Raw genomic sequence first — 41,670 nt, 5'->3', positions numbered from 1 at the left:
CCCATTAAAAAACAATCATTTCTATCTCATATTCCCTAATATCTTTGAATTTAAGGGAGGAGTGCAGGTTTATTCAGCTTTCTTGCTCAAATCATTACAAGAGTTATATCCGGATGCCAATTATGACATTTTCATAAAGTTCGACAAAGAAAGCTCAATTACGAGAGCGTGGAAAAAAATATGATCGAATGCTTTCTTCCTGGGCATACAGTAGTTTTTATCAAATTTTGTCATCGATTTTATCCAACCGAGGAATAACTCTTTCTTTGTGCAATCCAGCTTACACGAGTTTGATTGGATTGGTTAAATATAGTCGGATGTATGGACTATCATCTGATGTGGCAGCGGCTCTGGCAATTGCTAGAAGAGGAATGAATTTAAGTGAGAGATTGCCGCGCTCTGTGTCCGCCTATCTCGGAGTGAATCCGAGAAAGCACGTATGGAGCGCTCTATATCAATTTAATAATTTTATTGGTCGATGCCCTGTAGTCAATCGTAGGCACGATTACTATAGTGTCTCTAACTGGGAGCCGAAGGTTTTGGCTGATATCGAGCAACAACGCCGGGTATCAGCCAAGCGCAAGCGTTAACGGTTATCGACCAAAAGTTACACCGTGGACTTATACCAAGGCAGAATTACTTATGGGTAGGTTTGTCTAGGTTTTTAGAAGCGGTTCAGTTAGTCCTCTGTTAAGATTTTATGTCGGGCGGGCAAGAATGATAAACCTTCACAACGAGGTAAAATTAAATTAAGCCTTTCAACCCGTTAAAACGGGTTTTAGTTCGGAGCCCGAATTTTAATTCAGGGCTTAAATTAATGACATTCGGCTTAAAAGAGAATAGATGTGAGGGAACAGGAAACAAACCATTGCACGAACTGGGAATTACGCAAAATATCGTTGATATCGTTACCGAACACGCTAAGGGGGCGAAAGTGCGACGAGTTTGCCTGGAAATTGGTCAGTTAGCCGCAATAATGCCCGATGCGGTGCTATTTTGTTTTGATGTTTGCAGCAAGGACACTCCCTTAGAAGGGGCAACCTTAGATATTATCGAAATTCCGGGTATAGGTCGCTGTCGCCACTGTAATGCCCACATTCCCCTAGATCAACCCTTTGGTATCTGTGAATGCGGTAGTGTGGAAATGGATATAATATCGGGTCAAGAACTGAAAATTAAGGAAATGGAGGTCGAACCATGTGTGTAACCTGCGGCTGTTCCGATGGCGCTGACACCACTCTCACCAATCCAGAAACGGGGGAAGTTGTCGCCATGGCTAACCACAGTCATGACCCCATGCATACCCATACTCTACCCGATGGGACTGTTATCACTCACTCCTCTACCTCTAGCCACTCCCATACTCACACATTGCCCGATGGTCGAGTCATCACCCATACTCACACTCACGACTCTCCAGGGAATCACAGCCATGAAGCCTCCCAGGTTCACGCCCAGGTTCATGGTACGACAATCTCTCTTGAACAGGATATCCTGGGAAAAAATAATCTGATAGCTGCCCAAAATCGGGGATGGTTTAAAGGGCGTAATATTTTGGCGCTGAATCTAGTCAGTTCTCCGGGGGCTGGCAAAACTACGTTGTTGACGCGCACGATTGAAGATTTACAGGCACAATTACCGATTAATGTGATTGAGGGAGATCAAGCGACGACGAATGATGCCCAGAAAATTCAAGCAACGGGGTGTAAAGTCGTACAAATTAATACGGGAACGGGGTGTCATCTGGAAGCGGCGATGGTGGAACGGGGTTGCACTCAACTCAATCCTCCCCTTAATTCTGTGGTCATGATTGAGAATGTGGGTAATCTGGTTTGTCCCGCCTTATTTGACTTAGGTGAACAGGCAAAGGTGGCGATTTTATCGGTAACGGAGGGTGATGATAAGCCGATTAAATATCCTCATATCTTCAGCGCTAGCCAAGTGATGATTCTGACTAAAATTGACCTGTTGCCTTATGTAGAGTTTGATGTGGAACGCTGTATTGAGTATGCAAGAACGGTTAATCCTCAGATGCAGGTGTTTCAGGTTTCGGCAAAAACAGGAGTTGGGCTAGAGAGTTGGTATGAATGGTTAAAGTCTCAGTTTCAAGTCTTGCAACCATTAGCGTGAGTATCACTCAAGAGCAGGACGGTTGAAACCGCAACGACTGGGATTATAAGTCTATCTATTTTTACCTGATAAAACTATACCAGAAAAATGGCGCGATCGCTTGTTGATTTGATTTTGGGAAGGAGTGCGATCGCGCTTTGATTGGGTTGAGCCTAGGGTATGCGATCGCATATCTTGTCAGGTGCACTTTTCAACCGCGTAATGCACCAAACCTGTAGGGGCGCAAGGCTTGCGCCCAGAAAACCTAAGGAGGGTTAAATTAAAATGGTCGCAAGCCCAACAGTTTCAACAGACAGTCGGAAGTTATTAACCGACAATGGTAGTAATTGTTGCGGTGGTTATCGTCCTAACTTTGGTAGTTACAATCCATGCAAAATCAACCCATGAAACTCACCGATATTATCCATCACGATATTGTAATTCACTTAGATACCCTGAAGACTGATCCAGAATTAGTCAAGCAAATCCAAACCCAACTGAATCGCTTAGGATTTTATCCCGGTGGTTCCTGGCTCGATGGTGCTTATGGCAACCAGACAGAACAGGCAATGACCGAGTTCTGTGAATCGGTTTACCTGAATAACATGGATAGTAAGAAGTTTGGCAAAGGATGGGCGCAAAAACTCCTGCCTGAGAACCCAAAACCCCTCCCCTCGCTCAAAGACAAAAATAAAGACACAATTTATCAAAGCTTCTTAAAAGAATCCGTTAAGGGAACCATTGACGAACCCGCCCTATTTTATAAAGGAATTGACACCTCTCCCTACAAAACTCAACTCAAAGACTATGCCGCCCGTCTGATGCAAAAGCCAGATGGCAAAACTTTGGTTTCAGTCACCAAAGATACCACCCAATTCCAACCTTTCCCCTCCGTTGGACAACTCCCCGATATTGATGACCAAGGCTTAAGCTTTTTGCATCCAGAGATTACTGAAGCCTGTCTCTGTGTCGGCAGTTTTGTTAACGGAGACTTCAAGACCAAATGGCTAGGCAGAAATGCGCTGAGTCAAACGGAGTTTTGGAGTAGTAGTAAAATTATCCCCATTCTCAATATCGTCTCTCGCAGCAATAGGAATTCCTTTCAGACGGATATTGATAACTGCCTGATTCGAGGTAGAAATTTAAGCGGACAATACCGAGAATTCTCGTTCCATGATGTGCTTAGAGACATTCTCTCCTACGACAATCGCATTGCTTCATCCAACTCCCTAGCCGCAATGTTAAAGCAATTTTCGACTCCTGCTGAGTTAGAGACTTGGCTGAAAAGTATGACTGGAAATCAAGACTTGATTTTCACGGGACGCTATGGCGAAGAACCGTTTATCCCTGAACCCGAATTATCGACGCAACCGCCTCAAGGATGGTGGCGTCCCCGAAATGTTATTCTCAAAGGTGTATCAGAACGACATCGCGGCGAAAATACGATTACGGCTTATGATTTAACTCGAATGATCTCGATGTTGGGTTGGCATTATCACATCCCTCAATCTTCACGATTACCGGGTGCCCAATGGCATAGTTTAGAATCGGTGATTCGGGCGATGGGTGCAGATGCGGCACGTTTAACTGATGTGGCATTAGATATGTTAGATTTGCAGGATAAAATTAGTTCTCCGGTGATTATTTCTAAACTGGGGAATGGTGTAACTCAAATTCGGAATCGGGCGGAAGCGGTTTATGTGGCGCTGGTTCAGTTTATTCAACCAAGTACAATGGGTGTGCCAGAGTTGGTGACGTTTACCATGGCATTAAAGGGGGCAAAGCGTTTAGAACCCAGGGATGCGAAGCGTGAGGTGGTGGAATTGGATGCTAGGATGGCAACGGAAGTGACGGAAATTATTCGTCGAGGGGCGTTAGGGGAATTGGGTTGAATTAAGGCGGGTGGGCATTGCCAACCCTACGCTATATCAAGGGTTGAATTGCTGAATTTTTATGTATTGTCTATTACCGAATTATCAACCATAACGCCTCAGAAGCCCAACGGTTATTAGTGGGTCGATTTATGGTGGGATTCGCTATTGTCATTGCCGGGTATTTTGGCATTAATCCCCCCGGTTTTGTGGCGCAAGTTGTCGCCTTTGCCTTTGGCTTAGCCGCCGCTAGTTTCTTCCCAGTGATTATCTTAGGCATATTTGCTCAGCGGACTAACCGAGAAGGCGCGATCGCGGGTATGATTGTGGGGTTAGTGTTCACGACTATCTATATTATTGGCGTCAAATTTTACCAGATGCCAACCTGGTTTTTTGGCGTTTCTGCTGAAGGTATTGGTACAGTGGGAATGGTGCTAAATTTTCTCGTGACTGCAATTGTTTCTCGCCTCACCCCCGCACCAGTAAATATATTTCCAACCCTTACATAAGACATAAGACAATCCCCAGGGTTAACTGTAATTTTTCCCACCTACTTATCCCTCCATTGTGGCATAAAGACCATTGTCTTGTCGGGTTAGCCAACCAACTCCGCAAGAGTAGATTCACAGATGTATAGATGCTGCCAAAGTCTGTCGGCTTGCCTCACAATAGGAATAGGATAGCAGCAATCACGACAGGGACTCTACTATGACTAGGGGTGAACACATAAAGCAACGGTGGGAGCAATGGCGCTCACATCTGCTACCTCAAAAACCTCGAATCTCGTATCTGGGTGCATTTATTTTAACACTATTCAGCTGCCTAGTCGTCTACACGATATCTGGTTCAGCTCAATCTCCCGTCGCGCCAGTTTCATCGTCACTGTTAGAAATCACTCAGGGATGGCAATATCATTGGGGTGATTTTTCTCAACAACAACCCAGGGTTTCAGAAGGGAAGCCTAATCAGATATTTCCTGAACAATGGCAGTCATTTCAGTTTCCCGGAAAAATCCAAAAACCAAGCCATAAAAATGTCCCGATTCTGTGGTTGCGTGTTCCTTTACCTGCTGGAGAATGGCACTCCCCGACTCTCTATTTGGGCGCTGTACCTTATATATTAGATGTATACTTAGAGGATCAACATCTCTATAGTCAATGGTCACTCAATGCTGCTAATCAAGCTATACTGACAGACTATAAATTACCCCTCGTTCAACTTGACTCAGAAGTCCAGAATCAAACTCTCTTGTTTCGGGTGTATGTTGGAGAAAATACTTCAATTTATATCGGCTTATTTGATCGCGTTTTCCTGGGTGATCATAATGCTGTAATTAAACGCTTCTTTCAGCAGCAAACGGACTCATTACTCGGTGTTATTTTTTTTGTCTTAGGAGTAATTATCCTCGGATTGTCCTTGAGTCGCCCAGAAAAAAAATCATACTTTTACTTTGGTATTTTGACGGCGATGATAGGTATATACACGCTATCGCGGTCTTTTTTTATCCCTGTCTTTATTAATCATCTAGAAGCATTACGGTTCTGTGAATATACATCATTTTATCTGATTCCTGTGAGTGGTTGCCTCTTCTTTCAAGAAATATTTAGAATGAGATGCCAGTCTATTATTTGCCATCTTTGGAAAATTCATCTCGCTTATGCCGTGGCGGCGTTTACTTTAGTCATCACTCACACCTTTTCTTGGAGTCAAACAGTCACTGCGGCTCAATTTTTGTTTTTAGCCAGTGCGATAATTATTTTAACCAAGGCGGTGCAAATTTCTTTGACGGGGAACGTTGAAGCTAAACTCTTTACATTAGGGTTTAGTCTGCTCACCCTATCTGCCATGAATGATATTTTGATTTATCGCCTAGAGTGGGTAAACTGGCATCAAAAACTTTATCCCTGGGGAACATTAACTTTTATTCTCACCTTAGGGGTTATGTTAGAGCGTCAATTTATCCAAGCGCGTAACCTGCTAGAAAACTATGCCATAGAGTTAGAAGCTAAAAATACTGCATTACGACAACTGGATCAGCTTAAAGATGAATTTTTAGCCAATACGTCTCATGAACTCAAAACCCCCCTGAATGGGATTATTGGCATTGCGGAATCGTTGATTGATGGAGCGACGGGAACCCTATCTGATGCGACTCAGTTTAACTTGTCTCTCATTGTGTCAAGTGGTAGGCGATTGCACCAGCTTGTTAATGATTTACTCGATTTATCCCAACTCAAACACCATAACCTGAACCTGAATATAAAACCCATCGGAATTCGAGAAGTTACCCATGTTATCTTAACCATTTCTCAACCGTTAGTGGGTAAGAAACCGATCGAGTTAGTCAATAGCATTAATCCAGAGATTCCCCCTGTTGATGCTGATGAAAACCGCGTGCAGCAGATTTTATACAACTTGGTGAGTAATGCGATTAAGTTTACGGAACAGGGAACAATTGAAGTCTCAGCTACGCCAGTCAATGACATTCTGGAAATTCATTTGATTGATACGGGAATTGGTATTCCACCAGACAAAATTGATCGCATTTTTGAATCCTTTGAACAAGCCGATGGCTCAATTGCTCGCCACTATGGGGGAACGGGATTGGGTTTGGCAATTACAAAACAATTGGTTGAACTTCACGGCGGTATAATAAAGGTTGAATCTACGGTAGGAGTGGGGTCACGATTTACATTTACTCTGCCTTTATCTCAGGGGAGAGTTGAGAATCAACCTTCCTTAGAACTGTCTAAGGTTCAAGATTATACGCCGCGAACGGTTAGCCCTGATCGTATTCTTATCGCTCAAGATGCTGTTGTTATTCCAGAGGGGACATTCCACATTTTAATTGTGGATGATGAACCAACGAATCTCCAGGTAATTGTCAATCATCTGTCGTTGGAAAATTATGGGATTACTCAAGCGTCTAGTGCTTTGGAGGCGTTAGAGTTGATTCGCTTAGGCTTCAAACCCGATCTGATTTTACTGGATATAATGATGCCGCAAATGACGGGGTATGAACTGTGTAAAAAACTGCGGGAACAATTTCTGCCCAATGAACTACCGATTGTCTTGTTAACGGCGAAAAATCAGATTTCTGATTTAGTAGAGGGGTTTGCGGTTGGCGCGAATGACTATTTAACTAAGCCTGTGTTAAAGAATGAACTTTTAGCCAGAATTAAAACCCATCTTCGTTTAGCCAAAATCAATGCCGCTTACGGAAGGTTTGTCCCTTATGAGTTTCTGCAATTTTTGGAACGAGAAAGTATTGTGGATGTGCAATTAGGGGATCAGGTGCAAAAAGAAATGTCTATTTTATTTGCCGATATTCGTTCGTTTACCAGTCTGTCGGAACAATTGTCACCGAAAGAAAATTTTGACTTTCTGAATTCGTATTTGAGTCGCGTGGGTCCAGTAATTCGCCATTATCGCGGGTTTATTGATAAATATATTGGGGATGCTGTGATGGCATTATTTCCCCAGATGGCTGATGATGCACTACAGGCGGCAATTGAGATGCAAAAGCAAGTCGGTTTGTATAATGCTAACCGTCAAACCTGTGGGTATGAACCGATTGCGATTGGTATTGGTTTGCATACGGGGAGTTTGATGTTGGGAACGGTGGGTGAGTCTCAGCGGATGGATACGACAGTGATTGCAGATGCGGTAAATTTGGCATCGCGTTTGGAGGGGTTAACTAAGATTTTTGGGGTGGAGATTTTAATTAGCGAAGAAACGTTAAATAGTTTGACAAATGCTCACCATTATAGTTATCGTTTCTTGGGTCGAGTGACGGTGAAAGGAAAACGCCAACCTATCGCTATCTTTGAGGTGTTTGATAGTAACCCGCCGCCGCTGATTGAACTAAAGCGACAAACTCGGACGGAGTTTGAACGGGGGGTGCATCTGTATGTGGAGAAAGAGTATACCAAAGCGCAGCTGGTTTTCACTCAACTGTGGCAATGGGACGATCGCGATCGCGTGGTTCAATTTTATCAGGAGCGTTGTCAGCAAGCTGAGCGATCGGGAGTCTCGGAGGTGGATATTATTATTCGTTAGTTAGGAGAGAGGCTTTGATTTTTCCCCCTGCACCCCTGCTACCTTCCCATAGATCCCTAACCTGTTTTTGGAAAGCCTAGGGTAATTTCCGGGGATTTGCGGTGTTCAATTGCCTAGAGCAGAAAATATCATTGAAGTATACAGCATCACATCTCAAGAGCTGGAGAGTTTTGCTTCAGCCAAAACATAGGGGGGTGAATCTATGAAAGTTACCATCGGCTCACAAGCCACAATTAACGTTTGTTCGACAATACACTGTCCTTTTTTCGAGAGTCAATGTTCTGCGTCTGGGAGTTGTCTGAGATATTACGAATCCTGTCACTGTCATCTAGCCAGTGTGTTTGCCTTTGATTCGGATGGACATTGGTTGTTTACCGCCAATAAACATGAACTGCGCCATATCCAACAAGTTAACCAGGGCTGGCTTACTTACCATCGTTCTATTCTAGAGCAACAAGGAGATCAGCAAGACAGTACGCCTACACGAACCCATCCACCTTCTCCCCAGTGCGACTATCTCTATATTGAGAATGATACATATATTGAGAATGTATCATTCTCAAATTCCCCGGAAATGACTCAGAAAGTCTCCCCAATCAGTATTAGCCTGCTCGATTCTATTGAATTTGAGGACTATTAGCTTGACACTCCCCGCCCGATAAAGACGGGGAGCCTGATCCCTCTAATGAAGGTCAGAAGGGTTGAAGCCTTGACTACAAGGGAATTAGAGATATTCAGCAACATTACGCGATCGCAAGCTTGTCATAGCGTTGTGACAAGCCTGTCACAGATAGGGATTATGCTGATATAGAGGAGTTGAGATTCCTTTCGATAATGAACGACACAGCCTTCCAAGGTGACTTGGAAGGCTTTCCTATCACTATAAGATTAATTTATTATTATAATTATACCACCTTATATTAGACAAGCAAATTGTGGATTGTAGAATCCTGAAATCATACCAAATCCACCTTGGAAACCCCATGCAAGAGGAGGCGATTGAAATCGCTGCTACACAAACTTTCGTCCGCCTGCGCGGACTAGATTATAAAGGGGGTGGCTAACCCGGATTTGATATCATCCCCATAATCAAGAAAACAGCATCAAAAAAGCCCCCTACAACCGCAGGAGACTTTTTAACTATCCAATTTTCCAATAATTGTTGATTACAGTTTCGTCCCACAAACTGGGCAGAAATGATTCGTAGTCTGATTCTGAGTACCACAGTTACTGCAATCGACTACCTCTGCTATCTGTTCCGGCTGACTGCGTTCTGGCAATCCAATCATTTGGGCATTACTCTTACCCGGTGCAACCATCGGATAGCAATTCTCATTCTTGGTGACGTGGACATCCAGCAGCACCGGACCATCATAAGCTAACATTTGAGCGATCGCGTCCTTGAGTTCGTCTCGATGCTTCACCACCATGCCCTTGATCCCATAAGCTTGAGCCAGAACGGCAAAATCCGGCATTCCTATTTCCATATTCGAGGACGAATACCGCTGTCCATAAAACGCCTCTTGCCACTGGCGCACCATTCCTTGCCAGCCGTTGTTAATGATCACCGTCTTGACATTAATGCCATACTGTGATAAAGTCCCCAGCTCCTGAATATTCATTTGTACCGAAGCATCGCCCGCCACACAAACCACTTGCTGATCGGGTAGGGCAACCTTTACGCCCATAGCAGCGGGGACACCATAGCCCATCGTGCCTAAACCCGCACTGGAAATCCAACGGCGTGGTCCCGTCTTCAGAAATTGTGCTGCCCACATCTGATGTTGACCCACATCCGTGGTGTAATAAGCATCAGGGGCTTGGCGATCCAACTCCACAATCACCGCTTGAGGCGAAATACTATCTGGATACTGCGGCGCTTCCAAAGGATACTCTTGACGCCAACGTTGAATCCGGTTAAGCCATGGCTGAGTCTGGTTAGGTTCAGTCGAAATTCCCTGTTCCTGACAGCGCCGTAATAACTCAGCCAAAACCTGCTGCACATCGCCCACAATCGGGACTTGAGGGGCGCGGTTTTTGCCCACTTCCGCCGGGTCAATATCGATATGAATCACCTTAGCATGGCAAGCAAACTGATCCAGCTTCCCGGTGACGCGATCATCGAACCGCGCACCGACGGCAATCAATAAATCACATTCACTCACGGCAAAGTTAGCATAAGCCGTGCCATGCATACCCAACATCCCCACAGACAACGGATGGGATTCATCAAATGCCCCTTTCCCCATCAGCGTCGTCGTGACGGGAATTTGGAACGTTTCTGCCAATTGCTTAACTTGATCATGGGCATTGGCAGTAATCGCACCGCCCCCGATATAAAGTAAAGGTTGCTGGGACTCTCGGATCAGATGCAATGCCTGATTAATTTGCCGGGGATTTCCCTTAACCGTAGGACGATACCCCGTCAACTTAACCATACCTGGGTCAACGGGGGTATAGTCAAATTCTTCTAAGCCTACATCCTTGGGTATATCAATTAAAACCGGACCCGGACGACCAGTATTGGCAATATGGAACGCTTCGGCTACAATCCATGCCATATCACGGGGGTCACGCACCACATAAGAATGCTTCACAATCGGCAGTGTAATGCCAAAAATATCTGTTTCTTGGAACGCATCCGAACCAATCGCCGCCCGTGCCACCTGTCCGGTAATCACCACCAAGGGAATCGAGTCCATGTGGGCGGTAGCAATCCCCGTCACCAGGTTTGTCGCCCCAGGACCCGATGTACCAAAACAGACACCCGCTTTTCCTGTCGCCCGAGCATACCCATCAGCCGCGTGGGCAGCACCTTGTTCATGGCGAACTAGGATATGCTGAATTTCCCCTCGCTCTTCCCACTGATACAATTCATCGTAAATTGGCAGAATCGCACCACCGGGATAGCCAAAAATATGGTCAACCCCATGACGCTTCAGACTGTCCATCAGGGCGTAAGCACCTGTGCGACGAGTAACGGTTTTTTGTTTGACTTCTTTTTTAGAGATACTTTGGTAACGCACCAGATACCCTCACTAAATGATTAACGGTTTTTCTATGAGTTTTGTATATCCTGACAATAGGTTCACCCGACCTATGGTAGATCTTAATCGAGGAAGTAACCTATGAGTGTAAAACAAATTTAGGATCACTGTCTAGTTGTCATTCGTCATTGGTCATTCGTCATTGGTCATTGGTCATTGGTCATTGGTCATTGGTCATTGGTCATTGGTCATTGGTCATTGGTCATTGGTCATTGGTCATTGGTCATTGGTCATTGGTCATTGGTCATTGGTCATTGGTCATTGGTCATTGATCATTGGTCATTGGTCATTGGTCATTGGTCATTGGTCATTGGTCATTGGTCATTGGTCATTGGTCATTGGTCATTGGTCATTGGTCATTGGTCATTGGTCATTGGGCGAAGCATTCGCGTTGAAATTTGAATAGAAAACCGATAGATTTGGGCGCGAATGCTTCGCCCCTACGAATGCATCTGCTCCCTCATCTCCCTCAGCTATTAGTGACTTGATTGAATTCCCCTCTGATGTAACTGCTGCATGAAAAATTCCTCTAGAGAGGAACGTGCTAGGGTGATCTCAATTAATTGCGCCCCCATCAGGCGCAGACTGGCAATAAATTCTTGGGGTTCACCTTTGAGTTCACCGTACCAGCTATCTTCCTCGAATGCCAGTTCTTTAACCCAGCGTTGGAGAATGTCGATGTTACCGCCTTTGCCGCGAACTTGGTAATGAGTCGCCACACCCAAGAGTTCATCCAGGGTGCCCATACAAATTAACTCTCCCTCCGCCAGAATCGCCACGCGATCGCAAATCTTCTCGACATCGGATAAAACATGGCTATTGAAGAAAATGGTTTTACCTTGCTGCTTAAGTGAGAGAATAATTTCCCGGATCTGATAGCGTCCCATGGGATCAAGTCCTGACATCGGCTCATCCAGAAATACCACATCAGGGTCATTGATCAGGGCTTGTGCCATGCCGACGCGCTGGAGCATTCCTTTAGAATACTGTCGCAACTGCTTTTTTTTCGCCGCCGACTTCGATAATCCGACTAATTCCAGCAACTGGGGAATGCGTTGACGTTGACGACTTTTGGGGATTTGAAACAATCCGGCAGTCAGTTGCAAGAATTCCCAGCCTGTCAGATAGTCGTAGAAATAGGGGTTTTCCGGCAAATAACCGATTCGCTGCTTCACCTGGCGATCGCCAATGGGTTTTCCCATCAGCCAACCCCGTCCAGAGGTGGGACGGACAATGCCGAGTAAAATTTTCAATAGCGTCGTTTTCCCTGCCCCGTTGGGACCGAGCAAGCCAAATGTCTCTCCCGGCTCAACGGAGAGAGAGCAACTTTTGAGTGATTCAATTTTTTGATTCAGCCAAAAGCCAGTGCGATAAACTTTCCTGAGCTCAGAAGTCGCGACGACTGGACTCTGGTCAAGGGTAGTCAATGCCCCTGGCAAATCAGCAGTCGAATCCATTCCCTGTTAATTGAATTACATAATTGACAGTTCTATCGTTATAACTGTATCAGTATATTGCTGTTTCTGGTACACAGCGTAAGCATTAATTGAATTTTTGCTCTCCCAGCTCCCAGACGTGCCATGGCACGTCTCTACATTGCTTCCCCTGCTCTCCCCTACTCCCTTACCGATGCATTGCCGTTGACTGACTCTGAGAATGTTGGGCGACTTGCTCGGCAACTTTGGGATCGTACAGCCGTAAATAATTCCAATAGTTACCAAACACCTGCTTCACATAGTCTCTGGTTTCATCAAAGGGAATGGATTCGACAAACTCATCAGGATCACCAGCGCTTTGTTGTCGCAGCCATTTTGCCAAATTCCCTTGACCGGCGTTGTAACTCGCGATCGCAAGTAAGGAGTTGTCGTTGTAAGATTGGTGAACTTGTCGCAGAAACCAGGTTCCCAATTTAATGTTATCGTCTGGATTTTCCAGAGAATAATCCTCCATATCAATATTTTCTGCCGCCCACGCCCCGGTACTGGGCATCATCTGCATTAAACCCACAGCACCAGCGCCCGAACGAATATCGGGTTCAAAGCGAGATTCTTGGCGAATCAGGGCAGTCACTAATAGAGGATTGAGTTCACGCTTTTGGGAATAGGTGGCAATCTCGTCTGAGAAAGGAAATGGGTAGAGCGCTTGCCAGTAGGTGAATTTTTCCCGCAAGTCTTGGTACTGAGCTTGTTCTTCGGGTGTCTCCCGATCTTCTAAGCTGGCAATGGTAGCAATGCCACTCAGGTAATCTCCTATCCCCAACTGCACCAAGCCATCGGTAAACTGCTCGGCGAAGGTGGGTTCTAGGCGATTTTGGAATTCGGCTTTCCAAAGTATCCAAGCATCTTGGTCAGACCCGAGTAAATAGAGTTCCTTGAGAGCGGCTGAACCCACAGGTAGTACGGGTCGGGTTTCCGGCAGAACCAATTTCGGATCAAGTTGACGGACTGTTTTAAAGTCGCCCACATCCCAACCTAGCTGTACAGCAGAGCGCCATGCATAGTAAGACTGGGGGTGATTGGTAATCACCTCCTCGAATGCGGTTTGGGCATCCTGTCGGCGTCCCAATTCCCTTGCCCATTTGCCCACCCAAAAGCCAGCCTGACGTGCCAGGAAGCGATGAGGATTTTCCGTGGTAATTGGTTTTGCCCATTCCCAAGCTGCCTCTACATTGCCAGATTTAGCGTGCAACCGCGCGACTTGCCAGCGGTAGGCGGCGGCGGCGTCGGAATCGCCATAGTCATCGATCAATTGTTTTCGCGCTTGCTCGGCGGCTTTATCACTACCTAGGCGTTCCAGGGTTTCAGCTTTAACCAAAAGGGCTTCACCGGCGCGTTCGGGGAAGCGCTCAACGACTTCGTCCAGATAGGGAACTGCCTCAATATCCGGTTCCAGTTGCGCCAGTTCAATCAGGGCGGCGGGTGTTTCCTTGGCGTCGGGAAAATCACGCACCATCTGTTTGTATGCCTGTTTTGCTTCCGCGTACTTCTGGGCGAATTTAAGAGCTCTGGCTACTAAATAGGCATTTTTGGAAGTCTTGGCAGCTTTGGCATAAGCCGCACTAGCTTGCCCATATTTCCGGTCTCGCCAGTAGCCCACCGCGATCATTTGCCAGTCATCGGGTTTAATTAGGGGTTGATCATCGGAGTCAACTGCTCTACTGTAGTTTCCCACCAATTGGTCTAGGATAGGCGTGATATCTGAAGTGACCTCTGGGGTGTCAAAGGCATAGCGAGCCAAAAGCAGCATCAACTCAGGCTGATCTGGATTGTCTTGGAGGCGCTGCCGTGCTAATTCTAGAATCAGCGGATGAGACGGATAGTTAGCGATTGCCTTGTCCCAGTATTTGGGATCGTCGGCGGGTGGTTCATAAATCTGCTGGATTTTCTCCAGCCAACCCAGATTGGCGGACAAAGATTTAATCTCGTCGTCCTGATAGGTTGAATCTTGGGAGAAAATAGCATAAAGAGCATAAGCCGCAACGGGCTGATCCGCGTAGCGTTGCAGCAGGTTTTGCCATTCGGTTAAGGCTTTGATTTTCTCGCCCATCAGTTCGTAAGCTTGGGCGCGTTTAACTGCAATATAGCCGCCGAGTACAGGATAGTCCAACTCCAAGCCCTCTAACCAACGCAGCGCCTCCTTGCCCTTGCCTTGCTCAATTAAATCCCCTGCCAAAAGATAACGTGCACGAGACCTATCGATGGAACGTTTTCCTTGTGCGATCACTTCGAGTTTACCTCGGCGCTGGTTCACACTCCAGGACGCGAGTCGCAAAACCGCTGTGTTACTCTGTTTTTCTGGGCTAAAGGAGTTATGCTCCACAAAAGGCAGCCAGATGGTCAATTGACCGAGACTCCTGGTATACTCACCTCCTATAAGCGTTCCTCCCCAGATGAGAGCAACGAGTCCGACTCCAGCGACTAGAGCGATTTGTCGTCTTCGTTGTCTTTGCCTTGAACGGCTGTGGGGGGCGAAAATCTCGCGTCTTTTTCTCATAGAACCTCCTGCTGACGCACATCTATCTTAGATCTGGGTGAAGATCACAGAACACGATGGCATTGCCCGGTCTGACTGTAAGTTGGGTGGATTGATCCCTTGGGAAATTTTCCCGAACCGTTTCTGGATGGGGGTTAGCGTTTTGGTCGTTTTTTCAGACCCAATCGTCGAACGATATACTGACGCTGCACCCGATCAAATTTGGTTTTCCTTGTGATCTTCCATTCTTCAATATAAGCGCCCACCAGACAAGCCCCAATTAAATCTGTGCCATCTAAATTTGTGTTTTTTAGCTTCGCCCCCTTTAAGTTAGCCGACTGCAAATTGGCACAGCTAAGATCGCTATTGACGAAACTCGCCGCCACTAAATTAGCCCCCCGCAGATTCGTTTCGGGCAAGCAAAGATTGTCGAAGTTTTTTTCCTGTCCTTCACCTGTAACGACTAATTGCCGGATTTTCGGGTGCTCCAAATAGGTTGTTCCCACGCGGGAGAGTTCTAGTTTTTTCGCTTGAAACCAGCAGGTTCGCGTCACCTTCGCTTGTCTAAAATTTGTGCTTTTGAGCAGCGCTTGGGTGAAATCCGCTTCCGTTAAATCGGCACCCTGAAAATTTGTCCCCCCAATCGCGGCAAAGGCAACTGCAATCCGACGAATGAAAGCATAGTTTTTATCCCCAATTAAGGCTCGCCAGCTTACATAGGCAGAAAGTCCAGCCACGCCTACCGCCACAATCACCGCCACCGTTGCAGCGCTGGTTGCTGCTGCCACAGATGCCCCAGCCGTAACCACGACTACAGCACCGGCGGCGGCGACAACACCAGCTCCAGCCGCAACGACTGCCACAGCACTAGCAGCGGCGACAGCACCGGCTGCTGCTCCTGCTGCCACGACTGCCATCGCCATAGCCGCCGCGACGGCTCCAGCACTGGCAACTACTACGGTTACGGCAACCGCTGTAGCTCCGGTTAGAACTGCCACCATTGCCGCCACCACAATTGCCACAACCCAAACCCCTAATGCCATAATCAGCCCTTGGCGAATCGTCATGCTCACAAAAACACCCAAAGCGATGAGAATAAACACACCGGCTAAGATTTCGATTAGGTTCTCACTAATCAGCGCAGCGCCAGTGATCACACCCGCCCAGGCGGAAATAAAACCAGATAGCGTCGATAGAAATAAAGCCACCAGCAAGAGAATCGTTGCCCAATGTTGCTGCAATCCCGCTTGGCAATAGCTAAAATTTGCCCCCGTCAGGATAGCATTGGTAAAATCTGTGCCTCGGATGTCGGCGTGGCTGAAGTTAGCACTGGCTAAGTCAGTTCTACCTCGAAACGAGCGACCTTGCAGGTTTTGACCGGAGTAGTCCTGAGCCATTATAACCTCCGAACGGATGGGGCAACTATAAGACAATGGGCGTTGGTGGTACAGAAAATTGTATTTAGCAACAGTTCGACTTGACCAACTCTTATGCTGTAGAATAAAGCATTTGGTGGAACAATTCATGAACCGCGCCTTACTTCGAGAAGACGCGGATTGGCAGAGGGAACCTGCTCCGAAGTCATGAATAGGGCATGAGTTGGTAAGGGATAATCACTGCTGGACGCTTCTCTAGTTCAGCTTAAATGTAGGAACTCAAGAATCTTTGGGAACTGGGTAATTCCAGGACACACCCTTACCAATGCCTTAAGAGACACAAACATTTACACGAGTGGATTATCTCTATGAATCGTGTTGGTGTAGTTAGCAAAGAAGGAAAACCGCTAATGCCCACTAAACCATCCAGGGCTAGACGGTGGACGAAAGAGGGCAAAGCTGTCGGGAAATGGTCGGACTTGGGCATTTATTACGTTCAACTCACGACACCATCACGCTTAGTAGTGCAGCCGATTGTTGTTGGGGTAGATCCGGGAAAGTCATACTCTGGCGTCGGTGTCCAGTCGGCTAAATGTACCCTGCTGCAATTGCACCTTATTCTTCCGTTTGGTCGCGTTAAAAAGCGGATGGAAACTCGCGCTATGTTACGACGGTCTCGACGTTCTAGACGGATTAACCGGGACGTTCCGTTCAAGCAGGGGAACCATCGGCAGTGCCGTTTTGATAACCGCAAACAGTGCAAATTACCCCCATCCATTAAAGCCTCGTTTACTGGCTCTAACTCTCGCGGTTACACCCACTTTGGTAGCGTCAATATCACTCCCTCCCCGTTCAAAATAATCACCCGTCCTGGGGAAGTGAAGCGGGGAAAAGAGTACGGCTTTTTCCGTCGTCAATTGCACTTTGAAGTACCGGACAAGTCGGGGAGGAGGAAGCGCAAGGGTGGGACGATTACCCCGTTTGGTCTTAGAGTTGGTGACTTACTAAGAGCCGAAAAAGCCGGAAAAACTTACATTGGCTACGTCGGCGGGTTCACTACCGCTCTCCTCGTTGAACTAGAATAGCGATGGCTTATGCTCTTAGATAAAATGCCAGATGGTTTCACCCACAACGTTTCCTGGTTCCTGTTTTTCTCTCTTCCCCAATCACCTCTTCCCCATTTATCAATGAATCGTTCAAAAATTGTGGCAATTATTACTGGAGCCATTTCCATACTTCTGGCACTGGCATACCTTCTGTTGGTTCAGCTTTTGGACTTTCGCGGCGAAATGATTCCCGCCCCGGTAAGTCAGTTACCACAGATTATTGAAGTGATGAATTATGAACTATAAATCATGAATTCTCTGTTCCCCATTTCCGGTGCTATGACGAATTACGAATGACAAATGATATTAAACTCATTGCGGGCGCTTTAAATACTCTCTGGCAATTAGGGATTTTTTGTTAGAACATTTTGAAGATATACCCCAATCCCTGATTAACTTCCTGTGTTCGTCTTGACGGTTGGTATCAGTCGGTGTATCAGGGCGCACCGACGTGCGCCCCTACGAACCCCAATCATCGGGATTAGAGTCCACTTTTGAGGTATCTTTCAGGGGCATAACCACTCGTGCGATCGCGTCTTGAATAAATGCTTTAATAAATTCATCCCGACGGTTAAGCTGAAATTGCTGCTGCACAACTTCTGTCATCCCCCCATCACCCCAGTCTTGATCATGACGAAAGTATTCAATAAAACTCTTCCCAGCAATTCGGATTAAATACGCCGCCGTTACCCCTTGAATGGCTTTCCCAACTAAATAAGTAGCAATTTGAAATTGTAGCGCCCTTGACAAAATTTGTATTGCCCCTTGAACAATTCCCAAACTGGCTAAGGTTTTCCCCAGAGACAGCGCCAATTCTCTCCCCCGTTCCATATTCAGATCACAGCCGTAAACTCTACCAATTTCGACCACCATCTGGGCGTTAACCGCCGCCGTTGCTAATAAATCAACCACAGGTAACGGCGTAACCGCAATCACCCCAGCGCCAATCCACTGAAACCGTTCCACCACTTTCTCCGCCTGTCGCCGCCGTTGGTGATCAATCAAACGACGGGCGTCTTCACCTAAACGCTGAGACTGGAGTAAAATATTATCGGCAATCAAATCTTGCCCTTCAGCCCGTAGTACCGCAGCCAGACGGCGGATTAAGGGTATGATATCAGGGTCAGGTCGGAAGTCTTCCCCATTTTCTAATCGTACAGGTTGGGGATTGGCAGCAATGGCTACCACATCTGAAGCGGCAATAAACCCGCGCACCTGATGGCGTAACCGTGCCAGAATCGTTTCTTTATCAGTATCAGTATAGAGATCCACTTTATTCAGAACCAACAGCGATCGCTTACCAATATCAGCTAGACGACGTAACGGTTCATATTCCGACTGTCGCAAATCATTATCCACCACAAATAATAATAAATCAGCTTCCGTGGCAAGCTGTCGCGCCAGTTGTTCCCGTTGGGTACCCGCTACACCCGCTTCTAAAATACCGGGTGTATCAGTAATCAAAATCTGCCGTTCTATTCCCTTCAACTCTAGAGTATAAGTCTGCCCCTGATCCGTGGTTCCCATCGGTGCCCCCACTTGACCCACCATCTGCCCAATGAGAGCATTAACCAGGGACGTTTTCCCTGATGAACCCGTGCCAAAGATGACAACCAACAGTTCCCCACGGGCTAACGTCGCCTCAATCTCACGAGATCGACTCAACAGGGCTTGCTGGGCTACCTCATCTTGAATTTTCTGCACCTGCTGTCGCACTGCTTTTAGCGTTTCAGAAGCCGCTTCCGTTTTCTCCTGCGGTACTTTTGGTGTAGGGCGACGCCTGCGAGATGAGGATTTGGGGCGGCTGAATGTCCAGACGTAGTAGACAAACGTGGCAATTAACAGAACAAGTAGAATAATCAGCAATAAAACCAGCAAATTTGCCAGTAGAGGCGAATTTAACGACCAATAGAGTCGATTAATCGAATCAATCAACCACAGGATTAGCCCCAGAATGATACTGAGACCGATAATGAGCGTCAGTAGGCGGGGTAGGGGCATAATGGTTTAAGAAGGCTTCCGGGCAGAAGGCAGATGACAGAATGAAAATAGCTAGGATGCCAAGGAGAAGTTAAACCGCCTTGGGTTTCAACCCAAGGAACCAAAAGCTTGCATTCCTCTCACATACGACTGCATCCCTAGTTTTAGTCCATTTTAATAGACTTAAGCTTTTAGCGAAGGACTTGGTTATCTACTAAGAACTCAAGCCTAGAGTAGGGTGGGCAATGCCCACCAGCCTTAAGTCAGTTTTATTCGACCACCCAGAAACTGTAGGGGCACCATCCTTGCGCCGGAAAATGTAAGTAAGCCTCAGTTATCTACTAAGAACTCAAGCCTAGAGTAGAGGCATGACATGTCGTCCCCCTACAGATGGTGTAAAACTATTATCTATAGAGACATTCTTTACAGCCAAAAAACGATGAGTTTATTCAATCAAATTCTCGGTGCGATTAATAACCCCTCTCAGGAAGCCAGTTCCGGTCAATTAGCTGGGATTCTCGGTACCGTGCAAAACCTCAGCCAAAGTGCCAATGCTGACCCCTCCACGATTCAATCAGTTTTATCTATCGTTGGCAAATATGCTCGTCCAGCATTACAACAAAAGCGAGAAGCTGAAGGAGAACAGGGGACGCAATCTTTTATCAACCAATTCAGTGGTACAGGTGCTAGCAATCAAGCGGTCAACTTACTCTTTAGTACACCGCAAATCCAACAGTTAGTAGAGGAAGCAGAACAACGAACAGGACTCAATGCGGCAACCATTCAATCCCTGTTACCCATGCTAGTTCCCTTGGTGCTGAATTTACTCAAAACTGGCACCAATAACCAAAATCCAGAAGGATCGAATCCTGTGCTAAATTCATTCCTCGATGCGGATGGTGACGGCGATGTGGATATTGCTGATGCGATGCAAATGGCATCCCGTTATTTGAATCCTTAGTTTGTTTGTAGTAGGCACTTTAGTTCCTTAAAATGAATAGTAAGCTCAGATGAGGCTGGTGGGCATTGCCCACCCTACAATGCTAATCCATCTTTTTTAGGTGTGCCACGCCAGTAGGGACGTTGCTGGCAATGTCTCTACTTTTTTGATCAGTCAAAAGATGTAATATGCTTATATTAAAAAAGGAAACTCCACATTCACATTCCATCGCCGACCATCGTGAAGTAATAACGTAAGATGGGATGCCAAAAACTCAAATTGTAACCGTTGGTTCTCAAATTCAATCCACGCCTTGCGGAAATTCTGCCGCTTCAAATCACGAAAAGCAACAGTGACATGAGGCGAGAAGGGACGATTTTTAGAACGCTCATGAACGATACCGAGGGATTCTTCTAGATATTCCATTAAATCCTTTTGAATCGCGATCAGTTCTGGCGTTTTCAGAACGTTGACGTAAATAACACGAGGTTTAAACGCCCCAAACCCTTGCAGGGTAATGGAGACAGGTATCCTAGTTTGAGCAAAGGTTTTTAGAGATTCTTCGAGAACAGGTACGGCATCGGTTTCCCATGTAAAAGGGGGTTGCAGTGTAATATGGGGTGGCGATTTGAGGGCGGCTTTACTCTGGTAAACGTCAGCACAATGTTGCTTAATCTCCATAATCGAGTCTTGAATGGTTTGAGGAGGAAGCAGGGCAATAAAAAAGAGTTTTTTCATATTAAGTAAGAAAAATAGGTTTTCCTAGGAGCGGTTTTAGGGATTAATATTTGTTGTTTTTCCTAACTTGGCAATAACCCCGGACTCTCACCCCAATTGCCCAAAGGTTTATACAACCTGGATTGACCGTAGAAAAAGGCTGGCAAAACTATGTCAACATTCTGGGTTAGTCTAAAAATGCTCGAAACCCCATCTAGGCAAGGGTTTTGAGGAATAAGATTGTCAAACCTGTGAGACATTGGGGTTAAACTATGACAAAATGATATAATCCTCATTTTTGGGTTGATAGACTACAGCAAAAAGCAGAAGGCGCAAAGAGCTGGAGGTTTCTTGACCCATCCAATCCTTGATCAATATCTGTGCTGACGTAGATTTCGATTGTCATCTATTTTCTGAGCCCTTTGCTCCAACTGGAGTTACAGACATCAAATTAAACCGAATCGGCTGAGGGGCCAGAAACGGAAGCAAGCATGACCAATAATATTAGGTTGAGGCAAGAATCCCCAAACGTGAGAATCGTTGCTATTATTGCGATTATCTCCCATGACAAATAACTGACCTTCCGGAACTCGCACGGGTGCCATCTGATAGTTCGGTGGTTCGGCAATGTAAACTTCTTCTAGTGGCTTCCTATTAATATAGACCTTGCCATCTTGAATTTGTACGATTTGACCAGGTGTAGCAACGATCCGTTTAATAAAGGCTTGGTCTTTTGTATACCCCTGCATTTGCAGTTGAGGTGGTGGATCAAAGACAATGATGTCTCCGCTTACTGGGGGTTTGAAGTGGTAGGAGATTTTTTCCACAACCACGCGATCGCCGATGGTCAATGTCGGTATCATCGAGTCTGAGGGAATGTAGCGCGGTTCGGCAATAAATACTCGAATCAACAGCGCTAGGGCGAGTGCGATCGCAATAATTTGTAGATTTTCCCGGACTTGTTGCCAAAACTTCGATCTCGGCGATATAGATTGGGTTGATTGCGCTGCTACCGTTGACTGATTTGGTTTATCCACAGGTTTTGAAATCCCTCCCTTGGCAGACTGATTTTTTACCGTTTTGTTTAAAGTCATACAGGTTTGTACTAAAAATCGCTGGCTGTCACTTCTTACCAGCCGCCACAAAACTTTTGGCTTTCAGTCAAGATAACACGCTCTCTAGGTCTTTGATCGATGGGGGTACTGATTCGGGTAGCCTTCACGAGGCGATCGCGTTCTTGAACCTCGTCAGCTACCGTAATGGATACTCTCCTGCAGAAGCCTCTCATTTTTTTAATGATAGTGTAGTCCGAACATCCTACCTGCTGTTGGCAATTACGATACTATATCCCATTTCCTTAATTGTGTTATTGGTAGCAAACAGACAATAAATTAAGTTCTTAGCTAATAGATTAAGTTGCTTAAAACAGACTAATAGCTTCCCCCTTTGTAAAGAAAGAGGGGGATCTAAAAAGGGGACGCAATGGAAATCTGAAGTGGGACGGTAGGGGAATCCAGAAAGGACAAACAACATAAGAATAAATTTTTGCGCTAGCGTGAGAAGAGAAACATCTATTGGTTCTGTTCCCTGTGCTACTAGATAAACGTCCTATTCTATTTACAGGTTTCGTAGCTTGCCTAGTGGGTATATTGACCGCCTGCGCCAATAGTCCCACAGGTCAATCCTTAGAACGTTCCTTAGCCGTAGACCCCAACCTAGAGGATAATACCTCAATTTTGGGCAGTCAGACTAATGGGCAAACCTCTTCGGCGCAACTGCCAGAAGATTTCCCTACCGTAATTCCCCGCTATCCCGACGCTCAATTACAGAACGTTGAACCCCTAACTCGTTCAGATGACCAAGGTCAACGTACCATCTGGTCATCCACTGACCCTAGTAATGAGATTCAGGCATTTTACCGCAGGGCATTTGAATCAGGCAGTTGGCAGGTCATTTCTGAACCGAATCAGGAAGGAATCAATTCCTTTGTTGTGCGTCGGAATGATTTACAAGTCAGGATTTCTATTCCTCCGGATACTGCCATTAACGATACGCAAGAAACCCCAACCGAGGCAGAGACTGACCAAAATATCACAGAATTTGAGATTCAGTACATCCGCCGCAGTACCGAGACAGCCGCAGAACCCTCAGAGGCTTCAGAATCTTCAGAGAAAGTAACAGAGACTCCTCAATCCGTTGACTCGGTATCTGGTGAAGACCAGAACTTCACTGATTTCGATAACGTTCCCTCAGGATTGCGTCAGTATGTAGAAGACTTAGCCGCCTTAGGTGTTCTCACGTCTGACCCTTCTAGTGCTAACAATAAATCAGAGGATAGTGGTACATCATTTGCAGCCAACAAAATCATTACCCGCCGTCAGTATGCCCGTTGGCTCATTGATACCAATAATCGAATTTATGCGAATAGTCCGGGAAAACAAATCCGTTTAGCATCAGAAACAACTCAACCTGCATTCCAAGATGTGCCAGCCAGTGATCCTGATTTTGGCGCAATTCAGGGATTAGCTGAAGCGGGGTTAATTCCTAGTCCTTTGAGTGGTAATTCTACAGAAGTTCTGTTCCGCCCTGATGCACCCCTAACACGGGAAAATCTAGTTTTATGGAAAGTTCCGTTAGATATTCGTCAGGGGTTACCGTCAGCATCTCTGGATGCAGTGCAGCAAACCTGGGGATTCCAAGATGCTAGCAAGATTGACCCGAAGGCGTTGCGGGCAGTTTTGGCAGATTTTCAAAATGGGGAACAATCGATTATCCGTCGCGTTTTTGGGTACACTACTCTGTTTCAACCGAAAAAGCCAGTCACGCAAGCGGAATCCGCCGCCGCCCTTTGGTATTTTGGTTCTCAGGGTGAGGGAATATCGGCTAGTGAGGTTCTCCAGCAATCGAATTAGAATTAGCCTTGGGTTTAAACCCAAGGCTGAAAGCTTAAGTCGCCTAAAGACGACTGGATAGGAGTTGGGAGCATCCCAATTTGGCACGTTGGCTCTTTGAATGGGGCTGAAACCCTTGCAATTGCCTTACTTGAGGTAATGCTTTGTCCAAAACGGGATGCTCCCTAGGAGTTTAAGTCCATTTTAGAGTTTAACTATACCCAACCAGAACATATTGACTAAATGGAATATTATAATGGTTCGTCTGTAGGGGCGGGTTTCACTATTATCGTTTCGGGTTTACCCAGATGCAACTAAACCCGCCCCGACTTAGTGGTGTGGCACAGCTAAAATGGTGGAATAGATTGTAGGTTGGGTTGACGCAGGAAACCCAACGGAATTTAGGCTAAAGCCTTTACTACAAACCAAATCTTATCCGTCAACGATTCCGGAAAAGGAATTAAAAGTTTGAGTTTACACATGAATACGCCAACTGCTCAAGCAGCAATTTTAACCCTACAGCAACAGTTAATAGCAGCGAGAGCGAGTAGCGATCGCGTGGCGGAATGCGAAGCCCTAGGAAACTTGGGGATTGTCTATTATCAGGGGAAAAAATGGCACGAGGCGATCGCGACTTTTACCAATTACCTTAATCTGGCAAAAAAGCTAGGACATCAGTGGCAAGAAGGGATAGCCTACCTGCAAAAAACTGATCCTCATCCCCCATCGTTACCTACACCTTTTACCCCTCCACGCCCTTCCCTTCATCTGTCGAGATGAGGGCGCAAGCCTTGCGCCCCTACAGGAATGGTTCCCCAAAGGCGTGAATTATGTCCCCAACTGTCAACTCCTGCAACAAGCACAAAACCGCAACAGTACCGAATTTGAGCGTGCTATAAAAGCTCACGGTTAATCTATGGCACTTTAGAAAGTAAAGTGCAGTTTATTATCTCATTCTTCGGTAGCTTTATTTTGGCGTTTGTTGCCTTTAAGTTAGCCAAGTGGTGGATTAAGCGTCGGCGATTCAAACACCAATAAGTTATTGCATTTTAGTGTCACTAATTTTTGTTGGGTTTCCTACGTCAACCCAACTTACAACTATCCGACTATTAAATATTACGTCAATTTAACTTGTTAACTAAAAGCTGAATAATACATTATCTACCGACGAGTAATTTTCTCTAATTTTTCCTTCACCGCCAACTGAATTAACGAATACAACAAAATGATAAACCAAAACCCTGACAACGTAAACGCTGCAATTGCCCACCCTGTATGCGGCACTAATAATAATACCGTTCCCGCCAATAATGCAAACCCAGTCAAACAGGCATAAATCAAACTCTTAATCGCCAAATGAATTCGTTGTAAGGCGCGATCGCTCTCCAGGGAACGCACTCTCACTTGTAGTTCCCCTTGCTCGATTCGGGCTTCTAGGCGGCGAATTAACAATTCTGTGGAACTCGGTTTATTTAACCGATATTTAATAAAATCTCTGGCTTGTCTTGCCAGTTCTTTAACCACGTCTCCCCGCCCTTTAGCAACCGTTAAGTTTTTCACAAAAGGTTGACTAGCGGCTAATAAATTATATTCGGGATTTAAGGCACGAGCAATCCCATCCAGTGTGGTTAACGATTTTAAAATAAACGTCATTTGTGCGGGCAAGCGAAAGGGTTGCTGCTCAAACATCAAATACAATTCATTCCCCAATGCCTCAAATTCTCGCACATCGATTGGCTTTTCCCGAAACCGTTCTAAAATAAAGGCGACTAAGCGTTTAACCGGGGTCATATCCGGTTGTCGTTCAATTAACCCCATATATGTCAGAGTATCCACCACCTCATCCGTATCTTTCCGGAGAACAGCAAAAAAGGTTTTAATCATTTGGTCTCTGGCAATCGATTTTACCTCTGCCATCGTGCCAAAATCATAGAAAATAATACTGCCGTCCTGAGACACTGCCATATTCCCTGGATGCGGATCAGTCTGGAAAAAACCGTCTTCTAATAACTGTTTTAGATAACAACTAATTCCCCGTTGAATTATCTCATTAGTATTGATTTCGCAGGCTTCTAGGGTTTGGCGATCATCAATCTTGATACCGGGCATATATTCTAATGTGAGTATCTTCTTCGTCGTGTAGCGCCAATAAACCGTCGGCACCATAATCCCCGGATAATTATTAAAGTTTTCCCGAAACCGATCAGCATTTTTTCCTTCTTGGATATAGTCTACTTCTTGATAGAGCAAATCAAAAAATTCCCGATAAATTGCTTCAAGTTTATACTTCCTTACCCAAGGCAAATACCGATTAGTAAATCGCACCAATTCGTGTATTATCTTAAAATCTAAATTAAAAAGTCGTTCAATCCCCGGACGCTGCACCTTAACCACCACATCTTCCCCAGTATGCAGCCGTGCTTTGTGAACTTGACCCAAACTAGCCGCTGCCAGGGGAAAGGGGTCAAACTCCCGATATAATGCATGAATAGACTGACCCATTTCGGCTTCAATCACCGCGATCGCTTCCGCCCCACTAAATGCCGGAACCCGATCCTGTAAATGCCCCAATGCCTCGATGTATTCTAAGGGCAGTAAATCAGCACGAGTCGAGAGGGCTTGCCCAATTTTAATAAACGTTGGACCTAAATCCAGCAACGCCCCCACCAGCCACTGGGCGCGGCGATTTCGGTGATTGGGCGTATCATTGGCAATGGTTTTGTCCCACCACAAATAGAACATAAACTTCGCCGCCGACTGAAAAATGTCAATCTGGCGAGCCAGGGGCGAATAATTGCGTCGTTGCCAACGGGGTGGCTTGGGCGTAGCCTGGGTCAGCATTCTGCCTTTTGCATGTAATGAATGAGGAAACAGGAGCGAAGGACAAATGACAAATGACAAATGACAACTTACTCAGATTGTCTTTGTTGTGCTTGCTGTTGAGCCAGTTGGCTGTTTTGGCGATAAAGGATAACCCGATCTTGAGCTATTTGATAACGGGGATGCTCGGGATTAACAGTACTCATCAGAGTCGATGCTTTTTCCCACGCTGCTGCTATATCTAACCACTGAGCCGCTGTATTCGCCGTTTTCCCCGCCGCATCGGCTTGGATGGCTAGTCGGACAGCTTCAGCAAATGGATCAGAGGGTGTAGCTGCTGCTGAAGTTGAGGAAGGTTGGGGGGGAGGGGTTGGTTCTTTAGGAGTGGTACTGGCATTTAGTGTGGGAATTAGGCGATCATAAACCAACCAACCGGCTAAGAGTAAGAATAGGCTGACGCTCATACCACCAACAAGAGTGCGCCGGAAACGATGGTTTTCCTTAGGTTTGCGGGAGGATACCTTGGGAAGCTGAGTTTTCTTCCTCGGTTCAGCTTTAGGAGTGCGAAGTGCCTTTAGCCCTCGCTGAAGCAAGTTAGGCTTACTCAGCACGACTTCTTGAGACCACAACAGATGGTCTGGGTTACGGCTAATTTCTTCTAACCATAGCAATTGTTGCTCCTGCACAATGCGGCTGTTAATGTTTACCCGACGAATGGTACGCGGTGCAATGTCTTCCAGGATTTGTTGAATTTTCTTGACGAGTACGGAGCGCTCAAGGGGTTCGACTACAGGTGCTTCACACAACAGGTGTAACACGCCATCTGCAAAAACCGCTCGAGTTCTGACGCGAGCGTCGGCTAACTGTTGATTCAGAATTTGAATTATCGCCGCCACGCTGCCCTGATGAGCTTGTTTGGCGATATCATCCATCGAATCGTGCATATTTGGTTAAGCTATGGATTGGTAGCTATGGCTGACTTTTGTGACATCCTCCCACACCAAATCCAAGATTCTGCTGTGGGCTTCCAAGCTTCACAACTTGGATTTCCTGGTTTTTCCCTGGCGGGATTTCGACACTTACCTAGACTCAGACGAGTACATTTGAGTCCCCGGTAGACCGTCTGCACAGGCAGTTTCCATTCCCGCGAGCCGCGCGGTACTAGTTCGTTTGATTTGCGTTGGTTGTTGATGATCGAATTCGAGAATCAACTCATGGTGCAGCAATTTCAACTAGCGCGAGTGAGCATCTATATCGAAGTCCATGTCAATTTACAACAATGAGGTTGGGGAAGTCCAGTGTATGCCAACGCCAAATTAAAAATTATGGCGTGGGTCTTATTGCTCCCCCTTTCCCCCCACAACTAGATAATTTACATTCCGACTTCCTCAGAAACAAGATATCCCACTGACTTAACCGCGTCATTGGGAATGGGGCGGGACTCAGACCAAGGAACCAAGCCGAGCTGGGGTAGCTTAGCTGGGTTCTTTCTCGCCGGAAGATAATTTGGGTAGTGTATTTACAAAGGTTTACAATTAATAAAGGAAAATATTGTCCAAACTCGGAGGGTTTTCATGCTGCTCAAATCGACAACTCGTCACATTCGCATCTACGCTGCCGAGGTGCAAAACAGCCAATTAGTCGAGAGTAACAACGTCTTGACACTAGACGTTGACCCCGATAATGAATTTAATTGGAGTGAAGATGCCCTGCAAAAAATCTATCGTAAGTTTGATGAATTTGTCGAAGCCTATAGCGGAGAAGATTTGACCGAATACAATCTTCGCCGTATCGGCTCCGATTTAGAGCATTACATGCGATCGCTCCTGCAAAAGGGTGAGATTAGCTACAACCTGGAATGTCGGGCAATGAACTATAGCATGGGATTGCCGCAGGTTGTGTCTCAGGAGTCGTAAATTCAACCCTAACGCCAAGTGCGATTGCCTTGTTCATCGGTGCGTGCTTGGCGAATCACATCAGAAATTTCTTCCGCATCCTGAACATGGTGTAGAGCTTTTTCTTCCCCGTCTTCGTCTTTTACGGTGAAGTAAGTGGGGACTTCAATGTGATCACCGGTAATATCAGGAGCATCAACGGCGACTTTCTGTGCTTTTTGCTCTAGGGTTTGCTCCTCTGGCGAGACTTTATCGCCAGGATTGAGCGTATCATTGGTATCTGGGCGTTCTGGCTTATTCATAAGATCCTCGTACTTTGCCTGTCTAGTGTGATCATAAAAACTCTAGGGGGAGATTTACCTCTTTCTAGAGTGAGAATTGTTCTGTAGAAATTGTTTGAGGGTTAAACGCCTATTTTCCAAAAAACGACTCCAAAAACCTGGAATAAACTCATCCATCGTTTCGGCTAATGCCCACATTTCCAAGTTAATCATTTTGTACAACAGGTCATGGGAGTTCTCAATTTGCTCCATAAGCTGTTTAATTTCAACACTCGCAGGGGAGTTGAGCTCCTCAAAGGAGTGATCATCGGAGGTGTCATAATCGGGCATGGGCATGTCTGTTGGCATTGTGTTAAGCTGATCAGCAATACTCAGAAACTGAAGTCAACCGCTTCCTGGAGTGGGAATTTTCCGAACCAACTCCTCTAAGTCGCAAAAAAGTATTATAAATAAAGTTATTTTTTCCAATAGAGGCAACTGTTGTCTATCAAAGATCCCCTGAATCCTTGGAATTATAAACCGTGGTGGTGTCAGCCTTGGTCAATTCTCCTGACTGGAGTCGTAATCATCACGGGGAGTTGGGTTCTAGCCAAAACGCTCTGGATAACTGTGATAGTGACTACCCCCATTTTGATTTGGTGGTTTTACTTTTTATGGCTGTGGCCCCGTCTATTGCGACTCAGTAGCCTAGAGTTGATGAATCGCCAACCCGATCAAGAGTCAGAGTCTTGTGACGTACTTTGAAAGTCAATCAAAGATTAGACTTTCGGCTTCTCCTCTCCAAAAGGAAATTCGCGTTTTATAGTGAGGCGACGCCCAACCCCTTGTACACCATTATATTATGGCGATTCGGCAGAGCGTCAAATTGAAAATTATGACGTGAGGCTCCTCGCCTATTTAGCTGAAACCATTTATACCTCAGATAACTAAACGGCTTCTTGAATCAGACGCTAGAATTTGTAATCAGTAGGCTTATTTCGGTAATCCTAGAATAGAGATGCATCCCGATCGCGGCAGTACGACTTCAATCGCCAACTTATTACTAGCTAGACGTAGCCAAGAGTGTTTCCATGGACAATCCTGCAGCAACCCTTCACTGCCCTAACTACCGCTGTCAGGCTGCCAATCCCCCTGTCAACAAGTTCTGTCAGAACTGTCGCACGCCCCTGAAGCGGCGTTATCTGTGGGCGCTGGGATCGGGCATAGAAGCATATCAGCTCGAATCAATAATCGCCAACCGTTATGTGTTGGTCAATGAGCGGATTTTACTCGATACCAAACCAGCAACGCCACCGGATACCCCTCAAGAAATTCCGCCGGAGTTGTTGCCCTATTTGAGACTATCTCCCTATGGCTTACATATTCCCCAAGTATACGGGCGGCTGACAGGCAGTGGAGAACACCCAGGTTCACAGATCTGGCTATTGGAAGAAGCGCCAATTCAGGAAACCGATGCGGCTGGGTCTCAAGGACAACTATTTCCTCCCCTGAGTCTAGTCTGGAAAGAAGCACCAGCCATACGTCAACTCAACTGGTTGTGGCAAATCGCCAATCTGTGGCAACCCTTAAGCCATGAAGGGGTGGCGACAAGTTTGCTCAATCCCAATTGGCTGCGTCCAGAAGGCTCTATCCTGCATCTATTGGAACTCCAGGGGGATGGCGCACCGACGCTCAAACAACTCGGTCAGTGCTGGTCTCAATTCATTCCAGAAGCATCCTCGCCTGCTAGGCAGTTTTTAGACCAACTCTGTGATCAACTCATCCAAGGAAAAATTCGCACCGCCGAACAACTGGTGGGACTACTTGATCAGGCAATCAAAGACTGTGGACAATGGCAATCTCGTCGTTATCAGATTTTTACCAGTACAGATTCGGGTCCAGTTCGCCACCACAATGAAGATGCTTGTTACCCACCGATTGGACAACTACAGAATCCGTCAACGGATGAAAATGCCTTAGCCATCGTCTGTGACGGGATTGGCGGACATGAGGGCGGTGAAATTGCTTCGGGGTTAGCGATTAACATTTTGCGAGAGCAAGTGGAACGCCTCAATTTTGATCGTAACCACTGGAACCCAACCCACCTGACCCTGCAACTCGAACAAGCTGCCTGCGCCGCTAATGACGCCATCAGCCAGCAAAATGATAGTGAACATCGCTCTGAGCGACAGCGGATGGGTACAACCTTGGTCATGGCTCAAACCAGCGCCCATGAAATATACATCACTCATGTCGGAGACAGTCGCGTTTACTGGGTGACGCGCCAAGGTTGTCATCAAATTACCCAAGATGATGATCTAGCCTCCCGTGAAGTGCGATTGGGTTACACCTTTTACCGCTATGCTGTGCGACAGCCCAGCTCCGGTTCATTGATTCAGGCTTTGGGCATGGCATCGTCTACCACATTACATCCAACCACCCAGCGGTTTATCCTTGATCAAGATAGTGTATTTCTCCTCTGTTCCGATGGTCTGAGTGACCATGACCGAGTGGAACAATATTGGCAAACCGAAATTCTGCCCATTCTGGACGGGCAGGTTGATGTACCAACCGCCGCCAAGCATCTCATCGAGATTGCTAATCGGCAAAATGGTCATGATAATGTTACCTTGGCATTGATCTACTGTCAGGTAACGGCATCAGGGGACACAAAACCAACAGAACTGGCGCCGCCTCAACCGGAATCGTTGCCTTTGCCAATAACATCACAAATGCCCACGGTAGCCGCCATTGTGCCGTCCCAGCAGAAAACTAAACAATTGATCAGACCGAAGCGGCGTCCTTGGGGACTGCTATTAGCAATTGTTGTACTGTTAGTGGTGGGTGCAGGAATGGCTTACCTATTATTACCTCGGCGTTGGATACAAGGGTTTGTCAGCCAGAGTTCTAATTCTGATCCTCCAGTATCCGTGTCAGTTACTCCATCGCCAACGGCTAGTCCCACCTCTAGTCCAGAGAGGACTTCATCTGTGGAGAATCTGACGCTGATGCGAGTGACGCGCTCAACGGTTACCAATGCACAAGGACAAGATGTTCCGTTGCTACTGCGACTCCAACCGCCGGAGGAAAATACCTCACCGATTCGGTTAGTTCCTAGAGGGAGTGTGCTGCAAGTTATTAATCAATCGTCTGATTCCGGGGAAGAGGATTGGCTCAAATTGAGAGTGTGTTCGGCGGGAACAGAAAGTACTCAGACTCAGGCGGTACAGACAGCTGTTGAAGAGTCGGCTGATTCTACCCCAGAATCTTCTACCCGATCAGACGCCAAACGGCGCAGCAATATTTATCCTCTGGTTGAGCCAGGCGATCGGGGTTGGATCAAGGTTGCCAATATTCGCTCCAATTTTGACTTCAATTTCAACCCCACATTAGAACAAAGGGGTGTATGTGCAACGCCGCCTGAATCTGAGGCTTTAACGCCTTCCCTGAGTTCTCCGTAGGAACACGACATATCTGTAGGGGCACGACATGTCCTACCCCTACGGACATTTTGTGGGAGCCTGTCAACGCAAGTAGGTTGGGCCCTTGGAACGAAACCCAACGCTATCGCGCTTCGTGAATAATACGTGCAAACATGACACCTCGGTCATTTATGCCGCCGTTTTATAGCAGTAGACACATCGATTAGGACTTTCGTCACCATTGTAGAGACGCTTCAAAAGCGCGTCTCTACATAATGGCGCGTCTCTACATAAATGATGTGTCCTAACAGCTATGGCGGTTGCTATAACTAACAGTTTGGCTGAGTTTGTCCGGAAGAGCCAGAAATGCGGGTTAAAACCTACCCAAAATACACATATTGAATGAATTGTCAAGACCTCATTCAATCCGGTTCCCCTACACCCTACTCCCAAATCCGACTTGGCGACGTCCCAGGCAAAGTCATCAGAGCAACGATTAGACCAGACTATTGACAGATCCACGGCTGAAAGCGCATGGGCTTTAAACCATCGTGATCCGTGTACCATATTGTATAAGGATCAACTTGGCTACTCCCCAACTCCTGGCGACTCTCCTGTGCTGTCTGAGTTTGAACTGACCCTAAGACCTAGAATAGGGATCGCAGAGGACAGGGGACAAAAGTCGAGTCGGATTGATTCTGATTGGGTCTGTCACTCATCAAACACTGATAATGTTGCTCTACAGTTGGGCGTTGAATGTCTGATATCGAAACTCCTTGCCTCAGTTTAGCGATCGCACGTCTGTCTACGGCTGGGGCAGATAACTTTGCTGTGTGGGTGATTGAAGCTCCTTATCCTGGGGGTTATGTTCATCATGACTCAATTTGGTCTCCCACTCTGACTCAAACGTGGTTGGCGTGGCAACAAATGTTTTCTACAGGGAATTTGCCTCCCCTATTGCCCCTGCCTCATCCCTTGACACCTACACCAACATTATCGCCCCAGAGCGAAAACGCCACGACGCAGACGATTAGCTACGGCGGACGGCTAATGCAGCAGTTGGGAATAGATTTGTGGAATTGGCTATTTGCGGGTTCAATTCAAACAACATTGGCTGAAAGTCGCGGGATTGCTCGGGGACAAAATACATCCCTGCGCGTGCGCTTGGAAATTCGACATCCTGAGCTTATCCCCCTCCCCTGGGAAATTATGCAGGAAATGGCAGGTAAACCCGCTATTTCTCTGTCTACTCAACTGCTGTTTAGCCGCACGACGAGTAATGTTGACTCTCTCAAACCGCTAATCCGCCACGATCAAGCTCTGAATATCCTGCTCGTATTTGGACAAGATGTCCACCGCTCCAGTGGTAACCATTCAGCTGCCAGCCTCCAGCTTGAACAAGAAGCAAGGGTTTTAGAGAATGTTTTCCAATCCTGTCAAAAGTTCAACCCCACAGCCGTTCCCTGCTTTGTTGAAAAGCTCATACAGCCAACACCTGCTGATTTAATTGCTGCCTTGGACACAGGAGGTTATAATATCATTTTTTATGCCGGTCATGGTGAACCGGCTCCCGATGGAGGTTTACTCTTTTTAAGTCCAGACGCCACCATCAATGGCACAGAATTGGCTCAAGTCTTGGTTCGTAATCAAGTGACCTTGGCGGTATTCAATACCTGTTGGGGCGCTCAACCGGATCAGGTGGGAGGTCAAACGATTCCCCGGAGTAGCTTAGCTGAGGTGTTAATTCACCATGGTGTACCCGCCGTTTTGGGTATGCGCGACTCCATTGCCGATCACGAAGCCTTAAGTTTTATCCAAAGTCTTGCCCAAGCCCTAGCTGCCCGGATGCCTATTGATCAAGCTGTCGCTGTTGCTAGACAACAATTACTCACGCTCTACAAGTTCAACCAACCGGCTTGGACGTTACCTGTGCTTTACATGCATCCGGAGTTCCCAGGACAGTTGATTGCTTCCTTAGAAGAAGGGATTACTGAGCTTCCCCCTATGCCCAGCCACTGGAATGGCGTACAAACCCCCACAGCTTGCTTACGTTCCTTGAACTCAACGGGTAAAGTTTGGCGAATTCGCGGTGGGCTGATGCGTGTGGGACGCGGACAGGAGAATGATTTGGTTTTGGATGAGGAAATGTGGGTTAGCTATAAACATGCAGAAATTATCTGTCGCGATACCTTCACCCATCCCGAACAAATCCCGACTTACTTCCTGCGTGATTTTTCTCGCAACGGCACTCATATTTTACGAGCAGATGGGTGGCAGAGAATCCACCATCAGGAAGTGCCATTGGAGTCGGGTAGCCAGCTAAAATTTGGCAGTACTCAAAGTCAAACCCTGGAGTTTATTATTGAAAACATTTAATCCAAAAACTTAACAAATCTTAGAATCACAGGGATTCAAGCCGAGGGTCACAGAGGTAAATTCAACCGTTCCCACAATTGCGCCAATTATCGGCACCAACCTTAATTTTCTGAATGATTACGGAACATTCGAGAGTGCTGATGTAGCTATTCCTATCAATTTTCATCTACACCAAAGATCACAGAAGGGGTATTATGACCAGTCAACATAAACCATACCAAAATTATCAAGATGCTTTGACTCAAGCCCAAGGAGAACTCATAGAAGTACTTTGGCAACCCGACGACAATTGTTATCCCTGGAATCCCGCTGAACCTGAAGCCCAAGACTATTTGGCAGATCTGGAAGCGGGATTTTCTCTGGATGCTTGTCAAACAGCGGCGGAAATTACCTCAGGCTCACAAACCCTATTCAATCGCTTGCACCAGTGCTGGACATCTCTGACGCCCTCAGATTCTTCAGGTTCAGCATCTGTAAAGCGGTCATTGGCTCAACGGTTTTCCGGCGTTCCGGCATCTTGGTTGGACGCGATCGCCGATCAAGCTCAACAGGCGTTGTCCATGAACCAGTCATTCGCCGATAAGCTTGTTTTATGCGTTAAACCGTTATTGCCGAACTGGAGTGAAGATGATCTGTTAATTTTTGCCCGTCCGTGGGCTTACTCTATGCGAGGCAATCAAGAGTTTGGCACTGTTGGCTCAGTCAAATGGTCTGAATTATCGCCCATTGAGCAGGTGCGCTTAAGTTTAGCTATTGCCCATTATACTCTCACGCAACTGGACAACGATCCTGAGGACAATTAATTACCGGGTTCAATTGTCTTATGGTAGAGGTGGGCGGGAGCAGTGATCACTGAGTAAGAAAACCCGCCCAAGCGTCAAAACCAGGCTCCAGGTCAAATCACAGATTTGGCTTTTCGCCTTAACTAAAAGGCGGCAACAGAGGCAGCAAGAGGGTAATGAAATAGTACACTAAGGGAGCCGTAAAAACATAGCTGTCTGTGCGGTCTAAAATACCACCGTGACCAGGAATTAATTGTCCTGAATCCTTGACACCTGCATCTCGTTTCATCATTGATTCGGTTAAGTCTCCCAAAAGGCTAGCCACCCCAATTAAGGTGCCGAAAACAAATCCACTGAGTTGCCAATTCGACCATTGCAGATACCAAGCCCCAGCCATAGCCACTGCTCCACTAGCGCAAAGCCCAAAAATTGCGCCTTCTACTGTCTTTTTGGGACTAATACTCGAAAGGGGAGTTCGACCAAAAAACTTGCCAAAACTATACGCACCAATATCGGCTGCCCAAATACAGCCAAAGGCGAGTAGAGTAACCGTTAAACCTTGGGACAGAACCGTTAGGTTAGTCCAAGGGTGAAGCCAAGAGCCATTGAAGGAGAAACTATTGATGCTAGCTGTAGCATTCAGTGGCAATGAAACCCCTCCATCTAAGCCAACACGCAATCGTATCCAGTAGCTAGGCAGATAACCGCCATAGAGTAATCCCAAAATCGAAGCGGCAATATCCGCAATCGTCGCCATTTTGGGTTGAAAGAGCAGGTAAAAACAAATCAAGGTTCCGGCGATGGGAAAGGCAGCATCCGTAAGATTAGAGTTAAGGGCGGCTGTCACCAATAAAAGCTGACTCACAACTAACGTCGTTTTAGCCGCAGGCGCAATTCCTTTTGCCTGAACCAGTTGAAAATATTCCAATTGACCCAAATAGACGATGACACACAGGCCGAGGGTAAAATACCATCCTCCCGCTACAATCATCCCCATCGCTAGGGTAATCGCTACAATTCCACTAAAAATTCGAGACCAGGGCATAGAACTTTGGTTGACACAAGACAGTCTCAATTAACTGTCTAGATGAAACTATTACATTAAGATTAACAATCTGGCAGCACTCGCAGTTAGTCAATTTGAGGATGGGTAGGTGCGAGTTATCAACTTTCAACTACCCCAACTTACTCAGCTTCGCCTTGAGGCGTCGCTTCGCGCTCAGTTGGGGATTGCATCTGTAGTCCACCTCAACTGCGAGTACCTGGAGAGGCGCTCACCTTTGGCTTCGTCCGACGACGCATCAGGGACGGCTGAAAAACGCCCCGTACTCTCCCAGTCTTGCCGAGAGAGCAACACTCTAAGCGCAACATTCCTGGCACCAACCAAATCGGCATGGAGAGTATAACTGCATTGCTGGCATACAAAAGTTAAACCCTTGTTGGGTCTATTTTCTTTAGATGTATGACCGCAGCACGGACAAGCCACAGAAGTGTAATGAGCATCTACTTTTACAGCCAAACTACCAGACAACACAGCCTTATAATCAATGAAGCTGTGTAATTCGGCAAAAGACCAATGAGCCTTGTTCCTGTTAGCTTTGCGTTGTTTTTTGGATGCTTTTTTTCCGGTTTTATTGGGTCTTGTCCGTTCTCGAATGTGAGTTAAATTTTCTAACCCAATTAGCGTACCATCCGTTACGACTTGTTTGGCTTTTGCAGTGATTCGTGTCAGCAATAAACCGTCTCTCCCGTCCAGACAATGCAACCAATCTACGAGTTGCACTGCGGGTGCCTTTACGCTGCAAAGACTTTCTCGCTCTAACATAACCAGAAGCCTTATGTCTCACTTGTTTGCCACTGAAAAACTGAGTCTTATTGCGAGTGTCTGCGGCAACGGCAATATAACGTTGTCCAACATCCACGCCCATGACTCTATTGATATCGGTTGGTTTTAGCTCTGGTACTTCTACCTCTATGCTCACCAACAAGTAGTAAGTTTTGGTGGCGCGGGAGTACCAAAGCTTTGCTGCCCCGATTTTAGCTACTCCAGACTTAATCATTTCAAGGTGCTTGGAGTAGCCATGATAATTTACCTTGAGCCGACCATTTAAAGTGATGACACTCACTTTTTGGTCTTTAACAAATGAGTAGTCGCGTTGGTAATTTAATGTGCAGGTACGAGAAACATACTTGGGTGGTTTATCCAATCCCTTGTATCGTTTCTTGGTACGACCCGCCTTAATTGCCTCCTGGTTTTGTTTAAGTTTTGTCCGTAATGACTTGTAGGTTGCCCCAACTTGACGAGGAACATTGCAAGCCATTTGCGAAGGAAGCTTAAATTGCTCTCGCAGGGTGTAGTAAACTTCCTTCTGGAGCTTGGTGCCGTTGTAGGTTTTGCCCATCTCAAAAGCCACACCGGACGTGTAATTGAGTGCATCCCTATATGCCAAAGAAATCACCCGAAGCTGTTCTTTTTGCTCCTGGGTGACTTCTAGTTTTAATTTGGCGGTTAGAGTTTGCTGCATGATGACTTCACTCTTGTTTATTTCAGTGTGTGGAAGGTTAAGAATCCAACTTCTCCCCACTGAGGATAAACATGGGATTAACAGCGGCAAAGATTTGATGAGTGCCTCGGGTCTCCAAGCGATTGATTGAGGATTGCACAACCTCGATATTGCGGGCTTGTAACTCAGCCAATCCTTCTGAGAGGGTATAAAGACTCTCTAGATTACTAGCTGTGGCAACAATCCGACCTTGGGGTTCTAAGTAATGCCAGACTTCCTTAAGAATTTCTTTAATCGGGCGTCCTCCCTCAATGCAGGCTCTATGGGGTTTTCCCGGTAAATCTGGGAGACATTCCGGCGCCGAGCCTTCGATAACGTCAACATTCTCAATGCCGAAGCGGGAGCAGTTGCGTCGAATCAGGTTCGCCACATCTTCATCCCGTTCTACTGCCACAATTTTACCGTGAGGAGAAAGTAATCCGGTTTCCACAGCAATCGTACCTGTACCTGCACCGATATCCCAGAGCAAGGAATGGGATTCTAGGCGCAATGCGGAAATAATCAGTAAGCGTGCTTCTCGCTTAGTCAGGGGAATACCGGGCAAGCGCTCGAATAAATCATCGGGAATACCAGGAGTGGTATAGTTCCATAAGGGAGAAGACATTCTGTTCGTCCTTGGTCATTAGTCCTTACTGTATAACAACGTTGACGCTGTTTAAGCTAGGGTCACTACACCCAGTAATATAGCCGCCAAAATGCTGAACCTGTCGCAGGTATTCAACCGTAGCTGACGCGATCGCAAATCCTGGAATTAAAACGGGAATACCAGGGGGATAGGGACAAACCCATTCAGCACTAATTTTACCTACGCTTTGTTCTAGAGGTAACCGTTCTTTCGGGGCAAAAAAGGCGTCGCGAGGGGACATCGACGGTTCCAGGATTAACCCGGAAACCATTCCCGGTTGGTATAAATTCTGCCTAGGGCGAGAATCGGGACGACAATAGCGCTGGCTTAAGTGGGCAAAGGCTTGGACTAACTGCTGAATATCATCAGTGGTGTTTCCTAAACTGATGATAAACGTCAGATGTTGGAATGTCGGTAACTCGGCGGTGACACCCAACTTTTCACAAAAAATTTCATCGGCTTCAAACCCACTGAGCCCTAACGCTGTAACCTTCACCGTCAGCCGGGTAGGATCTAGGGTAAAACAGCCTGGAGTGTTTGTGGCGTCTAAAACCGATAATCCAGGAATTTGCTGAATCTGTTCTCTCGCCACCTCCGCCAGCCCTAGAGTGCGGCTGAGCAGCTTTTCCCCATACAGCACCATTTGTTGTCGTGCGGCGTCTAGAGAGGCTAAGAGGAGGGCGCTGGGACTGGTAGACTGGACAAGCTGTAGGGCTTGATTCAATCGTTCAGGATCGATGCGATCACCTTTAATGTGCAGCATTGAGGCTTGGGTCATAGCTGCCAAAACCTTATGGGTGGATTGTATGGTTAAATCAGCCCCGGCTGAGATTGCACTGGGAGGCAAATCAGGGTGAAAGGTCAGGTGCGCCCCGTGCGCCTCATCAACCAGCAAAGGGATATTGTAGTGATGTACCCGTTGTGCGATCGCGTGGATATCGCCGCACACGCCATGATAGGTCGGATAAAGCAGCATCACCGCTTTGGCATCCGGATGTTGCTTGAGGGCTTGGGTAACGGCGTCTGGAGTAATGCTGTGTGCCAAATCCCCTGACGGATCATACTCTGGGGTAATAAAAATCGGACTCGCACCAGACACAACCAAACCTGCGATCGCGGATTGATGACTATTGCGAGGCAAAATTAGCTTATCTCCTGTACCGCAAGTGGCTAAAATTGCCGCGATTACCCCACAGGTTGAGCCATTAACCAGAAACCACGTTTTATCTGCACCAAACGCCGCCGCCGCTAACTCTTGCGCCTCCTGAATCACTCCTGAAGGGGCAAATAAGTTATCAAAATCGGGCAATTCAGGTAGATCACTCTCAAAGACTGATTTTCCCCAGAGGTTCACCAGCCGATCAGATATACCTTTTCCCCGCTTATGACCTGGGGCGTAAAACGGCGCGTGAGGGCGTCCAGCACAGGCTTGTAAGGCATCGAGTATGGGGATAGTCCTTTGTCCTTCGTCTTTTGTCATTTGTCATTTGTCCTTACTCTGCCATCGAGGGTCAGCAACTGTAACCTAATTCCTACTCAGCTCTACTCATCCCTACCCATCTTTAAGTAGGGATGATGTAAGTTGATCAACAAACTCCCTGAGTCGCTCTTGCCAGTCAGGGATTGCTTTTAGTTTTTCCTTTTGCCCTTCATATCCCCTGAAAGCGATTACCCCTTTGTCCAATGGCTTCTTTAGCTGTTTTTTCGCTCCTAGTTTGTTTCCTTTTTGAAAAGGCATTTTCAATTCTGTATATGTCTGTTAACATACATATAATAACTTAAACTGACAAACAAGTGCTTCTAGGATTTAAGACAGAATTAAGACTGAACAACAAACAGCGAACGGCATTAGCCAAACACGCGGGTGTTGCCAGACACTCATGGAATTGGGGACTAAGCTTAACCAAGCAGATACTTAACCATAATCGGGATACAAGAGAGGATAAAATCAAGTTTCCGACAGCGATTGACCTGCACAAGTGGCTAGTGGCACTGGTCAAGCCCATCTACCCTTGGTACTATGAGGTGAGCAAATGCGCCCCTCAGTATGCTTTGAGGCAGTTATCTGAAGCCTGGAAACGGACATTCAAAAAAACAAGTAAGCCACCTCGATTTAAGAAAAAAGGACGGGATGACAGTTTCACTCTGGACGGGGCAATCAAACTTGACCATTTTAAAATTAGAGTCCCGGTTATTGGTTGGTTGAGGACATATGAACGGCTACCTGTCTGTTTTCAACCCAAATCTGTGACCATTTCCAGGACGGCTGACCGATGGTTCATCAGTTTTAAGTTGGAATATGAGCCAATCAACCGCCCCAAACCCTATCCCGTAGTGGGAGTTGATTTAGGCATAAAGGCGCTAGCCGTTCTATCTACAGGTATCGTGGTAGAAGGGGCTAAGAGCTATCCCAAGTACGAGAAAAAGCTCTCGCGTATGCAATGGTTAAACCGTCATAAACAAATCGGTTCATCTAATTGGAAAAAAGCCCAAATCAAAATAGCCCGTTTACACCGGAAAATAGCCAATATCCGTAAAGACACGCTGCATAAACTCACCTCCTATTTAGCCCAAAACCACAGCCGGATAGGAATAGAAAACCTGAATGTATCCGGGATGATGGCTAACCACAAACTAGCTAAAGCTATTCAGGATATGGGCTTCCATGAGTTCAAGCGCCAGTTAGAGTACAAGTGCCAGTTGTATGGGTCAACCTTGGTTGCAGTAGACCAGTGGTATCCTTCAACCAAGACCTGTTCCCAGTGCCATACTGTCAAAGACTCAATGCCCTTATCTGAGCGAGTTTTCCAGTGTGACAACTGCGGGTTTGAGTGCGACAGAGACTTGAACGCATCGCT

32 protein-coding genes and 5 pseudogenes (1 of these 37 cut by a window edge) are annotated in these 41,670 nt (G+C 46.5%); 21 read left to right on the top strand and 16 right to left on the bottom strand.

Going from position 1 to position 41,670, the window contains the following annotated elements:
- The 8 genes and pseudogenes from RIM23_RS02145 to RIM23_RS02110 form a co-directional block, all read left to right on the top strand.
- A pseudogene (locus RIM23_RS02145) lies at window positions 1-184 on the top strand (glycosyltransferase); the annotation flags it as partial.
- Window positions 141-590 (top strand): annotated as a pseudogene (locus RIM23_RS02140) (hypothetical protein); the annotation flags it as partial. The pseudogenes RIM23_RS02145 and RIM23_RS02140, both read left to right, overlap by 44 nt.
- Window positions 591-868: 278 nt before the next feature.
- Window positions 869-1,207: a hydrogenase maturation nickel metallochaperone HypA/HybF gene (locus tag RIM23_RS02135; protein ID WP_446364052.1), complete on the top strand. Its 339-nt coding sequence runs from the start codon at window positions 869-871 to the stop codon at window positions 1,205-1,207.
- On the top strand, window positions 1,198-2,130 hold the full coding sequence (hypB, locus tag RIM23_RS02130; protein ID WP_446364046.1) for a hydrogenase nickel incorporation protein HypB: 933 nt from the start codon (window positions 1,198-1,200) through the stop codon (window positions 2,128-2,130). Before RIM23_RS02135 ends, hypB begins: the two co-directional genes overlap by 10 nt.
- 368 nt (window positions 2,131-2,498) lie before the next feature.
- Window positions 2,499-4,001 (top strand): peptidoglycan-binding domain-containing protein, encoded by a 1,503-nt coding sequence (locus RIM23_RS02125; RefSeq protein ID WP_446364044.1) that lies wholly within the window; start codon window positions 2,499-2,501, stop codon window positions 3,999-4,001.
- A gap of 68 nt (window positions 4,002-4,069) precedes the next feature.
- A pseudogene (locus RIM23_RS02120) lies at window positions 4,070-4,462 on the top strand (sodium:solute symporter family transporter); the annotation flags it as partial.
- A 226-nt stretch (window positions 4,463-4,688) separates the two neighbouring features.
- A complete protein-coding gene (locus RIM23_RS02115; protein ID WP_446364042.1) occupies window positions 4,689-8,039 on the top strand; it encodes an ATP-binding protein in 3,351 nt (1,116 codons plus the stop codon).
- 202 nt (window positions 8,040-8,241) lie between these two features.
- Window positions 8,242-8,679, top strand: coding sequence for a hypothetical protein (locus tag RIM23_RS02110; RefSeq protein ID WP_446364040.1), 438 nt, complete (start codon window positions 8,242-8,244; stop codon window positions 8,677-8,679).
- 526 nt (window positions 8,680-9,205) lie between these two features.
- On the opposite strand, the gene ilvB is transcribed toward RIM23_RS02110, so the two are convergent.
- A complete protein-coding gene (gene ilvB / locus RIM23_RS02105) occupies window positions 9,206-11,065 on the bottom strand; it encodes a biosynthetic-type acetolactate synthase large subunit (protein ID WP_446364038.1) in 1,860 nt (619 codons plus the stop codon).
- Between the two features lie 136 nt (window positions 11,066-11,201).
- Between ilvB and RIM23_RS02100 the strand changes: the two genes are divergently transcribed.
- A complete protein-coding gene (locus tag RIM23_RS02100; RefSeq protein ID WP_446364036.1) occupies window positions 11,202-11,492 on the top strand; it encodes a hypothetical protein in 291 nt (96 codons plus the stop codon).
- A gap of 70 nt (window positions 11,493-11,562) precedes the next feature.
- Here RIM23_RS02100 and RIM23_RS02095 read toward each other — a convergent pair whose 3' ends face one another.
- The 3 genes from RIM23_RS02095 to RIM23_RS02085 form a co-directional block, all read right to left on the bottom strand.
- The gene (locus tag RIM23_RS02095; RefSeq protein WP_446364032.1) at window positions 11,563-12,543 is read right to left on the bottom strand and encodes an ABC transporter ATP-binding protein; all 981 of its coding nucleotides are present in this window, start codon (window positions 12,541-12,543) and stop codon (window positions 11,563-11,565) included.
- A 166-nt stretch (window positions 12,544-12,709) separates the two neighbouring features.
- The gene (locus tag RIM23_RS02090; RefSeq protein ID WP_446364030.1) at window positions 12,710-15,079 is read right to left on the bottom strand and encodes a transglycosylase SLT domain-containing protein; all 2,370 of its coding nucleotides are present in this window, start codon (window positions 15,077-15,079) and stop codon (window positions 12,710-12,712) included.
- Between the two features lie 134 nt (window positions 15,080-15,213).
- Window positions 15,214-16,455 carry a pentapeptide repeat-containing protein gene (locus RIM23_RS02085; protein WP_446364028.1) on the bottom strand — a complete coding sequence of 414 codons (1,242 nt, stop codon included), beginning with the start codon at window positions 16,453-16,455 and terminating at the stop codon, window positions 15,214-15,216.
- Between the two features lie 347 nt (window positions 16,456-16,802).
- Between RIM23_RS02085 and RIM23_RS02080 the strand changes: the two genes are divergently transcribed.
- Both RIM23_RS02080 and RIM23_RS02075 read left to right on the top strand, forming a co-directional pair.
- Window positions 16,803-17,519: an RRXRR domain-containing protein gene (locus RIM23_RS02080; RefSeq protein ID WP_446364026.1), complete on the top strand. Its 717-nt coding sequence runs from the start codon at window positions 16,803-16,805 to the stop codon at window positions 17,517-17,519.
- Window positions 17,520-17,621: 102 nt separating this feature from the next.
- Window positions 17,622-17,786, top strand: coding sequence for a hypothetical protein (locus RIM23_RS02075; RefSeq protein WP_446335698.1), 165 nt, complete (start codon window positions 17,622-17,624; stop codon window positions 17,784-17,786).
- Between the two features lie 213 nt (window positions 17,787-17,999).
- Here RIM23_RS02075 and RIM23_RS02070 read toward each other — a convergent pair whose 3' ends face one another.
- Complete coding sequence (locus tag RIM23_RS02070; protein WP_446364024.1) at window positions 18,000-19,541, bottom strand: YcjF family protein; 1,542 nt, start codon at window positions 19,539-19,541, stop codon at window positions 18,000-18,002.
- A gap of 418 nt (window positions 19,542-19,959) precedes the next feature.
- Between RIM23_RS02070 and RIM23_RS02065 the strand changes: the two genes are divergently transcribed.
- Complete coding sequence (locus RIM23_RS02065) at window positions 19,960-20,481, top strand: hypothetical protein (RefSeq protein WP_446364022.1); 522 nt, start codon at window positions 19,960-19,962, stop codon at window positions 20,479-20,481.
- Between the two features lie 171 nt (window positions 20,482-20,652).
- Here the strand turns inward: RIM23_RS02065 and RIM23_RS02060 are convergent, their stop codons facing one another.
- Window positions 20,653-21,198 carry a 2'-5' RNA ligase family protein gene (locus tag RIM23_RS02060; protein WP_446364020.1) on the bottom strand — a complete coding sequence of 182 codons (546 nt, stop codon included), beginning with the start codon at window positions 21,196-21,198 and terminating at the stop codon, window positions 20,653-20,655.
- A 425-nt stretch (window positions 21,199-21,623) separates the two neighbouring features.
- A complete protein-coding gene (lepB, locus tag RIM23_RS02055) occupies window positions 21,624-22,271 on the bottom strand; it encodes a signal peptidase I (protein WP_446335705.1) in 648 nt (215 codons plus the stop codon).
- A gap of 495 nt (window positions 22,272-22,766) precedes the next feature.
- Here lepB and RIM23_RS02050 point away from each other — a divergent pair, with 495 nt between their 5' ends.
- The 3 genes and pseudogenes from RIM23_RS02050 to RIM23_RS02040 all read left to right on the top strand — a co-directional run.
- Window positions 22,767-24,089, top strand: a complete 1,323-nt coding sequence (locus tag RIM23_RS02050) for an S-layer homology domain-containing protein (protein ID WP_446364018.1) — start codon at window positions 22,767-22,769, stop codon at window positions 24,087-24,089.
- A gap of 459 nt (window positions 24,090-24,548) precedes the next feature.
- Window positions 24,549-24,848: a hypothetical protein gene (locus RIM23_RS02045; RefSeq protein WP_446360232.1), complete on the top strand. Its 300-nt coding sequence runs from the start codon at window positions 24,549-24,551 to the stop codon at window positions 24,846-24,848.
- Window positions 24,763-24,960, top strand: a pseudogene (locus RIM23_RS02040) (CHAT domain-containing protein); the annotation flags it as partial. The gene RIM23_RS02045 and the pseudogene RIM23_RS02040, both read left to right, overlap by 86 nt.
- Window positions 24,961-25,229: 269 nt before the next feature.
- Here the strand turns inward: RIM23_RS02040 and RIM23_RS02035 are convergent.
- Both RIM23_RS02035 and RIM23_RS02030 read right to left on the bottom strand, forming a co-directional pair.
- Complete coding sequence (locus tag RIM23_RS02035) at window positions 25,230-26,909, bottom strand: ABC1 kinase family protein (protein ID WP_446364016.1); 1,680 nt, start codon at window positions 26,907-26,909, stop codon at window positions 25,230-25,232.
- 68 nt (window positions 26,910-26,977) lie between these two features.
- Window positions 26,978-27,832 (bottom strand): hypothetical protein, encoded by an 855-nt coding sequence (locus RIM23_RS02030; RefSeq protein ID WP_446364014.1) that lies wholly within the window; start codon window positions 27,830-27,832, stop codon window positions 26,978-26,980.
- A gap of 630 nt (window positions 27,833-28,462) precedes the next feature.
- On the opposite strand from RIM23_RS02030, the gene ndhM reads away from it, so the two are divergent.
- Window positions 28,463-28,804 (top strand): NAD(P)H-quinone oxidoreductase subunit M, encoded by a 342-nt coding sequence (gene ndhM, locus RIM23_RS02025; RefSeq protein ID WP_446364012.1) that lies wholly within the window; start codon window positions 28,463-28,465, stop codon window positions 28,802-28,804.
- An 8-nt stretch (window positions 28,805-28,812) separates the two neighbouring features.
- Here ndhM and RIM23_RS02020 read toward each other — a convergent pair whose 3' ends face one another.
- Both RIM23_RS02020 and RIM23_RS02015 read right to left on the bottom strand, forming a co-directional pair.
- Complete coding sequence (locus RIM23_RS02020) at window positions 28,813-29,085, bottom strand: hypothetical protein (protein ID WP_446364010.1); 273 nt, start codon at window positions 29,083-29,085, stop codon at window positions 28,813-28,815.
- A gap of 54 nt (window positions 29,086-29,139) precedes the next feature.
- Window positions 29,140-29,412 (bottom strand): hypothetical protein, encoded by a 273-nt coding sequence (locus RIM23_RS02015; RefSeq protein WP_446364008.1) that lies wholly within the window; start codon window positions 29,410-29,412, stop codon window positions 29,140-29,142.
- Window positions 29,413-29,544: 132 nt separating this feature from the next.
- Between RIM23_RS02015 and RIM23_RS02010 the strand changes: the two genes are divergently transcribed.
- From RIM23_RS02010 to RIM23_RS01995, 4 genes are all read left to right on the top strand, one after another.
- Window positions 29,545-29,808 carry a DUF6737 family protein gene (locus RIM23_RS02010; RefSeq protein WP_446364006.1) on the top strand — a complete coding sequence of 88 codons (264 nt, stop codon included), beginning with the start codon at window positions 29,545-29,547 and terminating at the stop codon, window positions 29,806-29,808.
- A gap of 326 nt (window positions 29,809-30,134) precedes the next feature.
- Window positions 30,135-32,504 carry a protein phosphatase 2C domain-containing protein gene (locus RIM23_RS02005; RefSeq protein WP_446364004.1) on the top strand — a complete coding sequence of 790 codons (2,370 nt, stop codon included), beginning with the start codon at window positions 30,135-30,137 and terminating at the stop codon, window positions 32,502-32,504.
- A 717-nt stretch (window positions 32,505-33,221) separates the two neighbouring features.
- Window positions 33,222-34,841 carry a CHAT domain-containing protein gene (locus RIM23_RS02000; protein WP_446364002.1) on the top strand — a complete coding sequence of 540 codons (1,620 nt, stop codon included), beginning with the start codon at window positions 33,222-33,224 and terminating at the stop codon, window positions 34,839-34,841.
- Between the two features lie 194 nt (window positions 34,842-35,035).
- Window positions 35,036-35,644 carry a hypothetical protein gene (locus RIM23_RS01995; protein ID WP_446364000.1) on the top strand — a complete coding sequence of 203 codons (609 nt, stop codon included), beginning with the start codon at window positions 35,036-35,038 and terminating at the stop codon, window positions 35,642-35,644.
- Window positions 35,645-35,762: 118 nt separating this feature from the next.
- Here the strand turns inward: RIM23_RS01995 and RIM23_RS01990 are convergent, their stop codons facing one another.
- The 5 genes and pseudogenes from RIM23_RS01990 to RIM23_RS01970 all read right to left on the bottom strand — a co-directional run bounded on the left by RIM23_RS01990 (window position 35,763) and on the right by RIM23_RS01970 (window position 40,550).
- Window positions 35,763-36,668, bottom strand: coding sequence for a phosphatidate cytidylyltransferase (locus tag RIM23_RS01990; protein WP_446360242.1), 906 nt, complete (start codon window positions 36,666-36,668; stop codon window positions 35,763-35,765).
- Between the two features lie 174 nt (window positions 36,669-36,842).
- Window positions 36,843-38,148 (bottom strand): annotated as a pseudogene (locus RIM23_RS01985) (RNA-guided endonuclease InsQ/TnpB family protein).
- Between the two features lie 37 nt (window positions 38,149-38,185).
- Entirely contained in the window at window positions 38,186-38,791 is a 606-nt protein-coding gene (gene cbiT, locus RIM23_RS01980) for a precorrin-6Y C5,15-methyltransferase subunit CbiT (RefSeq protein WP_446359720.1), read from the bottom strand.
- Between the two features lie 25 nt (window positions 38,792-38,816).
- Window positions 38,817-40,292 (bottom strand): aminotransferase class I/II-fold pyridoxal phosphate-dependent enzyme, encoded by a 1,476-nt coding sequence (locus RIM23_RS01975; protein ID WP_446363998.1) that lies wholly within the window; start codon window positions 40,290-40,292, stop codon window positions 38,817-38,819.
- A gap of 72 nt (window positions 40,293-40,364) precedes the next feature.
- Window positions 40,365-40,550 (bottom strand): hypothetical protein, encoded by a 186-nt coding sequence (locus RIM23_RS01970; protein WP_446363996.1) that lies wholly within the window; start codon window positions 40,548-40,550, stop codon window positions 40,365-40,367.
- A 56-nt stretch (window positions 40,551-40,606) separates the two neighbouring features.
- Here RIM23_RS01970 and RIM23_RS01965 point away from each other — a divergent pair, with 56 nt between their 5' ends.
- Window positions 40,607-41,670 carry the 5' portion of an RNA-guided endonuclease InsQ/TnpB family protein gene (locus RIM23_RS01965; protein ID WP_446363994.1) on the top strand. Its footprint extends 25 nt past the window's final position, so the window shows 1,064 of its 1,089 coding nt (coding positions 1-1,064); its start codon is at window positions 40,607-40,609; its stop codon lies off the right edge, out of view.

This window comes from Coleofasciculus sp. G3-WIS-01 (genome assembly GCF_040223135.1).
Lineage (GTDB): Bacteria > Cyanobacteriota > Cyanobacteriia > Cyanobacteriales > Coleofasciculaceae > Coleofasciculus.
Note: the sequence above shows the minus strand (reverse complement) of the source record. Positions and strands in the feature narration are given on the sequence as shown.

Excerpts from the sequence above, each read along its gene's own strand:
- ndhM (WP_446364012.1), top strand. The coding sequence starts at position 28,463 with ATGCTGCTCAAATCGACAACTCGTCACATTCGCATCTACGCTGCCGAG.
- RIM23_RS02075 (WP_446335698.1), top strand. The coding sequence starts at position 17,622 with ATGAATCGTTCAAAAATTGTGGCAATTATTACTGGAGCCATTTCCATA.
- RIM23_RS02030 (WP_446364014.1), bottom strand. The coding sequence starts at position 27,832 with ATGCACGATTCGATGGATGATATCGCCAAACAAGCTCATCAGGGCAGC.
- RIM23_RS02060 (WP_446364020.1), bottom strand. The coding sequence starts at position 21,198 with ATGAAAAAACTCTTTTTTATTGCCCTGCTTCCTCCTCAAACCATTCAA.
- RIM23_RS02115 (WP_446364042.1), top strand. The coding sequence starts at position 4,689 with ATGACTAGGGGTGAACACATAAAGCAACGGTGGGAGCAATGGCGCTCA.
- RIM23_RS01990 (WP_446360242.1), bottom strand. The coding sequence starts at position 36,668 with ATGCCCTGGTCTCGAATTTTTAGTGGAATTGTAGCGATTACCCTAGCG.
- cbiT (WP_446359720.1), bottom strand. The coding sequence starts at position 38,791 with ATGTCTTCTCCCTTATGGAACTATACCACTCCTGGTATTCCCGATGAT.
- RIM23_RS02045 (WP_446360232.1), top strand. The coding sequence starts at position 24,549 with ATGAATACGCCAACTGCTCAAGCAGCAATTTTAACCCTACAGCAACAG.
- hypB (WP_446364046.1), top strand. The coding sequence starts at position 1,198 with ATGTGTGTAACCTGCGGCTGTTCCGATGGCGCTGACACCACTCTCACC.
- RIM23_RS02125 (WP_446364044.1), top strand. The coding sequence starts at position 2,499 with ATGCAAAATCAACCCATGAAACTCACCGATATTATCCATCACGATATT.
- RIM23_RS02005 (WP_446364004.1), top strand. The coding sequence starts at position 30,135 with ATGGACAATCCTGCAGCAACCCTTCACTGCCCTAACTACCGCTGTCAG.
- RIM23_RS02070 (WP_446364024.1), bottom strand. The coding sequence starts at position 19,541 with ATGCCCCTACCCCGCCTACTGACGCTCATTATCGGTCTCAGTATCATT.
- RIM23_RS02020 (WP_446364010.1), bottom strand. The coding sequence starts at position 29,085 with ATGAATAAGCCAGAACGCCCAGATACCAATGATACGCTCAATCCTGGC.
- RIM23_RS02095 (WP_446364032.1), bottom strand. The coding sequence starts at position 12,543 with ATGGATTCGACTGCTGATTTGCCAGGGGCATTGACTACCCTTGACCAG.
- RIM23_RS02090 (WP_446364030.1), bottom strand. The coding sequence starts at position 15,079 with ATGAGAAAAAGACGCGAGATTTTCGCCCCCCACAGCCGTTCAAGGCAA.
- RIM23_RS02015 (WP_446364008.1), bottom strand. The coding sequence starts at position 29,412 with ATGCCAACAGACATGCCCATGCCCGATTATGACACCTCCGATGATCAC.
- RIM23_RS01995 (WP_446364000.1), top strand. The coding sequence starts at position 35,036 with ATGACCAGTCAACATAAACCATACCAAAATTATCAAGATGCTTTGACT.
- RIM23_RS02110 (WP_446364040.1), top strand. The coding sequence starts at position 8,242 with ATGAAAGTTACCATCGGCTCACAAGCCACAATTAACGTTTGTTCGACA.
- RIM23_RS02000 (WP_446364002.1), top strand. The coding sequence starts at position 33,222 with ATGTCTGATATCGAAACTCCTTGCCTCAGTTTAGCGATCGCACGTCTG.
- RIM23_RS01975 (WP_446363998.1), bottom strand. The coding sequence starts at position 40,292 with ATGACAAAAGACGAAGGACAAAGGACTATCCCCATACTCGATGCCTTA.
- RIM23_RS02035 (WP_446364016.1), bottom strand. The coding sequence starts at position 26,909 with ATGCTGACCCAGGCTACGCCCAAGCCACCCCGTTGGCAACGACGCAAT.
- RIM23_RS02085 (WP_446364028.1), bottom strand. The coding sequence starts at position 16,455 with ATGGCTCAGGACTACTCCGGTCAAAACCTGCAAGGTCGCTCGTTTCGA.
- RIM23_RS02080 (WP_446364026.1), top strand. The coding sequence starts at position 16,803 with ATGAATCGTGTTGGTGTAGTTAGCAAAGAAGGAAAACCGCTAATGCCC.
- lepB (WP_446335705.1), bottom strand. The coding sequence starts at position 22,271 with ATGACTTTAAACAAAACGGTAAAAAATCAGTCTGCCAAGGGAGGGATT.
- RIM23_RS02065 (WP_446364022.1), top strand. The coding sequence starts at position 19,960 with ATGAGTTTATTCAATCAAATTCTCGGTGCGATTAATAACCCCTCTCAG.
- RIM23_RS01970 (WP_446363996.1), bottom strand. The coding sequence starts at position 40,550 with ATGCCTTTTCAAAAAGGAAACAAACTAGGAGCGAAAAAACAGCTAAAG.